Source organism: Simiduia sp. (genome assembly GCF_058345725.1).
Window position 1 is genome coordinate 1 of sequence record NZ_JBTUOC010000071.1, and the last position, 57,538, is coordinate 57,538.

Genomic DNA, 57,538 nt, shown 5'->3' on the forward strand with positions numbered 1-57,538 from the left:
TGACCGGCGCGCGCTTGTGCATTGCCCAGATTGTAAAAGTCGTCCGCGGTGGCGTCTGGTGCTTGTGTGATCGGTGTCAATTGATCGATGGCGGCCTGGTATTGTTGTGCGCGGTAGTGGGCAGATGCCTGCCAGCGCGGATCTTTGAAAGCCTGCGCTGCGATTTCCGGGCTATTGTGTTCCAGTGCCTTTTTTCCCCGCTGGTCTGGATTGCGCCACAGCCAATCCCAAAAATCCAATGGGTTTTGCGCGCTATTTTCCGTGGTATTGGCCGCGCTTTGGGCTAACGCCGGTTGGCTGGGTAGGGCGGTTAGGCACATTAGCAAGGGCAGCGCCAGCAGCCACTGTTTTCGAAAGCCATAGGCTGCCAGCGGAAGCATTAACCAAACCAGCCATAGCCCTTCGTCGCGCCAGTGATCGAAATCCCGCTCGACGGTGCGGCCACTGTCCTGCGCTGCTTCAAAGGGCGCTGCTAGAAAGCGAATGTCGTCGTCATTCAATGTGATGTTGCGATAGTGCCCGCCACTGAATGCGGCGACTTCGCGCAGGTATTTGCGCTCATTTTTTACTATCACAATATTGCCGTCGCGATCTTTGGCAAATCCGCGTTCGCCCAGTGGAATGGGCGCGCCAGTTTCGTCGCCCAGGGCGATGATATGCAGTGGGTAGTTGGTCTGCTCCAGCAGTTCGACGAGCGTGTCTTTGGCGTCTTGGGTGATGCCGTCGGTAAATAAAACCAGGCGCCCGGTTTGAATGTGGCCTCGGCGCAAGGTATCAATGGCGAGTTCAATGGCCATCTCTACATTGCTGCCGGTCATGGGCATGACCGCTGGCGTCAGAGCGGGCACCAGATTGCGCAGGGTGCGGGCATCGTCGGTTAAGGGGGCAACCAAGTGAGCCTCGCCCGCGTAGGCAATCAGTGCCTGGAGTCCATCTTGTTGCAGGCTCAGGGCGTCGGTGAGCTTTTGCTGAGCGCGCACGATGCGACTTGGTTTCAGATCTTCGGCCAACATCGAGGGCGACAAATCTAGCAAATAGACGGTGGCGGCCGCACTTTTGGCAATTGGCGTGGGCAGTTTTTGCCAACTGGGGCCCGCCAAAGCGAAAACTGCCAGTAGCCAGCTCAGGGCAAACCATGGCCAGCGAGGAGCACTTGTTGTGGCTTGGTTGGGCTGTAATTTAGCGAGCAGCTCAGGTGCAATAAAACTGGCCCAGGCGCGCGGCTGATTTTCCCGTCGTACCAGCCACAACAACAGCGCCACTAGGGGCGGTATCAGCAACAACCAAGCTGGGCGCAAAAAATGAAACTCAACCATTGTTCGCGCCTCCCTTTAGCACGCGGTGGAGATGGCGGTGAAAACCTTGGGTGAGTAGGTACAACAGCAGACTGAGCGCAAAGGCCAGCGCCAACGGCCAGTGAAACAAGGATTTTTGAGGGCGGAACATTTCGCCGTCCTGCGCGCTGGGTTCGAGCTGGTCTAATAGATGGTAAATGTTTTGTAGTTCGTCGGGGTTGCGCGCGCGAAAATACTGTCCGCCAGTGAGCGTGGCAATGTGGGTTAACGTGGCTTCGTCGAGATCCAGCGAGGGGTTGACGGTGCGTGCGCCTAGCTGGGTTCCCAATAGGCCGGGTACCTGCAGTTGATCGGCACCCAGCCCAATAGTGTAAATTTTCACATTTGCAGCGGCCGCCAGTTCGGCGGCTTGGCGAGGACTCACATTGCCGGCGGTGTTGGCGCCATCGGTCAACAGTATCATCACCCGCGAGGCTTCTGGCCGCGCCCGGAGGCGCTTCACTGCGAGTCCGATGGCGTCACCTATGGCGGTATTTTCCCCGGCAAAACCCAATTGTGCTTCCTGCAATAATTGATTTACGGTCGCGCGATCAAAGGTGAGCGGGGCCTGCAGGTACGCCTGGGTGCCAAATAAAATCAGTCCCAGTCGATCGCCAGTGCGCCGCGCTACAAATTCTTGCACCACGCCTTTCACCGCCTGAAGGCGGTTGATTTGTTGATCTTGGTAAACCATGTCCGGTGTTTTCATTGAACCCGAAATATCAACAGCCAGCAGTAGATCGCGGCCGCTGCTGGGCAGCTCAATTGGGTCGCCCTGCCAGCGCGGTCCGGCTGCAGCCAATAGCAATAGCAGCCAAAGCGCCCAAAGTAACAGGAGTTGGGCGCGCGCCGGGGTATCGGTTGCCCCGGCCTGGGACTGGGCTGCCGCTTGGTGCATGGGGGCGGGAACTAAGAGGGCGGCGCGCTGTTGCGTGGCTTGGGGCAGCAGCCACCGCACCAGCAGTGGCAGTGGCGACAGGAGAAAGGCGAGTGGCCATTCAAACATCAGCACGGTGGACGGCTCCCGGGAAGTGGTTAATCCATTGACGCAGTGGCGGCAGGCACTGGGTTAGGGTTGACGCTGGAAGTAACACCAGGTCGGTGTAGGGTTGCTGCACCAGAAGTGTTTCAGTCCCGGCGTGTAAGGCCTCAGACACATCCTGCTGTTTGACAAAGTCAAACCAGGCCTGACCCGTAAGGCGAGCCGCTTCGCTGTGACCACTGCTGATGGCGACGCGCCTCAGTAACTGATTGACCTGCTGAGCTAGCCGCTGAGGGTCTGCGTGGTGGGCGAAATCGTACTCGTATTGTTCGAGCAATTGCAGCGCTTGGGCTCGAAAGGCCTGGGGCTGGGGTCTAGGTTGTCGACGCAATTGTTGCCAGATTAGAAGTGTCACGATGGCGCAGACTAGGGCAATCAGTAGCCACCAGCCGGGTGCCAGTGGCCAAATAGCAACGTCAGCGGGTAGGTGAATGTCCTTTAGGGGCAACTCGGTGGTATTCATAAAGGCGTGTGGTTATGCGATGAGCGAGTGCGATTGGCGCGGCCAAAGTGTTGCTGAAGCCAGGGAGTTAAGGGCGCGCTGCACTCCAGTTGATGGTAGGCGCAACCCAGTGCTTGCGCCGTTTGCGCGAGCATCTGACTGTGCTGCTGAAAGGCCCGGTTAATCTCCCGGCTGCGGCCAACATCGAGTGAGAGCAGGCGCTGGCCATCGCTCAGGGCGAGCTGGCTGGCAGTAGGTGGATATTGCTCCAGTCGGTCGTACAGGTGCAGCAGCAGGGCGTCATTGTGGCGCCCCAAGAGTGATAGCAGGCGCTTGCAGTCTTCTGTCCAATCTGAAAAATCGCTGATAATAACCAGTGTGCTACCGGGCTTCAGGGCTCTGCGGCATTGGCTGAGCAGCTGAGACAGCGGCAGCTCCCGGCTGTCTGCAATGGGGGACTGGAGCTGGGTGTTGCAGTGGTGGAGCTGGTTAATAAAACTCAGCATGGCGTGCTGCCGGCCCTTAGGGCGTAAATCCACGGCCCCTTGACTGTGCGCAATCATCGCGCCAATGCGATCGCCCGCCAGGCTCGCCGCCCATCCGAGCTGGCAGGCCAAATGAGCCGCAAACACCGACTTAAAGCAAGTTTGACTGCCAAAGAACATGCTGGCGCGCTGATCCACCAGGAAGAATACCGGCTTTTCCCGTTCTTCACTGTAGAGTTTAGTGAAGGGTTTTTGCGCCCTTGCCGTTACGCGCCAATCGATAGTACGCACGTCGTCGCCCGCTTGATAGGGCCGAATTTCGGCAAACTCCATACCCCGCCCCCTAAACTGCGTGCGGCGGCTACCGTGTAATAGACTTTGGCTGCGCGCTTTGGCGGGCAGCCGTAAATCGCGCGCCGCCAATCGCGTGCGCACTAGCGCACTGAGGTCGGTGTAGGGGCCGTTTGGCTGCAGCGTCTCCATGTTTAACTGACGGCGACCACATCTAACAGTTTGTCGATGGCTTGGTCGACGCTAATGCCGCTGGCTTCGGCTTCGTAGGTTAGTATCAGGCGGTGGCGCAGAACATCCGGCGCCAGGGCTTGTACGTCGGCTGGCGTGACAAACTCGCGACCCGCGAGCCAGGCATGGGCGCGGGCCACGCGCTCGAGTGCCAGCGTTGCGCGGGGGCTGGCGCCGTATTCCAGCCATTGCGCCAACTGGCTGTCGTAGCGAGCGGGATTGCGGGTGGCGTCGATCAAATGCACCAAGTAGTCCTCCACGGCTTCGGCCATGTGCAACTGCAGCAGTTCTTTGCGAGCGGCCAGCAAGCTGGCCTGGCTGAGTGCCGTGGGTGGTTCGGACTCTTGGTGTAGGTTTTCGGCGCGTACCAGGCGCAGAATTTCCTTCTCGGCGCTCACGCTCGGGTAGCCGACATTGACATGCAAGAGAAAGCGATCCAATTGCGCTTCGGGCAGGGGGTAGGTGCCTTCCTGCTCGATGGGGTTTTGGGTGGCCATCACTAAGAACAGGTCGGGCAGCGGGTAGGTGTGTTTACCCACGGTGATTTGGCGCTCTGCCATGGCCTCTAACAATGCCGACTGCACTTTGGCGGGCGCCCGGTTAATTTCATCGGCCAATACTAGGTTGTGAAATACCGGTCCCTGCTGAAATTCAAAGCTGGCTGTTTCGGCGCGATAGATGTCGGTGCCGGTGACATCGGCAGGCAGCAGGTCGGGTGTGAATTGTACTCGGTGAAAGCTGCCCTCTATGCCCTTGGCCAGCAACTTGATCGCTTTGGTTTTTGCCAGTCCTGGCGCCCCCTCCACCAGCAGATGACCATCGGCCAATAACGCGATGAGTAGACGATCAATCAGGTCGTTTTGGCCAACAATTTGGTTATTCAACCAGTCTTTCAATAGCTTGACGTGTGCTTGTGTGGTCATAGGTTTGTTGTTCGTTATACCTGTCAAAATGATGGATTACAGTCTCTAGACTTAGCCATAGACAGCGCAATGACGCATTGGTTCTTTTATGTGGGGGCTGAATGCGGTGATACAAGGGCTGGTTTTGGCGTGATTGGTCTATGCTTTGTACAGTTTTGCGGCATAGACTGCCAGTTTTTGCCGTTCCTTTGGAAGGATAGGGCAGGCCCGCTGCGAAGAGATTGCTTGATCGGTTAAACAAGGACGGCAACCCTAAGGGTTTGCCTAAATCGGTGCACAACGGAACGCTTGGCGTTCTTCGGAGATAGACACGTGGATACAAGTTTGGTTGCCGCTGACAACAAACAGGCCTTTTTGGAACAGCTGACAACATTGATTGATGAGCAACTGTCCGGAGCCAAAGCCCAGCAGGTAAAGGCTTTTGCCCTGGAGTACTACGACCAGTTCCCAATCGACGAGCTGGAAGGCCGTAAAATCTCAGATATTTACGGCAGCATATACTGCTGGTGGAACATGATTGCCAGCCGTCCGGCTGCGCCGCAGGCCAAGGTGCGCGTGTACAACCCCACGCTGGATGAAGATCACTGGCTGTGTCCACACACCGTGGTCGCTGTGTTGCAGCGCGACATGCCGTTTCTGGTGGATTCCATTCGCATGGAATTGAACCGTCGCGGTATCGCCGTCCACGGGGTTTACTCTAGTATTCACACCGTCGGCCGAGATGAAGAGCTGAAGCTGACGGAAATTGTACCCCGACACAAAGCCTTGCCTAAAAAGAAAGGTATTGCCTACGGTAAAGAGGCGCTGATCTATTTTGAGATCAATCTGCACACCGATACCGAAGAAATGGCCGAAATAGCCCACAGCCTGCAGGACGTTTTGCAGGATGTCGATGTGGTGGTCAACGACTATAAACCCATGCTGGCGGCGGTGGCGCAGGTAAGCGAGTCTCTGGCCAAGGTGCCCGACAGTGAACATGTGGTTGATTTGGCCGAAAGCTGCGAATTTGTGCGCTGGCTGGCCGACGGCCACTTCACCTTTATGGCCTATTCCGAATACGAGTTTTTCGACAAGGATGGTACGCGCGCCCTGCGGGAAGTGACTGACAAGCGCCTGGGCTTGTTTCGGCGTCACTCCACCGATACCGGTGCCGTGGTGATCGACGACTTTAATCCGGGCATGGCGCGCTTTCACCTAACGCCAAAGGTACTTGCCTTTTCTAAGTCTTCCGTTCGCTCGCGAGTACATCGCCACGCCTATTCAGACTATGTGGTTGTTAAGCGCTACGATGCCTCTGGCAAGGTGAATGGCGAGTGCCGCTTTATGGGCCTATACACCTCGCCAGTCTACACCCTCAGCCCCACAAAAATTCCATTGATACGGCGAAAAATTGAGCAGGTTATCGCTCGCGCCGACCTTGACCCGCAAAGCCATGATTGCAAGGCGCTGAAGCAAACTCTGGAAACTTTTCCGCGCGATGAACTGTTTCAAAGCAGCGGCTCTGAATTGTTTGAAACCACAGTTGGTGTCATGCGCATCAACGAGCGCTACCGGGTAAAGCTGTTCATGCGCCGCGACCCCTACGGTAAATTTGTGAACGCGCTGGTCTATATTCCCCGCGATATCTTTAGTACGGCAATTCGCGTAAAAATCCAGAATTTAATCAGTAAGGCGATCAACGCGAAAGAGTGTGAATTTACGACATATTTTTCAGAATCCATTCTGGCGCGGGCGCATTTGGTATTTCGTGTCGATCCGAACAAGCCTATCGAATACGATGTCCGCAAGTTGCAGGAAAAAATTGTTGATATCACCCGCACCTGGGAAGATCACCTGCATGCAGCCCTGGTAGAAAGTCACGGAGAAGAAAAGGGCGCGCGTTTGTATAAAAGCTACCAGCATGCGTTTTCTAGCGCTTACCGCGAGCACTTTGACGCGCGCGCAGCGGTATTTGATATCGAAACCATGTCGGGTATTGCGGGGCCAGAATCACTGGGCATGAGTTTTTATCAGCCCGTTGGCGTTGAAAAGAACAGCTTTCGATTTAAGGTGTTTCAGCGCAACAGTACACTCGAATTGTCCGATGGTATTCCTGTATTAGAGCGCATGGGAATGCGGGTTATTGGCGAGCATCCTTATCGTATAGACGTTGGTGAAGATCGCTATTGGATGCACGATTTTGAGTTGGTATACGACTTGCCGGCCGATATCGATGTGCAATCGGCGCGCCACCTATTCCAGGAGGCGTTTGCCGCTGTATGGGCCGGTCGAACTGAAAATGACAGTTTTAATCAGTTGGTGCTGGGTGCTTCGCTCGAGTGGCGGGAAGTGGCAATCCTGCGAATTTATGCGCGCTACATGAAACAAACGGTGTTTAATTTTAGCCAGACTTACATTGCCAATACACTGGCCAACCACATGGGTATCACCCGTAACCTGGTGGCTATGTTTCAGGCTAAATTTGATCCGGCGTTGAACGATGGCACCGCCAAATCGATCGAGCGGGTTAAAGCTTTGGAAACGCAAGTGTTGGCGAGTTTGGACAGCGTCGATAATTTGAACGAAGACCGGATTATTCGCCGCTACCTGGATATGCTCAACGGCAGTTTGCGGACCAATTTCTACCAAACTGACGCCGATGGTGAATGCAAAGATTATATTTCGATCAAGTTTAACCCCCGTTCGATTCCCGAAATTCCGGAGCCTCGACCACTCTATGAAATATTCGTTTACTCGCCACGGGTGGAGGGTGTGCATCTTCGCGGCGGCGCAGTGGCGCGCGGTGGCTTGCGCTGGTCCGATCGGCTGCAGGATTACCGAACCGAAGTGCTTGGATTGGTGAAGGCGCAACAAGTTAAGAATGCGGTTATTGTTCCCAACGGCGCGAAGGGCGGCTTTGTATCTAAACAGCGCCCGAAAGGTGGCGATCGCGAGGCGGTGCAAAAAGAGGGAATCGAGTGTTATAAAATTTTTATTCGCGGCTTATTAGATGTCACGGACAACTTAATTGATGGACAAATTGTGCCGCCGCGAGCGGTGGTGCGTCACGATAGCGACGACCCCTATTTGGTGGTGGCTGCCGACAAAGGTACAGCCACTTTTTCAGATATTGCCAACGGTATCTCCAAGGAATACAACCACTGGTTGGGCGATGCCTTTGCGTCTGGCGGCAGCCAGGGTTACGACCACAAGGGCATGGGGATTACGGCTCGTGGTGGCTGGGTAGGCGTCAAGCGGCACTTTATGGAGAAAGGCCTTAACACCCAGACCACCGATTTTACGGTGATTGGCATTGGCGATATGGCCGGTGACGTATTTGGCAACGGCATGTTGATGTCGGAACATATTTGTCTGGTGGCGGGTTTTAACCACCTGCATATTTTTATCGACCCAACGCCTGATTCCGCCAAGTCCTTTAAAGAGCGAAAACGCCTATTTGAACTGCCCCGTAGCAGCTGGACTGACTACGATCAGAAGCTGATTTCTAAAGGCGGTGGTATTTTTGAGCGTTCGGCGAAATCCATTGCCATAACACCTGAGATGAAAAAGGTCTTTGCTATTAAAGAAGACAAACTTACTCCTACAGATTTAATTAACGCGCTGTTAAAGGCGCCTGTGGATTTGATCTGGAATGGCGGAATTGGTACCTACATTAAATCTTCCCAGGAAACGCATGCGCAGGTGGGCGATAAAGCCAATGACGCGCTGCGGGTTAACGGCAAAGATTTACGCTGCAAGGTGTTTGGCGAAGGCGGTAATTTGGGAATGACGCAGCTGGGCAGAATCGAATTCTGTTTAGCCGGTGGCGCCTGTAATACCGACTTTATTGACAACTCTGCCGGCGTAGATTGCTCTGACCATGAAGTGAACGTGAAGATTTTGCTGAATGAAGTGGTATCAAGCGGCAATCTTACCGAAAAGCAACGCAACCTGCTATTGGGTCAAATGACCGAGAACGTGGCCGATTTAGTGTTGCACAACAACTATCGGCAAACCCAGGCGATCAGTATTGCTCAGTTTCAATCTCGCCAACGGGTTGGTGAATACCGTCGCTTTATTAATGCGCTGGAGGCCAGCGGCCGGTTAAACCGCGCCTTGGAGTTTTTACCGCCCGACGATGTGTTGGTGGAGCGTCAATCACAGGGTAAATCGCTAACTCGCCCCGAGTTGTCGGTGCTGGTGTCCTATGCAAAAGTTCAGCTCAAAGAAGAATTGGCCGTGCCGGCCATTACTGAAGATAGTTACATAGCGACGATCGTAGAAACGGCTTTCCCCAGTGAAGTACGCAAGCGCTACAAAGATCAGGTTTATAGCCATAGACTGCGCAGTGAAATTATTGCCACGCAATTGGCCAATGATATGGTCAATATCATGGGCATTAACTTTTGCCAGCGGCAGATGGAGTCTACGGGCAGTAAACCTGCGGAAGTGGCCAAGGCCTACGTCGCAGCGCGCGATATTTATGATCTCGACAGCTTTTGGCGCGATATTGAGGCGCTCGACTACAAGGTGGATGCCCAGCTGCAGTTGGAAATTATGAGCCGGATGATGCGCAGAATTCGCCGGGCTACCCGCTGGTTCCTGCGCAATCGTCGAACCCATTTGGACGTGGCACAGGAGGTGGGCGCATTCCGTGATCCGCTCACGAAGTTGCGTCTTGCGCTGCCAGGCATGATTCGTGGTGAGCCAAAGAAACAGTGGATTGCCGAGTCGAAGCGGTTGATGGCCGCAGGGGTGCCCGAGGATGTGGCTGCGCGGGCGGCAATTCCCATCAATGTCGCGCCCGGCCTCAGTATGGTAGAGGCGGCAGTGCAATCCAAAACCGATATCCTGCGCGTGGCAGAGGTACAGATGTCGGTCAGCGACTTCTTGGGGCTAGACTGGTTTGCCGATGAGATATCCAATGTAAAAGTCGAGAACTACTGGCAATCTATGGCGCGCGAAGCCTTTCTGGATGATTTGGATTCCCAGTTGCGCTGCATTACTGTCTCGCTGATCCGGTCGCTAGAGGCCAAGCAGAGCATTGCCGGCGCGCTCGCGGCTTGGGCCGAAAAGCACAAGGTCCTGGTGGATCGCTGGCGTGGAATGATTGCCGATTTGCGCGGTGCCACGGGTACCGATTACGCGATCTTCTCTGTCGCGTTGCGCGAGTTGCTGGATTTGGCACAGGCCAGTCAGTACAGCCAGTAGCCAGTAGAGGGACGTAACTTGGCGGAAGTTTTCGTCAATCTTGCAATTAGCCGGGAAGAGCTGCTGCGGTTGTACCGCGGCAGTGCTCGAGTGGTGGCTGCGCGCGCCGAAGACGGAAGGCGCGTGCAGTTCCCGGCAGATGCACTGCGGCGGCTGGTCACAGACGAAGGAGTATATGGGCGCTTCGTGATTACCTTCGACAGCCAACACAAGTTGATCAGTGTGGAGCCGGCGGGCGCTTAGATTGCCGCTATGCCAAACCCGCTAAGCCGAGTGAGTACCGCGACATTCAGACGGGTGCACCTGCCTGTGGATTAAAGTATCCTTGCGGCCCTGTTAGTTGATCTGGGACGCCCCTATGTATTCCTTTGCCAAACCATTGCTTTTTGCCTTGAACCCCGAGACGGCTCACCACTTGTCGCTGGATCTGTTGGGGGCCTGTGAGCGTTTAAAGTTGTTGGGGCTAATGGCGCCAAAGGTACACGGACAGCCGACAGAGGTGATGGGCTTGCAGTTTCCCAATACCGTTGGTCTGGCCGCCGGTTTAGACAAAAATGGCGATTATTTCAACGCCTTGGGGCAGTTGGGCTTTGGCCATGTGGAAATTGGCACGATTACGCCCAGGCCACAACCGGGTAATCCAAAACCCCGGTTGTTCCGTTTGCCGGAGCAGCAGGCCATTATTAATCGTATGGGCTTTAACAATAAGGGCGTCGACCACCTGGTTAACCAAGTTAAGCGGCGTCGCTTCGAGGGCGTTCTGGGCATCAATGTGGGTAAAAACTTTGATACCCCGGTGGAACAAGCCCACGAGGACTACAAGATTGCCATGACCAAAGTCTACCCCTATGCAGACTATATAACGGTCAATGTTTCCTCGCCCAATACGCCGGGTTTGCGCTCGCTTCAATATGGCGAGAGTTTGCAACAGCTGCTGGGCGAGGTGAAAGAAACGCAGGGCAGACTGGCTCAAACCGTGGGCAAGTACGTCCCGGTGGCAGTTAAAATTGCCCCGGATTTAACCTCAGAGGAGGTGCAGGCCGTGGCGCAGGCGCTGGTTGCCGCTGAGATGGATGCTGTGATTGCCACCAATACCACCTTATCGCGAGAGCTGGTGCAGGGTTGTGAGCACGCCGATGAGGCGGGTGGTTTGAGTGGCGCACCGGTTCGGGATAGGTCCACAGAAGTTATTCGTCTGCTGAGCAGTGCGCTTGCTGGCCAACTACCTATCATTGGAGTAGGCGGTATCTGTAGTGGCGAAGATGCCGCAGAGAAAATACGCGCAGGGGCGGCGCTGGTGCAAATCTACAGTGGCTTTATTTATCGCGGACCTGAGTTGGTAGGCGAGGCGGTGGATGCCATAGACTCTTTGCCCAAATAGACAAATGCAGCGCTGAGCGCTGCATGCCTGTTCCAAAGAGAGAGGGGTGAATTCTTCTAGCCTGAGATGCACTGGCCTAATTTGAAAAAGCACAGTGCAATTTAAGGATATACGGCCTGGCTATCCTATGTTGCTGAGCTTTTGTGCGCAGGCGGCCATATTGTAACCATTCCAATGATCTTCGCGGGCTTCGCGCCATCCACTCAACCATTCCTGCCGCGCTTCACCTTGCTGGTGGGGGCAGAGGTCCCGAGAGCGGCCTTTAATGGCTGCCATATAACCCTTGTTAAAGGCTAATTCGATCTGGTTACGTTTTTGTCTTTTCATAAATTAAGCACCTTGGCTGTCTATATTTAGATCAAATTCAATACCGATCAGAGCTGCTGCCCTTGGGGCAGTCCTGCAAACCTCGCTAGTTTAATGGGTGGTTGGGAGGGTGAATGGGTGGGGTATATCTCGCATGGGGATCTGGTCGAGGTGTGACTTGAGCAGATTAATCAATGCGTACCCCTGCGTGCTGGCGAGTTGCAATGGAAGGCGCAAACTGCCTGCGCGCGCATTTACGGAATTTGGCATCAGTGATATCAGTGTAGCGTGCATTCGACCTTCTCGCTGATCCAAAATACCGCAGCCCGTGGGCTGTGGAACGAACGCCGGCGGGCGAACCCGCCGGCAGGGGGTAACACAGGCTGACAGCCGGCCTCTCGCCTGCGGCGAAGAGGACTGGCAGACGCTTAGCGCGGGCGCCCTGTGTGCAGCTTTGCACGGGTGCCGAGCGCTGCTGGGCCGCTATTGGTTGAGGGATGCGGCGCCTGCGTTGCCCTTGCCCTAAGCTGCGTTGGCGTTCCCTGCCACAGGTTAGGGGTAGACTATTTTTTGGCCCAGGCGCACTTGCCCAGACCCGTCCTTATACGTAAAGAGGGCAATCCAGCGGTTTAAAGGTGGATTTCATGGCCCCAAGTTTTATTTACCTGCTCGATGCAGGCCAAGCGGGATCTAACCCGTTACAATACCGCCCTTTGTGGGCGGACGATCAGTACACCAAAATGGGCCAGACTTGTGAATGAATTAAATCTTCTATTCCGAGTGATTGTTATGGCCCTTAAGTATATTGCGCTTGCCGCAGGCGGCCCGCGCGTCTGGCTGACCAGCAACGCAAAAAGAGTCAATAAAGTAAGCTTGAGATGGCCTGCAAAGGGCGCAATCGGCACTGAGTTTCCACTGGAACACGATATATGAGTGAATTTGAATTTTTTGCAACCTGCCCGAAGGGCCTTGAGTCGCTGCTGCTCGCCGAGTTGACGGAGCTGGGTGGCCAAAGTGTGCGCGAGACAGTGGCCGGCGTGTATTTTGGTGGCGACTTGGCGCTGGGTTACCGCGCCTGTTTGTGGAGTCGGTTGGCGAACAAAATTCTACTGCCACTCAATCAATTTCCGGTATCCAACGATCAGGAATTGTACGACGGCGTGGCGGCTATTCCCTGGCTCGAGCATATGAGTCCAGCCTCGACCTTTGTTGTAGATTTTTCCGGCACCAGCTTTTCTATTCGCAATACACAGTTTGGCGCCTTGAAAACGAAAGACGCTATTGTGGATGTGTTGAGACAGTCTACCGGCGAGCGCCCCTCTATCGCCAAGCAAAATCCGGATCTACGCATCAACGTGCGCTTGTCGCGCGGTCGAGCTGTGGTCAGTCTGGATTTGTCCGGTGAAAGTTTGCATCGCCGCGGCTATCGGCTGAAGCAGGGCGCTGCACCACTTAAAGAAAACCTAGCAGCAGCGGTCTTGTTGCGCGCCGGTTGGCCCGCTATTGCGGCACGTGGTGGTGCATTGATCGATCCTATGTGTGGCTCGGGTACACTGTTAATTGAAGCGGCGATGATGGCCGGCGATATTGCTCCGGGCTTGCTGCGCCCTAGGTTTGGCTTTGAACGATGGTTGAATCACCAAAACGATGTCTGGCTGAGTCTTAGAGAAGAAGCGCTGGCGCGCAAACGGTCGGGATTGGAGAAGCCCCTGCCTGAAATTCGGGGCTACGACGCCGATGTACACGTGATCCGGGCAGCTGAAGCCAATGTGTTAACCGCGAAATTGGACCATTGGGTTAGGTTGAGTAGAAAAGAACTGAAGGATTTTACCCAGCCAACGCACAAAGTACTGGACGCCGGCATGGTAGTGACCAACCCGCCATATGGCGAGCGGTTGGGCGATGCCGATGCACTTGCCTACCTGTATCGCTATTTAGGTGATCGTATGCGCCAGGCCTTTGGCGGTTGGCAATTGGCCGTGTTTACCGGCAATCCCCAGCTGTGCCACGAACTGGGTATGAAGGCGCATAAAAAATACAAGTTGTACAATGGCACCTTAGAAAGTGAGTTGTTGTTATTTGATGTGCATGCCCGTACAAAAACCGGCCTCGAGGTGCCGTCATCGGGCGAGCAATCGCCCGAGTTGGCTGCGCGGCGAAAGTTTGTACCCCAATCGGTGCAACTTTCTGCGGGTGCAGAAATGTTCGCCAACCGACTCAAGAAAAATCAAAAGCAACTGGCGAAATGGCTTAAGCGGGAAAACATCAGTTGCTATCGGTTGTACGATGCCGACATGCCGGAGTATGCGGTTGCTGTGGATGTGTATGACCAGCACGTGCATGTGCAGGAGTACGCGGCGCCGAGCAGTGTCGATGAGCGCGCTGCGCGCAAGCGGTTTGAAGAAATTAAGGCAGCTATTCCGGTGGCCTTGTCGGTGGACCCAGCGGATATCAGCTATAAACAGCGGCGTCGCAATCAGGGCAATGCCCAGTATGAAAAATTGCAGGTGCGCAATCGTAGGGCGCCGTTTTCCGTACAGGAAGGGCAGGCTAAAATACTCGTTGATCTGTGGCAGTACCTGGATACCGGCCTCTTCTTGGATCACCGGCTATTGCGTTTGAGAATCGCCAAAGAGGCTAAAAACAAGCGTTTCCTCAATCTTTTTTGCTATACAGCCAGCGCCAGTGTACACGCTGCTGTGGCAGGTGCTCGCTACACCGTGAGTGTGGACATGTCGCGCACCTACTTGGATTGGGCGCGCAAAAACTTTGCAGAAAATGGTTTGGGCGAGCAGAAAAACCGATTGGAGCAGGCGGATTGTTTGCAGTGGTTGGCCACGGCGCAAGGTGAGTTTGATCTGATTATGCTGGACCCGCCCAGTTTTTCAAATTCCAAGCGCATGGATGGCGTATTGGATGTGCAGCGCGACCATGTACAGCTCATCGAGCAGGCAATGGGCCTGCTGGCACCTGGTGGCACTTTGTATTTTTCCAACAATTTGCGCACCTTTACATTGGATGACGCGGTGCCAGCGCAATTTAAGGTGGCCAATATTACTGCGGAAACGCTGGATAAAGATTTTCAGCGCAATACAAAAATTCATCAATGTTGGAAAATCACCCACAAAACCTAGTCTATTTCCTGCCTCGGTCTTACTTCTTTTGGGCTATTGGCGCCTTCAAACTGGTTATCGGCGAGCCTCAACGCACGCCCAGCTTTGCCAAGCGTGCTAGCCCGCGGGGCTATAAAGGCAGTGGCGTTGAATTAGCTGAGTCCGCATTCAGTGCGCAGCGCGCGGGCAAAGGCCCGCGTTGCCGCATCGAGCTGCCTGCGCCTGGCGTCGCCACAACCTTCGCTGTAGCAAAAGGATAAGCGCAGCTGGTCTAGCCCGGCCTTGGGGTTTCTGGCGCGGGCATCGCGGGGGTAAAAACTGAAGGTGGGTATGGTGACCACCCCATATTCCGCCACCAACCGTTGAGTGAATGCGGCATCGCATTCTAGTGTGGGGTGGTTCAAGGTAAAAACGGAAAAAAAGCCGGCTCCGGGCCGCGTCCAGTGGAATAAATCCGGTTCGTCGCCGAGAAGTTCGGCAAAATTGTCGAGCAGAATTTGGCGATTTTCACGGTAGACGCGGGTCTTCATTTCGGCAACGGGCCACAGTGAGCTGCGCGGCTGAAAGTTGTCATCTAACAAAAAGGCCTCAAAACCTTTTAACGATTCGGGATTGTGGAGCAAGTAGTCGGCACTGGCTTCTGTTAACAACAGTTGGGTTAAGGGCACGGATTGCCCGCCAGCCAATTGCATTTTTGCTTCGGTGTAGATAAATCCTACACGCGGGCCAGGCAGGCCGATTTTTGATGCCGTAAACAAGTGTACGCAGTGCGCAGGCGCCAGCGAAATAAACGGCCGTGGGCGTGCGTCCTGGGCGTCAAAACTTATATAACTGTAGGGCGCATCTTCTACCAGTAAAATATCTTGAGCCTGAAGCACCTGAATAATGGCCTGGCGCCGCGTTTCAGAAAAAGAAATGCCACCGGGGTTGTGACCGTCCGGGACCGTGTAGTAAAAAGCCACGTCGTAACCGTCTGCGCGGGCTTGCTGAATTTGCTGCGTGAGCGCTTCGCAGTCGGGGCCCTGCTCGTCCATTTCGACACTGTATATGCGGGCCTTTTGATACAGGCCCGCGCGTGCCAAAAAACCGGCATAAGTGGGGGCATCGGTGATGTAGGCGACTTTCTCGCCGGTTCGCTCAAAGAGTGAACACAGCAAATTAATGCCACCGGTTGAGCCAATAGTGGGAATGAGCTGGTCCGGGTCAAGCGCTGCTTGAAAATCGTGGCCGTACACGTGTGCAAAGCGCTCGCGCACGCTGGCGGCACCTTGGGTATCGGTGTAGCTGTATAGGGGCTGTAGTACGGCCGATGTGCCACCGCTTTGCGCCAAGTGTTGAAAATAGGCCTCCTTGTGCGCGATGTAGGGGCTGGGATCAGTCACTTCAGGATGCGGATAGCCAGCACCTAAGTGGTGTAGTTGCAGGCCTTTCGATTTGGCGAGGGCGGCGAGCTTGGGCAGTGCCGCAGCCATTTCCCGGGTGACACTCAAGGGTTGTTGCTGAAGCTTGGGCGTAAACATGGCGGTAACTTCTGAGATTTGACAATCGTCCATCATGCGTAATCGCCCATCAAATCACAAGTAGGTTGCGGGGACACTGGCGGCGGCCTTTGGTAAACTCTGACGCCTTGCTCACAGGACAGGTAAGCCGCCATGAAGCCCTTTGTTGTCAACAGTCCCTTTGCGCCCGCCGGCGATCAGCCAGCCGCGATTAAAGGCTTGGTGGAGGGGTTGAACGCGGGGCTAGCGCATCAGACCCTGCTGGGTGTTACGGGATCGGGTAAAACCTTCACCATCGCGAACGTCATTGCGCAAATGCAGCGGCCCACGATGGTGATGGCGCCCAATAAGACCCTGGCCGCCCAACTTTACGGTGAATTCAAAGAGTTTTTCCCCGACAACGCCGTTGAATATTTCGTGTCTTATTACGATTACTACCAGCCGGAGGCTTATGTGCCTTCGTCGGATACCTTTATTGAAAAGGATGCGTCGATCAATGAGCATATAGAGCAGATGCGGTTGTCGGCCACCAAGGCGCTAATGGAGCGCAAAGACGCCATTGTGGTGGCCACCGTATCTGCCATTTATGGTTTGGGTGATCCCGAGGCCTATTTGAAGATGGTCATTCATTTGGTGCGTGGTGATCGCATTGATCAACGCACGCTCTTGAGGCGTCTAGCTGAGCTGCAATACACGCGCAACGACATGGATTTTCATCGGGCAACCTATCGAGTTCGCGGCGAAATTATTGATATTTATCCTGCAGATTCCGATGCCGATGCCGTACGGGTGGAATTATTTGACGAAGAAATTGAGCAAATTTCACTGTTTGATCCTTTGACGGGTAAAACCCTGCGCAAGGTGCCGCGTTTCACTGTGTATCCTAAATCCCATTACGTGACCCCGCGCGAGCGTATTCTGGAGGCGGTAGAGCAAGTCAAAGTGGATTTAGCCGAACGGCTGCAGCATTTGCGCGAAACCAATCAACTGGTGGCCGCCGAGCGCCTGGAACAGCGCACGCGTTACGACATAGAAATGATGGTAGAGCTTGGGTATTGCAATGGTATCGAAAACTACTCTCGGTATTTGTCCGGCCGAGAGCCGGGGGCTGCACCTCCCACGTTATTTGATTATTTACCGCCAGATGCGCTGTTGGTACTGGACGAATCCCATGTGGGCATTCCACAAATTGGCGGCATGTATCGCGGCGATCGATCGCGCAAGGAAACCTTGGTGGAGTACGGTTTTAGGTTGCCCTCTGCGCTAGACAACCGACCCATGCGCTTTGACGAGTGGGAGCGCTTGGCCCCGCAAATGATCTTTGTTTCCGCAACACCGGGAGACTACGAGCGCGAGCACGCAGGCCAAGTGGTTGAGCAGGTGGTACGCCCCACGGGGCTGGTGGACCCAGAGGTAGAAGTCAGGCCGGCGCAAACCCAGGTGGATGATGCACTGTCGGAAATTCGCGCGCGTGTGGGCGTCGATGAACGCGTGTTGATTACGGTATTGACCAAGCGCATGGCAGAGGATTTGACCGAATATTTGTCGGAGCATGGCGTGCGAGTGCGCTACTTGCATTCGGATATCGATACCGTAGAGCGCGTAGAGATTATTCGCGATCTACGGCTGGGCGAATTTGATGTATTGGTAGGCATTAATTTATTGCGCGAAGGCCTGGATATGCCCGAGGTGTCACTGGTATTGATTATGGACGCCGACAAAGAAGGTTTTTTGCGCTCGGAGCGCTCGCTGATTCAGACCATTGGGCGCGCCGCGCGCAACATCAATGGTAAAGCTGTTTTGTACGCCGATAAAATAACAGGCTCAATGCAGCGCGCGATGGATGAAACAGAGCGCCGCCGCGAGAAGCAGGTGGCACACAACGAAAAACATGGCATTACGCCAAAAGGCGTTAAAAAGTCGGTTGCCGATATTCTGGAAGCCGGTCAGGCGCCCGGTAAGAAAAAGCGCCAGAAGGTGGCCGAAGGCAAATCGCGTTACGAAATTGAGGAACCTGTGCGCGACGTGTGGGCACACATTGCTCAGTTAGAAGAGCAGATGTTTCAGCACGCTAAAAATTTGGAGTTTGAACAGGCGGCGCAATTGCGCGATACCATCACTCGACTCAAGCAGCAGGCAGTGTAGCTGTTGAGCGCAAGGGCGACTAAGTCGCCGTCGTTCAATAGAGTTCGACCACCACGCGAAAGCCCACATCATCGTACCGTTTGCCTGGGAGCTTGCCCTCGCGCGCGTAGCTGGTGATTTCCTTTGCCGAGGATTTCATAGAGCCGCCGCGCACTGTGCGCTTGCCACAATCGGATACAACTACAGCGCTGCCGTCTCTAGGGGCGGATAAGTAGTGATTTTGAAAGCAGTCCTGCACCCATTCTGCCACATTGCCGGCGGTATCGTGAACGCCAAAACCGTTGGCGCTGTAACTGCCAACTGGCGCTGTTTTGGCGACAAAGATGCCTGAGAAATCGCTGTCGCAGCCACTGCGACAATTGGCTTTACCTTTGCTGCTACCGTCCCACCAATAGTCGGATTCGGTGTTGGCGCGGGCGACGTATTCCCATTCGGCCTCGGTAGGCAAGCGGTAGCGCTTGCCCGTGGATCTCGATAGCCAAGCCACGTACTGTTGCGCGTCCTGCCAGCTAACATTCATTACTGGGCGGCTGCCTCGCCCCCAGCGATTGTCATCGGGCAATTGAATGCCGCTGGCTTTGGCAAACTTTTCGTAGTCTGCAAAGGTAATTTCGAAGCGGCTGATTGCAAAAGCTTCGTCGATAGTTACGGTGCGAACGGGCATTGTGACGCTATCGCTTTTGTCGCCCATTTGGTATTGGCCCGGGCCAATAATGACCATTTCTGGCCCCAGGTCGCCGTTAGATAAATCATTTTTAAACAAACTGCCCGGCACCACTTTTTTGCGTAGCACGACTGGATGGTTAATCGATGTGTTGTCGATTTGTACCCATTCCTCGACGTCGTGATAGCCCTCGGCTCTGACTTCTACCAGATAGCGGCCCGCCGGCAGTTCGATGCCGTGACGGTAGCGCTCGCGAATATTCAGTATTCGAATTCGCGCGTCTTCCGGATTGGCTTTAACGGTAAAACTATAGGTCGGCACTGGTTCGGGTTCTGGCTCTGGGTCTGCCATTGCAGTTGCAGCGGGCTCTTCATCCTCGGTGGTTAATGCCGATGTTGGTTCATTCTGTGTGGCAAGGGGTGCAATTACTGCGCTGGGCGTTGGCGTAGCCTGGGGTAGGCTTAGTGGTGCTGGCTGAGAGCGTAACACCGGTTGAGGGGTTTCTACGGCCACTGCTGGCAGCACCACCTTTGCTTTCTCGTCGACCAGTGCCGCACTAAAGTGGGCGGCATTGGTAAGTAGTTGCGGGTAGCGGGCCTCGCCCGGCAGCTCAAAGCGTGCCAATGCCACAGAAAAAGTAAACCATAAAATACCCAGTACCAGTGATATCGACAGCACGCGGGCCAGGCTGAATTTGGGGCGGTGCCCCGAGGCCTGATAAAACGCCGCCTTTTGAATACGCGTTGAAACAACCGTAGAGCGATCGTTTTCTCCGCTGTCGGGTGTGGTGCGCACCTCGGTAACGGTGATGTCCGGACGGCGATAGAAGCCGCGCTTAGGCGACCAGCGCCAGCTGTAAACTTCTTTTGCCAGGGCTTTAACTTGGGACGATATGGCCGCGTAACTGGTGAGCACCAAGGCCTTGAATAGGGTGGCAATGTGCATTGCCGAGGGCTCGGTATTGGACATGTAGCGGGGCCGGCTACCGCTGAGCGTTGCATCCAGTTCGTCTATGGCGAGCACGATCTCCCGTCCCCGCTGGTAGCGGTCATTTGGGTCTTTGGCCAGCAGTTTGTTCAGGAGTTTTTGATACAGCGAATATTGGGGCGGCAACTTCGGAATCGGGGCCGTTAGGTGCTTTATGGCAATGGCGACGGCTTCATCGGCCTTGAAGGGCACAGACCCCGTGAGCATTTCGTAAAACACGATGCCCAGGCTGTAAATGTCGGAGCGGCCGTCAATCGCCTTGCCGCGTGCCTGCTCGGGGCTCATGTAGTGAGGCGTGCCCACTACCATGCCGGCATTGGTCATTTGCGACGAGCTGCTGACGGTTTTGGCAACGCCAAAATCTGATAAAACTGCCGAGCTGTTTTCGCGAAACAGAATATTTTCTGGCTTGATATCCCTGTGGATGTAGCCTTTTTCATGGGCCAGATCCAGTGCCAGAGCCATTTCGCGCATAATGCGCAAAATTTCTGCGGTGCTGAGACCGGTGGCCATTTTATCGTGCACTGAACCGCCCGGCAGGTAGTCCATGGCAATGTAATTGAGATTCTTGTAGCGCCCAATATCGTAAATCGACACGATATTGGGGTGCGACAACTGGCCAACGATGTTGGCTTCGCGCTGAAATCGTTCGCTAAAAATCGGATCTGCATTCAGTGCTGGCGACATAACCTTTAGCGCCACTTCGCGACCAACGCTTAGCTGAATGGCCAGGTAAACGGTGGACATGCCGCCTTGATTAATTTTGCGAATAATACGGTAACCGGGAATTTGCATGTCGTGTCAGCCGAAGACCCAGTAACAGAGCAGCCCAAACGACGCGAGTGCCAGGCTGTAGAGTGAAAAATCGAGGCCCGGGTTACCGGTCAGATCGGGCAGCCAGTCGGTAATAGCCATATAAAAGCGGCGTTTGCTCAGCGGCGACTCCACCACTTGCAGGGTGATATTGTCGTTGCCGCCGCTGTCGAGTGCGGCCTGAAGTAATCGCGCGACGGCATCCTTTGGCGAGCGGCATTCGCACAGAATACGCGCTAGGGTTTCGTCGTCGAGTTCATCGGTCAGGCCATCGGAGCACAGAAGAATCCACTGATCTTTTTCCCAGATCCCGTGTACCTGATCGACGCGCACTTGTTTTAGTTCGAGTGAGCCGAGACACTGGGTTATGACGTTGCGATCTGGGTGCTGATCCTTGTCGGAGGCGCTAATTGCGCCTGTGTCTACCAACATCTGCACGTAGGAGTGGTCCAGTGTCAGTTGTTCCAAGCTGCCGCCGTCGGGTTTAAACGTCCAGAGGTAGGCGCGGCTGTCGCCCACCCAGGCAATTTCATACTCGCTTTGTCGGCTTTTCAGTGCCACCACCGTGCTACCCATGCCGGGTGCGCCAACACCGCGCCGAACGGCGTCCAGGATGGCGTTGTGAGAATACTCAATGGCATGCGTCAGGCTGGCTTGAATGCTCACCTGTTGCTTGATGCTGTCGCGTACGATGGCGCTGGCCACTTCGCCGGCTTCATGGCCACCCATGCCATCTGCCACCAGCCATACGCCAACATTCGGACCCGCATAATAGGTGTCTTCGTTGTTGTCGCGAGACAGGCCCTTATCAGTGGCTGCGCTGTAGTTGAGTGGTGGCATCTGCCGTCCTGCTCATTGGATTGCTTTTATTGTTGATATGATTCAGTTATTGCACGATCAACGGGTAATCGCGGATACGAATCACAGTTTACCGCTTAAATGTAATCGGTAAAGTCATTTTTAGCTAACCTATTGAAAGACTTCAGGCTTTTCTGCATCATCGGTGCTCGGGCAGCCGGGGCCTAGTGGCTTTGGCTAACTGTCCGATTAACTAAAGGGCCCGCAGGGGCTGACGACAGTCTGCTCTTTGGTCTGTACGTATTGGGGAACGCAAACATGTTAAAACTCCGCTTTAAAAACAATAAGCATAATGCGGTGTGGCTGGTGGAGCCAAAGGTCACAATTGGACGTGCCCAGAAAAATGACATGGTCGTCGACGATACCAGCGTGGCTGAACTGCACGCAGAAATCCACGTGGATCACGAAGAGTTACTCTTAAAAGTCTTGTCGCCCGAACAACCCGTGCGCGTCAATGAGACGGCGGTCACAAAATCGCACCCGCTAAAAGTGAACGATGTGTTGACCTTGGGCAAAGTTCAATTGCAGGTGGTAGATCCCAAACAGGAGCCCAAGGCAATTCCCACGCTGGTGCGCACAGAGACAACCGGTTGGTCGCTGAAGGCGAATCATGCGGCACTGGCGAATAAAGTATTCAATATTGGCGCGCAGACCTTGGTCGGTCGAGCCAGCGATTGCGACATAGTGCTGGCGGCGGCCCACCTGTCTCGGCGGCACGCGGAGCTGACGGTTAAAGAGGGCTTGCTGTATGTTAAAGATCTGGGCTCAGCCAATGGCACCTTTCTAAATGGTACGCCTGTAACTGAAGCAAGGGTTAAGCGCGGGGACGAGTTGCGGTTTGACACGCTCAGTTTTGGGGTGGTTGGGCCCACTGATGATATGGACAAAACCAGCATCCGCGCGACGCCCAAACAAAAGTCCCCGGCAGCGACCCGCAAACCCGCGGTTAAAAAGCCTGGCGATGCAAGCCGCGAGCAAGTTAAAGCGGCCATGTCTGCCCCTGAGCCCGCGCAGGACGCGCCGCGCTCGTCGGCATTTACGGGCTTGAGCATTGGGGTGCTGCTGTTGGCGGGCGTGGTCTACTGGGCTTGGCAGGCAGGTCATTTAACCTTTTAGTCGTAATGGGGCTGGCCCCCCTCAATTGTCAGAACACTGTCCTGATAGTCCCAGCCATCCTGATCATAGATACGATAAATGGCAGCGGTGCCCTGGATTGGCCGAGAGGTGGCGGTTGTCTTGGGCAATGGCCGCCAGGGCAGTGGTATCGGATTAAACGTCGATTGGTGCAGTCTGCCCCGTTCCATACCGCTTTCCAAGTTCTAAGCATTGCGTTTCTTAACGCAAATTAGTGCTCAAGTTTTGCGCAGTGATGCCGATACCTCCACAAGCTGGCCAAACCATCCAGAGGGAGGTTCCCATGTTGGCATTGAGCCCCATCAATTCGCAATTTCATTCGCAAGCGCTCGATATGCCGCGTGCACCGCTGCAGGGCCGTCAGGCGACGCAGGTCTCGGCGCCCCCATCGCAGGGGATCGCCAAGGGTGAGCCCATGCCAAGCGTGAGCGAACGGCGCATGACGCCAGACCGGGCGGCGGGCAATATTCTCCTGTTTATCGAAAAGCAGCTCCACGCGGATGCCGCGGCGGGCGACTCTCCGGCGCAACTGCAGAGCCGCTTGGAGGCGGGCTTATCGGGCTTTCTGAAAGGGTTTAATGAAGCCAAGCAAATATTAGAGGAGAGCGGTCTCCTGTCCGATGAGTTGATGGCCGAAATTGGCGCCACCTACGACAAGGTGCTGCAAGGGCTGGCAAATCTGGCCAAGGAGCTGGATTTGGACGATTCGGCCATTGTGGCGGCACAAACACCCAGTGCGGAGCCTGCGATCAATGCGCCAAAGAGTGTGAATCTTGACCTGTCGGCCTTGCGTGGCGTAACCAAGGCCAGTCGATCTTTTGACTTTACGCTCACGACCCAAGAGGGCGACAAGGTTCAGATCAATGCTGCGAGCTTTATGAAAGCGAAAGTCCACATGGGCGAGAGTGGCTTCGGTGCAAAACTGCAACAGGGCAACGCCTTTGAGCTGCGTATTCAAGGCGACCTTAATGCAGACGAGTTGACTGCTATCAACGACTTATTAGGACAGGTCAATGATTTGGCGGCACAGTTTTACGATGGCGATCTGGATGCGGCGTTTCAGGCAGCTCTTGACTTACAGTTTGATGCCGATGAAATTGCCAGTTTTGCCGTGGACATGAAGCAGACACTGGTGCAGAAGGTCAGCAGCACTTACGGCCAGCAGCCGGCCCCTGTCAATCAGCGTTTACAACCCCTGGGCCAAATGGCGGAACAAGTGCAGGCAGCGCTAGAGTCTGCCCGTCAGTTTATGGAGCCCACAGCGTTGTTAAGTTCGCTTCTCGAGCGAATGGGCGATGTGCTTTTCGAGGCGCCCGAAGGCAATCAGTCTGCTCTGCACAAGCTGTTTGGACAAGTGGCCGATAGTATGTTGGAAAAATTAGCTTAATCTAGGTCTGTTTATTGGTATTTATGCAACTCACTTAGCGGGTGGTTGCAAGGCTGTATTCGCGGTTACAATGGGGGCTGGCAAATTTTATAAGGATTATAATTGGAGCGGTTATCGGTGAGATGGCACGCTTTAATTAATGCGCGATGACCCCCGCAAATGCATCTACTACCAGGGTAAACGCCACCGCCGCTGAGCGGTCATTGGTATTGTTTGGCACCGCCGGCTGCCATTTGTGCGACATAGCTGAGGCGTTGATCTACGAAGTACTTTCCGACCAGCCTGTTGCTGCAAGGCTGACACTGAAAGATATTGTAGAGGCCGATCACTTAATGACCAGCTATGCCGTGCGGATACCGGTATTACAGTACGGTGCACGGGAGTTGGATTGGCCCTTCTCAGAAGAACAGGTGCGCGACCTGTTGCGGGCCTAATTGCACTGCCTGGGCGCAGGTTTTTCTATTTGCTAACCGCTAATCTCAATAGGGTACATGCTGCCGTGATTTAAGGTAGGCGAATTTAATTGGAGTAGCCACGGCTATTCAAATACCAGCGCCTCCAGCGCGCTGTTTACCCAGACTAAGCTTTCCGTATAGAAATGGCTTAATGCGGAGGCTTCTACGCCTTTTTCCTCTAGCCAGTGCCAACTGATGTTGTCCCAGTCCGCCTTTTCATATTGCTTGATAATTTCAAGTACCTGACCTTCCGTGTGTTTATGAAACAGTAGCGAGTCGCGTAAATTTTCGCTGATTGCCACTTTTTCCAGCAGTTCGGTCATGGGGGCATCCATGAAGGCGTCGATGGTGGAGAGCAGGCCGACGGTAAAAAATGAATCTCCGCGTTTAGTATTACTCACTGCTTCGCCCAGAGTTTGGCAAAAGCGTGCCCTGACCAGTGTTGAAATACAAAGCTCTCTGGGTTTTTCGTCAATGCTCGCCATGGACAGCAATGTAACCCAGCTTCGTACTTGAATTAGCCCAAGTAGCGTAATAGCTTGGCGTAAGGATTCAATTTTACAAACAAAATGAAACGCCGCTGAGTTGATTAACTTCAGCAGTTTGTAACTCAATACCGGGTCTTGTGCGATGAGGTGTTCAATGGTTTCTATGTCTGTGGAGGGGTCGTTGAGTTTCGCTAAAAGTTGAAGAATAGTTTGCCTGCTTTCAGAAACTTTGCGACCCTTCATGATTTGCGGGCGCGACAAAAAATATCCTTGAAACAACTCGAAACCTAGGGCTTTGCAGTGCTCTAGCATTTCGTAAGTCTCTATTTTTTCTGCGAGAAGAGTAACGCCCAGCGGTTTGAGGTAGTTGACGTGATATTGCAGTTCTTCCTCTGAGAGCGCGAGGACATCAAGCTTCACAATATCTGCATATTCAAGCATCTTAAAGCTGCTGGAATTGAGCGTGAAATCATCCAGGGCAATGGTATAGCCCTGTGCGCGAATTTGGCCCAGTGATGCTAATAGGTGGTTGTCAACTATCTGATCTTCGAGTACCTCGACAACCAATTGCGTACGACTGAAGGGCGGCGTACGCAATAGGAGATTTCGAGTAAAGTTGATGAATGCTTTGTATTCGCCCACCACTTCGCCAATGCTTAGATCGGTAAAGGCGCGCAGCAATACTTGTGAACTCGCCTGGTCGCCGTCGGTGACATTGGCATAATTTTCTGCACTGTCTCGACACAATAGTTCATAGGCATAGACAGCCATATGTTTGTCGAATATGGGTTGGCGCGCCAGAAGTGGTTGGTTTCTATCCATGGGGCAGGGGGGTCTCAACTACAAATCTTAAGACGTTCGCCTAAGTGTAGTGCCTTCGGGCCAGAGTTTGGAGGTAAATGTTAAATTTATTGGTCTAAGCTATAGGCAGTGGTTGTCGGGGCAGATCTATGTCGAAGTTGCTTGATAGCGTGGATGCGCGCACAAAGCTAGTCGGTGAGAACCGGCTAGAGCTTTTGTTATTCCGCTTGGCGGGCCGGCAGGTTTTTGCACTCAATGTCTTCAAGATACAGGAGGTGGTTCAGGTGCCGGAGATCACGGCGATGCCACATCGCCATGCCGTGGTGCGCGGCGTAACACACCTGCGCAATCAAACCATCTCTGTAATCGATCTTAGCGCTGCAATTGGACTTAAGCCACTGACTGATATAACTGATTGCAATATGATCGTTACTGAGTACAACCGCAGTATTCAGGGCTTTCTGGTGAAATCCGTGGACCGAATTGTCAATCTCAATTGGGACGTGGTGCTGCCGCCGCCCTCTGGGTCTGGTCGCAGCCATTTTTTAACGGCCATTACCCATATCGACAGTCATATTGTGGAAGTGCTGGATGTGGAGCGGGTGTTGGCAGATATAATCCCCTACGATACCCGCGTATCCCAGGCTGTTCTGGACCACAACCTGGTCCAAAAAGCTAAGGCCGCCAAATTAAAACTTCTTATGGCCGATGATTCCAGCACTGCGCTGGGCCAGGTGCGCGATACTTTAAAGCATTTAGGCGTCGAGGTTATCGGGGTGCAGGACGGCCTGCAGGCATTGCAGCTATTGCGGCGCTGGGTGGCAGAGGGTATCGACGTATACTCCCATATCTTTATGGTGATTACCGATGCAGAAATGCCGGAAATGGATGGCTATCGTCTTACCCATGAGATTCGCAAAGACCCGGCGTTGCGCGATTTATTTGTTGTGCTGCATACGTCACTCAGTGGCAGCTTTAACCATGCGATGGTGGAAAAAGTGGGCTGCAACGGATTTCTCTCCAAGTTTCAGCCCGATGCGTTGGCAGAAGTGGTGCAGGACCGCATGAAAGCCCTTTTGGAAAGTTCTTGAGGTGTTGCAGCTACTGTGGATTGCAGATGCTTTAGCCGTCGCTGATACCTTTTAAGCGAGCGCCGGTGGATCGGCCGCCGCTCGCTTCCCGACTTAACTATCGGCGCTCTATTGGTTCTTAAAGTGCGCCGGCGCTGGACGAGATACCCGCCGCCGACGGCTTGGCTATGAGCCCGGTAGCGCCGCGCAATGTGTTGACATCGGCGCCATTGCGATAGGCATAGATAACCGAGAAAACCATGACGTTTTGCACATAGTTGCGGGTTTCGCTAAAGGGAATGGTTTCTATCCAGATATCCAGCGGCAGTTGGTCGCGCCCTTCGTCCAGCCAGCGATCGACACGGTGAGGGCCCGCGTTATACGCCGCAGCTGCAAAGGCGGGATTGCCCGCGTACCGGCCGAGCATCTCATTCAGGTAGCGACTGCCCAGCGCGATGTTGAATTCTGGCTTAAGCAAATCACGCTGCTGGTAGCGCATACCGGCTTTCGAGGCCGTTTGCTTGGCAGTTGCGGGCATGAGTTGCATTAATCCCAGTGCACCGGCAGAGCTGCGGGCATCCTCGGCAAAGGCGCTCTCCTGTCGGGCGATGGCAAACAGCAGATTGGCATCCATAGATTGTTGGCGTGCCTGGGCTTCCATCTGCTCGGCGAATGCCAGAGGGAAACGCACCGTCAGGTCGTTCCAGGCCCGCGCCTCAATCATGGCCTGAATGCCCTTGCGGTGCCAGCCCCAGTGATAGGCCAAGGTGCCTGCGGCTTGTAGTTGTTGGGCGTTTAGTTGCTTGGACGTGTAATACCACTCGGCTCTGGCCAAGCCCAGGTTACCGATATCGTAAAAGGCCTTGGCTCTGGCGATGCCCGCGTGGGTTTGTACCAGCGCCTGATCGGCGAGTGGAACCTGAGAGGGTTGATCCTCCAGTGTATAGGTCAGTCCGAGCCTGTCGGCGGCGAGAAAGCCGTAGAAGCTGCGTCCCTGTGCCAAGGCATGGTAGCTAGCTTCGATGGATGGGTTGGGTGGCAGTTGGTGTCCCTGGGCCTCCGCCGCGCGGGTTGCCCAGTACTGCCAGCGCGGTGTCGTGCGTTCGTCTTCGGGTAAGGCGCTAATCCAGCGGCTGACTGCGCCCCAATCCTGATCGTCTAAGGCGCTTCGTACGAGCTGGTTAATCATTTCACTGTCGGCGTTGGCGGTGACCTTGGTGGCCAGCTTATAGGCTTCGGCGGTGTGATCTTTGCGGGCCAGTGATTTGATCAAATATGCCTGGGTGGTGCGGCGCTGCTGATCGGGAAAGAGCTGCTGTGCGTCGTAAGATTGCCACAGAGTTGCCGCCTTCAGTGGGTCGAGACGCGCGAGCCGTTGCAACCCGTGCATGATGGTGAACTGTGTCTCTGGTGTCTGACTGGCAAAGCGATCTGTATGTTGTAGCTGGTGTGGGTTGCGGTCAACCGACAGCAAGCGCTCTAGGGCGGGCTGAATTTCTGCAGGTGCGCGCTTGGCGATATAGCGGGCCAATTGTAGCTTACGATTTTCAACAGCCTTAGTCGCCCGGCTCCAACTCAGGGCCGCTGTTTGACCGCCGGCGCTAGCCCAAAGGTCAAATAGCGGATCGCAGGCCTTGGGCAAGGAGAAGCCCTGATTCCAGACTTCGCCCACCTCTTGCAGTGCACTTTCATCGCCTGTGAGCAGGCGGGCGCGCAAGTAGTGGCAGGTTAGTGCGCGATCATTTAAGTCGGCAGAATAATAACTTTGTAAATCGTGCCAATGCTTTTTGCGCTCCAACGTGTAGAGCCAGTCACGCCTTAGGCGATCGGCTAAATAGGTTTTTGCGTGAACGTATAAAAAGTCGTCCACCTCGCGATAGGGAAGCCCGGTCAATCGTTTAGTCAGCGCGCGGTAGTCGAGGTAGGGGAGCAATGGATAGCCGGCGAGTTGAGGGCGAAGTGCCTGGAACTCGGTGAGCTTATTGTGGGCGATGGCTTTTTGCGCCTGCCGGAAGCGCTCTTGATAGATGCGCTTAGTATCGTCATCCCAGCTCAGGTAAGGCTGTAATGTTGGACTGTCTTGAGGCGTTTCGGCCAGTAGGGGTTGGGCCGCCTGTGCGGTTGCCGCGATTAATGCACAGCCAGCAACACCAGCAATAAAGGCGGGGGTGACAAATAAGTTGCTGAACAGTTTGTCTTTGATGGTTTGATGAACCAAAGTCGCGACGTCTCTGATGCCTGCACAGAGCCTGCTTCGGGTTGTTGTACATGGTTGTGACAGACTGAAACGCTGTGCCTGCACTGCAGAGACCATGGATACCTCGCACTGGTCGGTTTGTGTTTATTGTGCTCGCTGGGGTATGTCCGTTGGTGCTGTTTTTCCCCGTCAACCCCGATGCAGGGTTATAACAGGCGCTCGCATAATACCCTAGTATAGATGAGTCCTGAGGTGTAGGTGAAGTGGTGGCCTGGAAAGGATGCAGTTTATTACCGCTATGCGTATCATGCGCCCCTTGATTTTGAGAGTTTGGAACGCTATGCCACTGATCCGTTTAGACAATGCCTCCCTTCACTTTGGTCTCCAAGTGATTCTAGACAAGGTGCAACTGCTGGTAGAGCCGGGCCAGCGTATGTGTCTGCTGGGCCATAACGGCGCAGGTAAATCAACCTTGATGAAGGTGATCAGCGGCGACATGGCTCTGGATGAAGGTGAAATTTGGCGTCAGCCGGGGCTTAAACTCGCGCGTTTAGAGCAGGACCTGCCCGAGCCGGATGAGCTGACTGTATTCGAGGTGGTGTCTAAAGGATTTGAGCGGGTCGGGGAGTTAATTGCGCGCTACCATAAGCTGGCCATGGCGGCCGAACCCGATATGACGCTGCTTGGGCAGTTGCAAAGTCAGATTGAAACTGCCGATGGTTGGGCTATTGAACAGAAAGTACAGTCGATTTTGACGCGCTTAAATTTGCCTGGCGAGGCGCTGATGTCGTCATTGTCGGGCGGATGGCGCCGCCGAGTGGCCTTGGCTAAGGCGCTGGTGATAGAACCAGACCTGTTGATGCTGGACGAGCCCACCAACCACTTGGATATCGAAGCCATTGAATGGCTGGAAAACCAAATCAAACAATTTAAAGGTGCCGTGGTATTTGTCACGCACGATCGTGCTTTGGTGCAAAAGCTGGCCACCCACATCGTCGAGCTTGACCGGGGGCAGTTGCGTTGTTGGGATGGCGACTACCAAAGCTTTTTAACCTTTCGCGAGCAGCAAATGGCCGAGGAAGATCGGCACAATGCACTTTTTGATAAACGCCTCGCAGAGGAAGAGGTGTGGATCAGGCAGGGTATCAAAGCCCGACGCACCCGCAACGAAGGGCGAGTGCGTGCCCTGAAGGCGCTGCGGGTTGAGCGCGCCCAACGGCGTGAGCGCCAGGGCCAGGCAAGTTTTGAATTACAACAAGCGGACAATAGTGGCAAATTAGTGGCGGAACTGACTCGAGTGTCACACCACTATGGCGACAAAGCGTTGATTCAGGATTTCTCTACAACGTTGGTGCGCGGCGACAGGATTGGTTTCCTGGGGCCCAATGGCGCTGGTAAGAGTACGCTGTTGAAGATCATATTGGGTCAGCTAACACCAGCTCAGGGGAAGGTAAAACTGGGCACCAATTTGTCGGTGGCCTATTTTGATCAACTGCGCGATCAACTCGATCTCGACAAAAATGCCGTGGATAACATTGCCGAAGGACGCGAGTTTATCGATGTCAATGGCAAGCGCAAACACATCATTTCCTACTTGTCAGACTTCCTATTTACCGGGGAGCGCGCGCGAACGCCGCTGCGCGTACTTTCGGGTGGCGAGCGCAATCGGGTATTGTTGGCGCGCTTATTCAGCAAGCCCGCTAATTTGTTAGTGCTCGATGAGCCCACTAACGACCTCGATGTTGAAACCCTGGAATTGCTAGAGGAGCTGTTAGGCAACTATGAGGGCACCTTGCTCCTGGTGAGTCACGATCGGGCTTTCCTGGATAATGTTGTAACGAGTTGTTTTGCCTTCGAGGGCGATGGTCGCGTACGCGAGTATGTGGGCGGTTACGAAGACTGGTTGCGGCAGGGCGGGCGCTGGCACCGTGCAGCTGAACAAGTAAACGCCGAGACGCCTGATACCCCCGCACCGTCCAAACCTGATAGCGATACTACACAAGCACCGGCGCGGACCAAAAAACTCAGCTACAAGCTGCAGCGTGAACTGGAGCAATTACCCGGACAGATAGAACAATTGGAAAGGGATATTGCCGAGCTGCAACAGACCATTGCCGCGCCGGACTTTTTTGAGGGCGACAGAGCGGTAGCCGAGGCAACCCTGGCGACCTTAGCCGCCAAGGAAGCCGAACTGGAACAGGCCTTTGAGCGCTGGGCCGAGCTGGATGCGCTCTAGCGCCGCCAAGGTGGAACAGAGAGCTTCAGAGGCTTTCTTCAACTCGCACGGCTAATACGTCCCGATGAGCGCCATGCAATACGCCATTGGCGGTAGAACCCAGTAAGAGCGCAAGGCCCTGGCGGCCATGGCTACCAACGACGATGAGATCGGCGTTGTGCTCATCGGCGAAGTTGTGCAACTCGGCAGCAGGTTGCCCCACCAACAAATGGCAGTGCTGGACCGTTAGCTTGTGGCTGTGCGCAAGCTTGTGTAATTGCGCTTCAGCTTGCCCTTGCAGCTGTGTTTGTATTTCGGTGAGATCCATAGGAATGTCGCCGCCATAGGCAAAGGTTAGCGGCTCCAGTACGTGCACCAAGTACACGTTGGCCGAATAAAGCTCGGCCAGTTGTTGGGCGCGCTGCACAACCTGGGAGGACTCAGGTGACAGATCAATACCCACAACGATGTGTTGGTAGTTGTTCATTTGGACTCTCCTGCGTCGTTGATTAGGTTTAATACTAGCGTGGCTGTATCGGCACTTAAAGTCAAAGGAGTACAAACGAGTGGGCGAGTGGGGAAGTTGGCTGATTATCATTGCAGTGGTTGCGCTGGCCGTCGGGCCGGTGATGATGTTTCAGCCCAGTGCTGGGCAGCGCAAGTTGGCGAGCTTGCGTGCCGCAGCCAATGGGAAGGGCATACGCGTACGGCTGGCCAGTGGCAATGTTACCGAACTTAAGGGGACGGCTTTGTATGCCTTGCCCTGGCAGCACAAGGCGCTAAAAGGCGAGCTGTGGTCGCTCATCTATAAGGATTACGAACACGAATTGCACCTGTTGCAGCGTTGGGCTGCTCAGGGTGTCGATGATCCACTGCGCGAGCTTCTGTTGGGGCACTTGCCGGCGCTTCCAGCCTCGGTATCGGGTGTCAGTGCAGGGCCCGAAGGTTTGGGAATTAATTGGAGTGAGCGCGGCTCCATGGCGGAATTGGAGTCGCTCATAGGCTGGCTGGCCGAGCTGCAAGCTGCACTTGTGTCACTACGGGCTTAGCGAAGAGTTCTTTTATTCCAGTAGGTCGTCTAGCAATTGATCGGTTTTTTGCGCCTGTAAATCCGGGTTCAAGTAGGTCTCAGGCATGAGCGCTTCGCTAATTGAAGTGCGCCGCCCCTCCAGAATGTCGGCCAATTCCTTGATCATTTGGTGCCGGCGGCTGTCGGAGTGAGTAGATTGAATCAGCAGCTGTCTGGCTTTCTTGTAATAGGCGTGTGCCGACAGCGGATTGCTCTTGTTCATCGCTTTGTGGCCCTGGCCAATCATAGAGATGGCGTCCACCATCAAGTGTTGGTAGCTCAATTCGCGCACAAATAGCTGCATTTCCTCCATGGAAATCTTGGCGTGGGCCTGGCGGTGGCGAATAACCTTGGCTGCTTCGGTGAGGTGCTTTTGCGCCAGTGCAATCTTGACATCGCTCTCTAGCAGTCTTTTGGGCTTTAGCGGTAGATTGCTAGCCAAGTGGCTGCCCCTTTGCTGGGCGGTATTCAGACCCGCCTCCAGGTAGGGTAGATTGGGGTCTAAATCGATCATGGCTTGGTACATGTCGACAATTTCTTCGTTGATCTGGATCAGAATGTCGGGGTTTTCCAGCAGGTGGGTGAGGTGGATTAATAGGGTTTCCAGCTCGTCGACACGCATTTTCAGTTTGCGCAGGCGGATGCGTCGAGACCGCAGTCGCTCCTCCCGCTGATTGGCGATGCTCACCACCAGCAGTGACAAAATCGCGATTGCACAAAATATAATCAGACTGGTCAAGCCCTGCCCCCGTCGCTAAGGACCCAAGAAAAAACTTTCCATTACTGCAATTGTAGCAAGAGGGTTGTCGGCCGGCCGAATTTAAACTTTATTTGCCTGGTATTAATATTCAATGAAAACAACAGCTTAACTTGTTATTTCAAGGGAAGATTAAGCCCGATATAGGGCGTTAAATGCCGACCTTAATCCGCCCCTATCGCCAGGTGTGCTAAAAAGTAATCACTTGACCCACTCGCGCTGAGGTTTTATATATGCGCACCCTGAGCCGGAAAGGCACGCGGACGGAAATGGGCTTACACCAGTTTACGGGTGTAAGACGACCGTCTATATAAAGAAACAATACACGTATCAGAGACCATTTATGGCCAAATCACTTGTCATCGTCGAATCACCCGCCAAGGCAAAGACGATTAACAAATACCTCGGCAGTGATTTTGTCGTTAAATCCAGTGTTGGCCATATCCGGGATTTGCCCACCAGCGGCAGTGCTAAAGGCGCGGTAGATCCAAAGGAGCGTGCACGCCAGGCCGCCATAACGCGCAAACTGTCGCCCGAAGAAAAAGCTGCGCACAAAGAGGCGAAGGCTCGCGAGCAGTTAATTAATCGCATGGGCATCGATCCAGAGAACGACTGGAAAGCTCATTACGAAATATTGCCGGGCAAGGAAAAAGTTGTTAACGAACTCAAGCAATTGGCTGCCAAGGCCGATGAAATTTACCTCGCAACGGATTTGGACCGCGAGGGAGAAGCGATTGCTTGGCATCTGCGCGAGGCCATTGGCGGCGATGAAAGTCGCTACAAGCGCGTAGTGTTCAACGAAATCACTAAATCTGCCATTAAAGATGCCTTCGCCAAACCGGGCTCTTTGGATTTAGATCGAGTTTACGCGCAGCAGGCGCGTCGTTTCTTAGATCGAGTAGTGGGTTATATGGTGTCGCCACTACTGTGGGAAAAAGTAGCTCGCGGATTGTCAGCCGGGCGTGTTCAATCCGTGGCGGTGCGATTATTGGTTGAACGCGAGCAAGAAATTCGCGCCTTTATTCCAGAGGAATACTGGGATCTATTTGCCAATTTAAAGACCAAAGATGCACACAAGCTGCGTTTTGAAGTAAAAAAATATCAGGATCAAGCGTTCAAACCGCTGACCGAGGCGCAAACCCAGGTTGCAGTGCAGGCGCTTGAATCGGCCAGTTATGTGGTGGCAGAGCGCGAAGATAAGCCCACCAAATCGCGCCCCTCTGCGCCCTTTATCACCTCGACGCTACAGCAGGCCGCCAGTACCCGTTTGGGCTTTAGTGTTAAAAAGACCATGATGATGGCCCAGCGCTTATACGAGGCTGGCTACATTACCTACATGCGTACTGACTCGACCAATTTGAGTGCAGATGCTGTGAATGCCTGTCGGGATTACATTGTCGATAACTTTGGCAAGCGTTATCTGCCTGAAGCGCCGAACGTTTACAGCAGCAAAGACGGCGCGCAAGAGGCGCACGAGGCCATTCGCCCCTCCGATGTCACTTTAATGCCCGCGCATTTGAAGGGCATGGAGCGCGATGCAGAGCGACTGTACGGGCTTATTTGGCAGCAATTTGTCGCCTGTCAGATGACGCCGGCTGAATTTACCTCCACGGCCATCGTGGCCAAGGCGGGCGACTATGAGTTGCGCACGCGCGGCCGCGTTATTCGCTTTGACGGCTTTATGAAAGTGATGCCGGCGCAGGCTAAAAAAGATGAAGATGTGGTATTGCCCGATGTGAAAGTGGGTGAGAACCTGTCCCTGCTGGCATTAGAGCCCAACCAGCACTTTACCAAACCGCCCGCGCGCTATTCGGAAGCGGCATTGGTAAAAGAGCTGGAGAAACGCGGTATTGGCAGGCCCTCCACCTATGCTGCCATTATTTCTACCATTCAAGATCGCGGTTACGCCCGGGTTGAAGGGCGTCGTTTTTTTGCAGAAAAAATGGGCGATATTGTTACCGAGCGCCTGGTCGAAAGTTTTGATGACATTATGGCATTTTCGTTCACCGCCGATTTGGAGCAGCAGCTCGATCGCATTGCTACTGGCGAGCGCGGATGGCGTGAGGTGTTAAACGAGTTTTACGAAAACTTTTCGGCAAAGCTCGCGCAAGCGAAAGCCAAAGAAAGCGGAATGCGGGCAAATGATCCCACAGACACGGACATTGAGTGCAGCAACTGCGGTCGCCATATGCAGATTCGCACGGGCACCACTGGGGTGTTTCTGGGTTGTTCTGGCTATGGTCTGCCGCCCAAGGAACGCTGTAAAAACACCATGAACCTGGTGTCCGGCGACGAGGCGATCAGTGCCGATGACGAGGAGGCGGAAACTCGCCTACTTAGAACTAAGCGGCGTTGTAAGATCTGTAAAGCCGCCATGGACAGCTACCTGCTCGACGAGAATCGCAAGTTGCATATTTGCGGCAATAACCCGGATTGTTCGGGTTACGAAGTGGAGACCGGCACCTTTAAAATCAAAGGCTACGACGGCCCAGTGCTCGAGTGCGATAAGTGCGGCAGCGAGATGCAGCTGAAAACTGGCCGCTTTGGAAAGTATTTTGGCTGTACAAACAGTGAGTGTAAAAATACCCGCAAGCTATTGAAAAATGGCGAAGCCGCGCCGCCCAAAATGGACCCGGTGCCCATGCCCGAGTTGGCCTGCCAGAAGGTGGAGGATCACTACATATTGCGCGATGGCGCTGCGGGACTATTCCTGGCCGCCAGCCAGTTCCCCAAAAATCGGGAAACGCGAGCGCCGTTGGTGAGCGAACTGTTGCCCCATAAAGACGCCATCGACAAAAAGTATGCTTTCTTATTTTCGGCGCCAGTTGCCGATGACGAAGGCAATCCCACGGTCGTGCGCTTCAACCGAAAGGAAAAGGTGCACTATGTGCAATCTGAAGTAGACGGCAAGGCCAGCGGTTGGAAGGCCACCTATGGTGGAGGCAAGTGGCAGGTTGAGGTGTCGGGTAAAGGCAGCGGTCGCAAAGCGGCCGCCAAAAAACCAGCAGCTAAAAAATCGGCCAAAAAGTAATCCATGAACAATGCCCGGTCAAAAGTAAACCAGCAATTGGCATGGTGTACAGGTTTGTTACACCAGTTTGGGGCATCGGCCTTACCCTGGCAGCAGCAAGCGCTTGTACAAGGATTGACCTGGCATTTACAGGCCGCGTATTTGGCATTTTTGCAAGAGCTTGCCGCCGAGTTGAAATTTAATGCCGATCAGCCATCGTCGGCATTGGATTTACTGCGCGTTGTGCCCGCGGGCCGGGCGCAACCCTTGGAGCTGCAGGAGCTGGTTAGGCTGGAGCAGAGCGATAGTTGGTTGGCGCAATTGCGGGCTCAATCCCAGCCGGGCGACCCCCGTTCTGGGCGTAGCAATGCGGTGGGAACAGAGCAGCTTATTGCCGTGGCGGGGGCAGGGGTGTTTGGATTGCCACAGGCGCGCGAGGCGTTAGCCGCGCTGACCGAACTGGTGGAGCGCAATCGGAGCCTTGGCGCAGAGTCTTAAGCTTGGCTTGAGTCGCGGTTTCGGCGAGCGCTAGGACCTCGGCAAAAGTGCTAATGTTTCATCACCCCGCAATACCGGCAGTCGCGATAGGGCCGCGACCATGCTTTTTTTACGCGCTCATTCAATGGCCAGTCGAGGGCGAACTCTCCAAAAAATGCTGTTAGAATAGGGGCTTGCACCTATTGGAGTTGTTATGTCCTCAGATTTGTACGAAATTATTGAGTTGTCTTCTGGTGAAATTGCCCTGCGTCGGGCGAATGAAGAGGGCGAGCCGCTGGTAACAATTCGTTTTTCAGAGGAGTCGTTGTATTTTTTGCAGGAAGCAAAATACGATGTGGCAAAGGCCATGATTGAAGCCGGTATGGAAGCTGCCGGTGAAGTAGCAGCGTCGCAAACTGATGCGGATACGTCATCCGCCACTGAAGACGCATTGGACGAGCCCAGTAAAACCATTCACTAGCCGTGTTAGCGGTTTTGTACCAAGATTAACCGGCAATTCCCCTGCGCCGCAGCGCGCTCTAGTTCCTTCATGACATCTTTTGGTTGGGCACTCAATTCTGCTACCACTGTGTGGCTGGTGCCGTTGGTTAGTGCCTCCCATGTCATCCACAAAATATCATTGGGGGAGTTGGCCTGAATCACCCGCAGGGTACGTGGATTAAGCCCCTGGTTTTTTAGCCAGCGCGGTTCCTGATTGTGGTGGCTGATCAGCGTTAGCCACTGCTGTTGGTTTTGATCGCTCAGATAGCGCACCATGGGCAGCAATACGGCGTTCTGGTCGCCGCCCGGAATGACGAGTTCAGTGACCCGACTGATATGGGCGATTGCGCGCGTGTCGGCTTGAGGCGCTACTGTTGGCGTCGCAGTGCCTTGCTGAAAGGGGAGGGGCTGCTGCTGATAGGTCTGCTGGGCGAATACTGCTGACATTACTGCTTACCTCGGCGCAAAACACCCACGCTCAAGCCTTCGATAGCAAAAGCTTGTGACTTAAGGTCGACTTCAATAACTTGAAAGTCGGGGTTTTCGGGGTGGAGTTTGAGATGGGCGCTGCCTCGCCGGTGCTCTAACCGCTTTACTGTTACCTCATCTTCTATGCGCGCCACGACAATGTCGCCTGTACGCGCTTCGGTGGTCCGGTGCACGGCCAGTAAATCGCCGTCGAGTATGCCCACGTCTTTCATGCTCATGCCGTGTACACGCAGCAAATAGTCGGCACCCGGGCTGAAGAAGCTCTGGGGTATTTCACAGTATTCTTCGATATTTTCTTCAGCCAAAATCGGATTGCCGGCGGCGACTCGGCCGATCAGTGGAATACCCGTTTCGGACTCGGGTAGGCGAATGCCGCGGGATGCGCCGGCAACCATTTCAATAGCGCCTTTGCGCGCCAGTGCCTTTAGATGCTCCTCGGCTGCATTGGCAGAGCGAAAACCCAATTCCTGTGCTATTTCGGCACGGGTTGGCGGGTAGCCAGTTTCATCAATGCAACGCTTGATTAGGTCCAATATTTCTTGCTGCCTGGCGGTGAGCTTGATCATCGTGATCTCCAGTGGTGGGCGCCGATGACGGGCCTCTGTTTTTTTATACAGTAACTGGGATTATATACAGTAAAATATATTCGGCAAGGGTTTAGCTGGCATAGCTATACTTAATTGGAAGCATCTTGATGTAATTTATTGATGTAAAAGGAGTTTTATATGTTTGATGCAAAAATGCCCGAAGCGTGGCGGGTGCTAAGAATTCAATCTGAGCTGGTGGATGGGATTGAGCAGCTTATTAAATTGCGCGGCGCAGTGACCGTGTTTGGCAGTGCGCGCACACCTACAGATCACGCCTACTACGAGGCGGCAGAAACTCTGGGCAGGCTGTTGGCCAGTGCGGGTATTCCGGTCATTACCGGTGGCGGTCCGGGTGTCATGGAGGCCGCTAACAAAGGCGCTTTGGAGGCCGGTGGTGACTCGGTGGGTTTAAATATTACTTTGCCCATGGAGCAGTCGCCCAATCCCTATCAGTCCATCAGCCTGACGTTTCGCTACTTCTTTGTGAGAAAGTTTATGTTTGTGAAGCACGCTGTGGGCTTTGTGATAATGCCCGGTGGCTTCGGCACTCTAGATGAGCTTTTTGAGGCCTTAACCTTGGTGCAGACGGGCAAGGTAGAGCCTTTTCCGATAGTGCTGGTCAATCGCGGCTACTGGCAGGGTATGTTGGATTGGTTGCAGCAAACGCTATTGCGCGATGGGAATATTGACAAGGCCGACATGCAGTTAATGCAGCTGGTGGATACGCCAGAGGAGGCGGCAGCTATTATCAAGGCGCACGTAGCTGAGCGCGGCGTTTAATCCTCTGTGCCTGGAAACAGATCTGGTTCTAGGCGGTTGAGGTCTGTGGGCGGCTGGCCGGGTAGGTCGCCGTCGATGCCGCACTGCAGGGCGTCGCCGTCCATCGGTTGATAGCCCGACGTGGGGTCCTCCGGCGGCGCGGCGCGCACCAAATCCAACTGGGCCCAGATTTCCGCATCTATCTCATCCACAGCGCCATCGGCGTATTGAATCTCAATGGTGGTGCTGGCATCGTCTAACGCCACAATCTCAAAATAATGGCCGGTCTCCCGGTTGCTGTACCACTGGCCTTGTTCGGGCGCAATCATGGATGCCTCCAGCCTCGCGTTGGATGGTGTGAGCGTCTTGACACTCTGTTCATGTAAACGTATGTTCGAGCCCAGCAGGGGATCAGTATTGCGCGAGCCGCAATACTATCTTTCTCAGATAAATATAAGCCCTTCCAGAGAAGTTCGCATGTCCCAGCCAGATACAGTTGCCCGCATCCTGGATGCCGCCGAAGCCCTTTTTGCAGAGCGCGGTTTTGCAGAAACATCACTGCGCACCATTACGAGCACGGCCGGAGTGAACTTGGCTGCTGTCAATTATCACTTTGGCTCTAAAAAAGAGCTGATTCAAGCGGTATTCGCACGTTTTTTAACCCCGTTCTGCCAAGAGTTGGACCGCTCCTTGGTCAAGCTGATAGAGCGCAAAGGGAGCGAGCTGCTAACGCCGGTGGATTTGCTCGACTGCCTGTTTTCAACTATTTGCGATGGTTCCGAGGAGGGCAGCTTGGCCGCGCAGCGATTTATGCGCCTGTTGGGCCTGGCCTATGCGCAATCTCAAGGCCATATTCGGCGTTTTATCATCGCGCGCTATGGCGACCACTATCAACGTTTCACGGGGCTGTTGCAGAAGGCAGCTCCCGGAATTGATCCGGTCACCTTTTACTGGCGCTTGTATTTTATGTTGGGGGCGACCATTTTCACCTTGTCCAGCTTCGACTCGATCAGCGCGATTCTCAAAGAGGATTTTGGGCAGGATAGCACGCTGGCCGGTACCACACAGATGATGGTGCCGGCCCTTTCAGGGATGTTCGCCGTCAAGTAGAATGCGGCGTTTAACGAGTTAGGGCGAAAGCGCATGTCAGCCGGTGTGGTTATGTTAGACGTGGAGGGCACAGAGCTCTCCGCGCGCGATGAGCAGCTGCTTGCTCACGCTCAGGTGGGTGGTTTAATACTATTCACGCGCAACTTCGAGTCCATTGCCCAACTGCAGGATCTGGTGGCGGCCATTCGTCGATGCAGTCCGGACATCATCATTGCAGTTGATCACGAAGGCGGGCGGGTGCAACGGTTCCGCTCGGAGTTCTCCCAGCTGCCTGCCATGCAAAGTTTTTTGCCTGCCTACCGGCAATCGCCTGAATCCACCTTAGCGCATGTGCAGGATATGGGCTGGTTGATGGCCAGCGAGTTGCTGGCCACGGGCATCGATATAAGCTTTGCGCCGGTGCTGGATGTGGATGATCACCATTGCGCTGTCATTGCTAACCGCGCTTTCTCACCCAACCCGCGAGAGGTGGTCGCCCTGGCTGGTGCATTTATGCGAGGCATGCACGAAGCGGGTATGGCCACAACGGGCCAGCATTTCCCCGGTCACGGGTCAGTGACGGGCGACAGTCATCTGGTGCAACCCGTAGATAACCGGCCGTGGGAGGCGATTGCCGCGCACGATTTAGTGCCTTTTGCCCAGCTGGCGCCGGAACTTGATGCGGTAATGCCTGCGCACATCGTATTTCCCGCAGTGGACAAACAACCGGTAGGTTTTTCGGCCCGCTGGTTGCAGCAACATTTGCGCGCCGAGCTCGCATTTGATGGCGTTATTTTTAGCGATGATTTAAGTATGGCGGGTGCCCAAAGTGCGGGTGATTTTGCCGCGCGTGCAGACGCCGCGCTTGCGGCGGGATGCGACATGGTCTTAGTGTGCAACAATCGGCCTGCGGCCGAACAAGTCGTTACCCATCTGGCCGAGTCTCAAACCCCTGGCAGCGAGCGACTGCAGCGCATGCGAATGCGCAAGCGGGTGCATTGGGATGATTTGCGCCAACAGGCGCGCTGGCAAAAAATAGTGTGCAATCTGCCCGAGCTCCGCGAACCCCAAACACTGGACAACAAAGAAGCAGTCTAATGGAAGCGATAAAACAGTGGGTAACCGATCTGGGTATTGAGTCCTGGATGTTTGAGGTTTTCGTCATCGTGACGGTGACCTTGATAGTGGCTTTTGTCGTACGTCGAACGTTGTTGCGTTTGGTGGCTCACGCTGGCGCCACTAAAAGCCTGTGGGATGATGCTTTGTTTTTGTCGGCGCAAAAGCCGGTGGAGTGGGCGTTTTGGTTAGTGGGGTTAAGCTGGGCTGCCGAGGTGGTGGCGCCTGCCACCGAATCCGACATTCTGAATTTTGTAGAGCCCGTGCGCTCGGCGGGCATCATCGCATTATTGACCTGGTTTTTAGTGGGCTTTATTAAGCGCGCAGAGCAGAACCTGATGAGCCCCGATTTTATGGAGGCGCCCATCGACGAAACCACCGTCATGGCGCTGGGGAAATTGCTGCGTTTGTCGGTGATCATCACCGCGGTGTTGGTGGCGCTGCAGACATTTGGCTACAGTATTTCGGGCGTCTTGGCTTTTGGTGGTATTGGCGGCATTGCCGTGGGTTTTGCGGCGAAGGATTTGCTCGCTAATTTTTTTGGCGGCTTGATGATCTATTTGGATCGCCCCTTTGCAGTGGGCGATTGGGTGCGCTCGCCCGATAAATCCATCGAAGGCACTGTGGAACACATTGGTTGGCGTTTAACCCGCATACGGACTTTTGACAAGCGCCCCCTTTATGTTCCCAACTCCATTTTTACGCAGATTGCTGTCGAAAATCCGTCGCGCATGTTAAATCGTCGCATCTATGAAACCGTGGGCATTCGCTATGACGACGCCGGAAAAATGGCGGCAATCGTGGCCGAAGTAAAAGCGATGCTGCAGGCTCACCCTGCCATTGACACGGATCAAACCCTGATTGTTAACTTCAATGGTTTTGCGTCTTCGTCGCTGGATTTTTTCGTGTATACCTTCACCAAAACCACGAATTGGGTGGAGTTTCATGAAATCAAACAAGATGTGTTGTTGAAGATCCTGGCGATTATTGAGCAGCAGGGTGCCGAGTGCGCCTTCCCGACATCGACGCTACATGTGCCCGAGGGCATCCAGATCAGCGAAGCCGAGGCGTGACTAGCGGGGTAATGGCATGATTGGGGTTATTGGCGGCAGTGGCTGGGAAGATTTTCCGGGGCTGTCGGGCTGGCAATCGCACGCGTTAGAAACACCCTACGGCCGGTTAGCTGAGCCGGTAAAAACGGTCGAATGGCAGGGCAAACCCTTTGCTTTTTTGTCTCGCCACGGCGCCGATCACAGATTGGCGCCCCATCAGATTAATTATCAGGCCAATATCTGGGCTCTGAAAAGCCTCGGGGTAAGTGCTATTGTGGCGATCAATGCGGTGGGTGGCATTGCGCCCGCCATGGGGCCGGGCAGGTTGGTGTTACCGGATCAGTTGATCGATTACACCTGGGGGCGCGCGCACAGCTTCTGGGATCAGCAGGCGCAGCACATTGATTTCACGCAGCCATTTGCTACTAATGTGCGCGAGCAGTTGTTAGCAGCTGCAAAAGCGGCGGGGGTTGTGCTGGTTGATGGCGGAACCTACGGTTGCACTCAGGGCCCGCGCTTGGAGACAGCCGCGGAAGTGCAGCGGCTCGCGCGCGACGGCTGTGATTTAATTGGTATGACCGCGATGCCCGAGGCCGCTCTGGCTCGCGAGCTTGAATTGGATTATGCCAGTGTATGTATCGTGGTGAACTGGGCTGCGGGGCTCGACGAGGCACCCATAACGCTGGATGCGATCTATCAGATCTTGAAGGACAGCCAGAAAGGTGTTCAGGCAATATTGGGACACATGTTGCGCGCCGAACCCGCAATTTAGTGGTATCCCTGCCTCATTGACCGCTTAGACTAATTTTTTCTTTACAGCGCAGCCAATATCCCTTAAATATAGGGGTTGCAATTTGTAATTGGGGAATCCCGCAAATTGCCTTGGGGTTGGGCTTGGAATGTAAGTCTGTACCGGCAAGTTTACCTACATAAAAATAATGAGGTTGTTCACAATGGCTGATCGTGAAGTCGGTGTTGTTAAGTGGTTTAACAACGCCAGGGGCTATGGTTTCATTTCTTTTGGTGAAAAACAGGAAGATGTGTTTGTTCACTACCGGAACATTCGGGGCGAGGGGTACCGCTCACTGGCCGAGGGTCAGAATGTCGAATTTGAGCTGCTGACCGGCGACAAGGGCCTTCAGGCCGAAGATGTTGTCTGTGTCTGATCTCTAAAAACACCGGCCTCTGTGCCGGTGTTTTTATTTCTGAAGGTGCCGAGCCACTACGCGACCGTGTAATACAGTTCGGCAGCGCGGGCGCGCAAATTACCAGCAAGGATGTGGAAGACGGGCTACCGCGACTATCGCGGATTTTGTGCTGGGTTTAAATTGGCGTTGTTCGCCTGTGCCGGGACTGGCTCGGGTAGTTCATAGGGCGTGACAAATACCATAATGCCAATTTTGGGGTGGTCTATGTAGTGCACCTCGCCGCTGCGCATGCGTCGATCTTGTTGCAGGCTCGCCAGTTGAGTGACCACGTAGGGTTTGTTCAGCATACTTTGGTAAGTGGTGTCGATAATGTCGTACTGGTTCCACAAGTCGTTAGCGGACGGGTTATTGAGGCCGGCGCTTAAATTGATGCGCTCGTCGCTGATGGCCTTTGGGTGTTTGGCGGGCGCCGGTGGAATGCTGGGCCAGCCCAAGTCGCCTTGGCCGTAATTTTGCGTGAACTCAGCGATCCAAAGATTGGTGTTCAAGTGCAGGTAACGCGAAGCCCCCAGTGCGATGGTGCCTCCGAGTTCCTGCTCTTCACCAAAGAGTTCGCCACCGGATACGACGATATTGACTGCTTTTTCTGGGCTCGCGAGTGGTTGTCGCCAGGCTTCGTGAAATAAGATGCGCTGCCGGTTGCGCCGCTCGAGTGCACCGATGGTATCGTTCAGGCCTCGTTCAGTTGCCGGCAATTTGATATACGGGGTACGCGCCAGCAGATCGGCGATGGCTTCGGGCGCTAAGGTGCTGGCGGGCGCAGTATCAGAATGGGCGCTGGCGGTGGTTGTATCTGGATGCTCAATCAGTAGTTGGTCTTGCGCCTCTTGGGCCGCCATGTCGCTGAGTAGTTCGTCGAGGCTGCGCAAGTAGCGTGTTTTTTTACCGTAGCTTAGCTGAATATCTTTTCTAAATTGCTCGGCATTGGCAGCTAGCTGGCTGTTGGCAGGTTGGGTAAAAATGGCAATCTCTACCTGATACCAGCGCGCGGCTTCCGTTTGTGCAGATGCTGGCAGGCATAGGCACAGACTCGTAAGTAAGGTCGCCAGTGTTGCGGTGGTGCGCCCGCTGCAGTACCGATTGTGGGTTTGGCCGAATAGGTTCGTGAGCATGTTTTTCATATTCAATTATCTACGCAGATCTGCGATTAGTGCGCATGGGATAGGCTCTCTACCAGCAACTCTACAGCGGCGAGCCGCGCTTCGCTAGTTTCCATATCATGCATGAATTTTAAGCTGCTGGCGCCCGCCAGTTGGTATTTCTGTGGTTGAGTCTGCACCATTTTTATAATGGCCATCGGATCAACCTTTGGCTCCTTGGTAAAGTCAATGCGCCCCGAGCTGGCGCCGGCGTCCAGCTTTTCTATCCCTAGGGATTCGGCATTGAGCTTCAGTTGGGTAATGCGGAATAGGTTTTTCAAGGCATCGGGCAGCAGTCCAAAGCGGTCGATCATTTCCACCTGCAGCTCTTTCAGGGCGTTGGCATCGGCGGCGTTGGCGATGCGCTTATACATGATCAGGCGCGAGTGTACATCGGGCAAGTAGTCGTCGGGAATGAGGGCTGGGATGCGTAAATTAATTTCAATTGCCGTGCCGAGTGGGGCATCCAGGTCGGGCTCTTTGCCGGATTGAATGGCCTTTACGGCGCGATTGAGCATGTCCATGTACATGCTAAAGCCCACGGCTTCGATCTGGCCGCTTTGCTCGTCGCCGAGCAATTCCCCGGCCCCGCGAATTTCCATATCGTGGGTGGCCAGAGTGAAACCTGCGCCCAAGGTGTCGGCTTGCGCAATGGCCTCTAGCCGTTTGGTGGCGTCGCCGGTAAGGGTTTTGGGGTGGGGTGTCATCAAATAGGCGTAGGCCTGATGGTGCGAACGGCCCACACGTCCGCGCAGTTGATGCAATTGCGCCAGACCAAATTTATCGGCGCGTTCAATAATAATGGTATTGGCGTTGGGTACATCAATGCCGGTTTCGATGATGGTGGTGGCGATGAGCACATTGAAGCGTTTGTGGTAAAAGTCAGTCATGACTTTTTCCAGGTCGCGCTCGCGCATTTGACCGTGGCCAATGCCGATGCGTGCCTCGGGCACCAGTGCCTGTAAATCGCGGGCGGCTTTTTCGATGGTTTTGACTTCATTGTGCAGGAAATACACCTGCCCGCCACGCAGCAGTTCCCGCAGAATGGCCTCTTTAATGAGTGCATCGTCGCGCACGCGCACAAAGGTTTTAATGGACAATCGCTTGGAGGGCGGGGTGGCGATTATGGACAAATCACGAATGCCCGCCATGCTCATATTCAAAGTCCGCGGAATGGGTGTGGCCGTCAGAGTCAGTATGTCCACTTCGGCGCGAATAGCTTTCAGAGCTTCCTTTTGTCGCACACCGAAGCGGTGCTCTTCGTCAATTATCAACAGGCCAAGCGCCTGATAATTGAAGTCGGGTTGAAGCAACTTATGGGTGCCGACGATGATATCGACTTTGCCGTCTTTGAGTTTATCGGCAATGGCATTGATTTCTTTGCCGCTCTTAAAGCGCGATACCACTTCGATGTTTACCGGCCAGTCGGCAAAGCGGTCTTTAAAACTTTCGTAGTGCTGTTGCGCCAGCAGCGTGGTGGGTACCAACATAGCCACTTGCTTGCCGCTTTGTACAGCAATAAAAGCTGCGCGCATGGCGACTTCAGTTTTGCCAAAGCCAACGTCTCCGCAAACCAGTCGATCCATGGGTGTAGTAGCCAGCATATCGGCCCGCACGGCGTTAATGGCCTGCTCTTGATCCGGGGTTTCCTCAAAGGGAAAGCTGGCGCTGAAGGCGGCGTAAGCTTGCCCCGGGTCCTTGAAGGCGAAGCCTTTGCGCGCTGCGCGCTTAGCGTAAATATCGAGTAATTCGGCGGCGGTGTCGCGCACTTTTTCGGCGGCGCGGCGCTTGGCTTTTTCCCAGCTGTCGTTGCCGAGTTTATGAAGCGGTGCCAGCGTTTCCTCGGTGCCGGTGTAGCGGCTAATGAGGTGCAGGCTGGCCACCGGTACATACAGTTTGGCGTTGTTGGCGTAGTGCAGTTGCAAAAATTCCTGGGCCTGGCCGTCCAATTCAATGGTGGTCAGGCCCTGGTAGCGACCCACACCGTGATCGATGTGTACCACCGGCGCACCCAGGTGCAGTTCGGTCAGGTTTTTAATGGCCAGATCGCTGTCGGCGCTGGATTTGCGGCGCCGGCGTTGCTGTACTCGCTCTCCAAAAAGCTGGCTTTCGGTAATGATGGTGATGTGTGGCCGATCAAGCTTCAGGCCTTGATCGAGCGGCGCTACGCAGATGGCCAGTGCGTCGGGGCCTTCGATAAAGGCGTGCCAGCTATCTACCTGGCGCGGTGTGATGGCGATCCCCCTAAGCAGGTCCAGCAGAATTTCCCGTCGGCCGGCCGACTCGACGGCAAAGAGTAGTTTGTCGGGCCCTGCTGTTAGGTAGTTTTGGAGCGCGGCCAGTGGCGTGTCCGATTGTGCGTCCACGGGCACTTTGGGCGGTTCGCTGGCGGGTAATGCGGGTTCGCCGACGCCCAGCTCGGTGCGCGGCAGCTTCCCAATCAGATTGAAAACCTCGGCCACGGGCAGGAAGATTTCATTGGGCGCCAGCAGTGGTCGCTCGGGGTCGACTCGCCGGCTTTCATAACGGCTGTTGACCTCGCTCCAGAAGCGCTCCGCCAGGGGTGTGAGGCCGTCGTAGGTGATCAGGCGAGTCTCGCTGGGCAAATAGTCGAAGAGGCTGGCGCAGCGCTCGAAAAACAGCGGCAGGTAGTATTCGATACCCGAGGGCGCCAGGCCGTCGCAAATATCGCGATACAGGGGGCAGGCCTTGTGATCTACATCAAAGCGCTCGTGCCAGCGCAGGCGGAATTGGCTGATGGCCTCTTTGGTGAGCGGAAACTCGCGCGCGGGTAGAAGCTCTATTGCATCTACCTGGGCTTCGGTGCGCTGTGTTTCCGGGTCAAAGGTCCGCAGACTTTCAATTTCATCGTCGAACAGGTCGATGCGCAGGGGCCATTCGCTGCCAGCGGGGTAGATGTCCATCAGTGCGCCGCGAATGGCAAATTCGCCGTGCTCGAACACTGTATCAACCCGGCGGTAACCTGTGGATTCGAGCAGCCGGGCCTGCTCGTTTAGATCAAACCGCTGCCCTTTATTCAGAATCAGCGTATTGCCTGTCACAAATGCCACTGGCGGCAAGCGGTACAGCAGGGTGGTTATGGGGGTCACCAGAATGCCGGTTTTGGTGGTCGGCAGTTGATAGAGGGCGCGCATGCGCTCAGACACAATATCCTGGTGAGGGCTAAAGGTGTCGTAGGGCAATGTCTCCCAGTCGGGGAGCGACAATACCTCGGTTCCCGGCGCACTAAAGAACGTAAGTTCTTCTTTGAGCTGTTGCGCTGTGGCCGAATTCGGCGTGACGACCAAGGTCAGACCCTTGTGTTCGCGGGCCCCCTGGGCAATAGCAAGGGCGCTGGCAGCTCCTGGCAGGTGGCCCCAGCGCTGATTAAATTTGGCAGTATTTGATAGGGCGGGTGTGAGGTCTTTGAGGGCGCTAGAGATATCCATGAACACCAGTGCAACTTAGGCCGGACGTTGGCAAAAGGCTGACATTGTACCGGCTTGGGCCGGACCTGCCAGCCCTGTGCGCTAAATAGTGACTATGGCGGTCAAATTGTTCGTCTAATCTTGCGTGCTAGAGGGGTAGAAAGGATAATGGCGACCCTCTATTTAAGAGATAAGTGATTTCAATAAGCCGGCCAAAAGAGCGGGCGTAGCGGTGTGGTTTTGACCATACTGAAACTTTACTTAGACTTTATTAAAGGTGCATCCCCGTGAATCGTCCCAAGCCCGTCGACTTCTTTAAAGACTGGAAAGAGCGTGAAGCCCTTGCCGAAGCCATGATTCCCATGGTTGGCAAGCTAAATCGAGAGCAAAACGTAGGTGTCTATATCTATGGTCGCTCGCTGGTAAACAGCTCCGTCATCGACATCATGAAAATCCACCGCTTTGTGCGCCAGGTCGAGGCCAACGAGCTCTCCGAGTTCGAAACCTTTCCAGTGTTAAAGGCCATCTGCGAGCTGGACTTGGGGCGCGCCCATATCGATATCGGCCAGATTACCGTGAAGTATATGAAGGACTCTCGCGGGCTGTCGGTAAAAGATTTCGTGGTGGAAGAGCTGCGCGATGCCATTGGCGCCGAATTCAAGCCGCTGCCTCAGTCCCAGGATGTGGTGCTCTACGGCTTTGGTCGTATTGGCCGCCTAGTGGCGCGCCTGCTGATCGAAAAGGCCGGCAGTGGGGATGTGCTGCGCTTGCGCGCCATAGTTGTGCGCAAGAGCAATCTGGACAACGATCTCGAGAAGCGCGCTTGTCTGCTGCGCCGCGACTCGGTGCACGGCCAATTCAAGGGCACTATCCGGGTGGACGAAGAAACCCAGAGTCTGGTGTGCAACGGCAACGTAGTGAAAATCATTTACGCCAATGATCCCGCCGAGGTGGACTACACGGCCTATGGTATCAACAATGCCTTGATCGTCGACAATACCGGTGTTTGGCGCGATGAGACGGGGCTCAACAAGCACTTGCAAGCCAAGGGTGCCGCGAAAGTGATGCTGACCGCGCCTGGCAAGGGCGATATCAAGAATATCGTGTACGGTATCAACAACAGTGCTATCAGCTCCGAGGACAGCATTATTTCAGCAGCATCTTGTACCACCAACGCCATTGTGCCGGTGCTCAAGGCGGTTATGGATAAGTACGGGGTGCAGCACGGTCACGTAGAGACAGTTCATTCTTATACCAACGACCAGAACCTGATCGACAATTTCCATAAGGGCGAGCGCCGCGGCCGCAGTGCGCCGCTGAATATGGTGCTCACCGAAACTGGTGCTGCCAAGGCCGTGGCCAAGGCACTGCCCGAGCTGGCAGGCAAGTTGACTGGCAATGCCATCCGGGTGCCGACACCCAACGTGTCTATGGCCATATTAAACCTTGTGCTGGATCAGGAGGTGACCAAAGACGAATTGAATCAATACATGCGCGACGTGGCATTGCACTCGCCATTGCAGCAGCAGATTGATTACACCAACTCCTCAGAAGTGGTCTCCAGCGATTTTGTGGGCTCCCGTCATGCCTGTGTCTACGACAGTGTGGCTACTATTGCCGATGGCAATAATGTGGTGCTCTACTGCTGGTACGACAATGAATTTGGCTATAGCTGTCAGGTGGTTCGCTGTCTGGAGGACATGGCCGGCGTTAAGTACGATATCTACCCCAAATTGGGCTAACAGACTGCGTTGAGCGCAGACCTGAGTGAAAAACCCGCTTCGGCGGGTTTTTTATGGGCTCAAATGAGCGTTTGCCTAAAAATTGATCGAGTCTGGGCGGGTTTCTCGTAACAGACTGAGATTTCAGGCTTTTTTCGAGCCAATTAACGTTAGAAAAGGCCCAGATCGCTGGCATGTCGGCGGGTGCCTCTTTATAATTGCCGCCGTTTGCCCATAGCCGAATGCGTTTCTAGTCCTTTCGTCTAAACTAGAACAAGTTTTTTGTTGCTGGATTTTAGCGGGGCGCAAGCCCAAGAGCAGGCATTACAGCGTCATTCGCAGAAGCATTATTGGGGGGTCGGATTCCCGGCGCTCACGCAGATTTCATTTTTACAGTAATTATTATTTTTAAACTACCAAGTAACTAGGCAGGACGTATGATTAAGATCCGTCGGGGATTGGATTTACCTATATCCGGTGCTCCCGAGCAGACCATTCATGACGCCCCTAAAGCCAGGTCGGTTGCCGTTATTGGCGTGGATTACCACGGCATGAAACCAACCATGGCTGTAAAGGAAGGCGACAAGGTCAAGCTAGGGCAGCTGCTGTTTACTGACAAAAAGACTGAAGGTGTGCGCTATACGGCGCCGGCCGCCGGTACGGTTGCAGCGATTAATCGCGGTGAAAAGCGCATGCTGCAATCGGTTGTCATAGACGTAGAAGGGGACGAAGCCGAGCAGTTTGAGCGCTTTGAGCCAGCACAATTTGCACAGTTAACACGCGATCAGGTCGCCAGCAACCTGGTGAACTCGGGCTTGTGGACCGCGTTTCGCACGCGCCCTTACAGTAAAGTGCCCGCACTGGACGCCGTACCCAGCGCCATTTTTGTCACTGCCATGGATACCAATCCGCTGGCTGCCGATCCGACACTTGTTATCGGTGAGCATAAAGAGGCTTTTGATCAGGGCTTGGTACTTTTGTCGCGCCTGACCGAAGGTAAGGTGCATGTGTGTAAAGCCGCGGGTAGCAGTGTTGCGCCGGCGCAAGCCGAGCGGGTTGAAGTGCACGAGTTTGGCGGTGTTCACCCTGCGGGTAACGCCGGCACCCACATCCACTACCTAGCGCCTGTCAGTGCCCGCCGCAGCGTTTGGACCATTGGCTATCAAGACGTGATTGCCATGGCCAAGCTGTTCAGCACAGGTGTGTTGTTCACCGAGCGAGTGATAGCCTTGGGTGGTCCGCAGGTTGAGAAGCCCCGTCTGCTGCGCACCCGATTGGGCGCCAGTTTGGATGAGTTAACCGCCGGCGAAATGAAAGCCGGTGAAAACCGCGTGGTGTCGGGCTCTGTTTTTGGTGGTCGTACCGCCCGTGGCGCCTATGCCTATCTGGGTCGCTACCACAATCAGGTGACTGTACTGGCAGAGGGGCGCGATCGTCCTTTCCTGCACTACCTGCGTGCGGGCTTTAACCTCTTTTCTACCACCGGTATTTATATTTCCAAGCTGTTGGGTGGCAACAAGCAATACGACTTCACCACCACCACGGCGGGCAGTGAGCGAGCCATGGTGCCCATTGGTACCTACGAGCGCATCATGCCCCTGGATATTTTGCCCACGCAGTTACTGCGTGCGTTGATCGTGGGCGATACCGATATGGCGCAAAAACTCGGCGCTTTAGAGTTGGACGAAGAAGATTTGGCCTTGTGTACCTATGTTTGCCCCGGCAAATACGAGTACGGCCCGATCCTTCGCGACAACCTTACCCGTATTGAGAAGGAGGGCTAAGGCATGAAAGCACTACGCAATTGGTTCGACAGCCTCGAGCCCCACTTCCACAAGGGTGGAAAATACGAAAACTGGTATGCGCTGTATGAAGCGATCGATACCGGTTTGTTCCGTCCTGCAGATGTCACTAAAACAACTTCCCATGTGCGCGATGGTATTGACCTTAAGCGCATTATGATTACCGTGTGGGCCTGTACCTTCCCCGCCATGTTCTACGGTATGTACAACCTCGGCTGGCAGGCAAACACCGCCATGGCAGACTTGGGTATTGCGGCTGTAGAAGGCTGGCGCGGTGGTTTGATTGAGCTGTTTGCCGGCTATTCGGCCGACAGCATCTGGGACAACCTGATTCACGGTGCCGCTTACTTCCTTCCTATATATATGACCGTGTTTGTGGTCGGTGGTTTTTGGGAAGTGTTGTTCGCCATGAAGCGCGGCCACGAAGTAAACGAAGGCTTCTTTGTTACTTCCATCCTGTTTGCTTTGATTTGCCCGCCTGATATCCCATTGTGGATGGCGGCAATCGGAATCAGCTTTGGTGTGGTCATTGCCAAAGAAGTGTTTGGCGGAACCGGTAAAAACTTCTTGAACCCGGCTTTGGCGGGTCGTGCATTCCTGTTCTTTGCCTACCCCGCAGAAATGTCGGGTGATCAGGTGTGGACTGCTGTCGACGGATTCTCGGGTGCGACGGCGCTGTCGGTTGCCTATTCTGACGGTATGTCAGTGCTGACCAGTCAGCTAACCTGGATGGACGCCTTCTTCGGTAAAATGCAGGGCTCAATCGGCGAAGTGTCGACACTGGCAATCTTGATTGGCGGCGTAGTGTTAGTAGCGTGCAAGATTGCTTCGCTGCGCATTATCATCGGCGTTATGGCCGGCATGATGGCCACATCCTTCCTGTTTAACCTGGTGGGCAACCCCGAGTCTAACCCCATGATGGCCATGCCCTGGTATTGGCACTTAGTGGTGGGTGGATTTGCGTTTGGCATGGTTTTCATGGCGACCGATCCCGTATCAGCGGCCATGACCGAAGCCGGTAAATTATGGTTTGGCTTCCTGATTGGCTTTATGGTGGTTGTTATTCGCGTGGCAAACCCGGCATTCCCGGAAGGTATGATGTTGGCCATCTTGTTTGCCAACCTCTTTGCCCCTCTGATCGACCATTTCGTGGTTCAGGCAAACGTTAAGCGGAGGCTGGCACGTGGCTAATAACGATACGATTAAAAAGACGATTATCGTCGCCTTATCCCTGTGTATTGTGTGTTCTGTGGTGGTGTCTACCGCTGCGGTAATGCTCAAGCCCATGCAGGTAAAAAACAAAGAGCTCGACTTCAAGCGGAACATCCTGATGGCCGCCGGCCTGATGGAAGAGGGCAAGTCCGTCGAAGAGCTGTTTGCGCAAATCGAAACTCGCTTGGTTGATCTCAAAACAGGCAAATTCACCGATGCAGTGGCGGTGGCAAACTACGATCAGCGCAAGGCGTCTAAAGACCCACAGCGCTCCACCAAATTGTCACCTCAGGAAGATGTGGCCAAAATCGGTCGCCGTGAAGACATTGCTAAAGTGTTTTTGTTAACCAAAGACGGCGATATCGAAAAGGTCATCCTGCCGATAAAAGGCTACGGCCTGTGGTCTACGCTCTACGGCTTTATCGCGCTCGAGTCTGACTTTAACACCGTTGTTGGTCTGGGTTTTTACGAGCACGGTGAAACTCCGGGTCTAGGTGGAGAGGTAGACAATCCGAAGTGGAAAGCGCTTTGGGTGGGTAAAGAGGTGTATGAAGGTGGCGATGTGGCAATTGACGTCATCAAAGGGTCTGCGCCTGCCGGCGATGCGCACAAAATTGATGGCTTGTCTGGCGCGACTTTGACCAGTGCCGGCGTTGGCAATCTGGTGCGATTCTGGATGGGTGAAAACGGCTACGCCGATTTCCTCACTAACCTGAAAAACGGGGAGGCTTAATCCATGAAGACGAAAGAGCTTCTGTTTAAACCCATCATCGAGAACAACCCGATTGCACTGCAGATTCTGGGTATTTGTTCTGCGTTGGCGGTTACCACCTCGCTTAAAGTGACGCTGGTAATGTGTGTGGCATTAACCATGGTTACTGCCTTCTCTAACTTGTTTGTCGCCTTGGTGCGCAATCATATTCCCAGCAACATCCGTATCATCGTACAGATGACCATTATTGCCTCGCTGGTAATTGTGGTGGATCAGGTGTTGAAAGCTGTTGCATACGATATCAGCAAGCAGCTATCGGTTTTCGTGGGTCTGATCATTACTAACTGTATTGTGATGGGCCGCGCCGAAGCCTTCGCCATGAAAAACCCACCGCTGCCGAGTTTCTTCGATGGTATCGGTAATGGTCTGGGCTACAGCGCGCTGTTGATCGTACTGGGTGTTATTCGCGAACTGTTTGGCTCTGGCTCACTGCTGGGCTACAAGCTGCTGCCGCTGGTAACTGAGGGCGGTTGGTACGTATCGAACGGTATGTTGTTGCTTGCACCATCGGCTTTCTTCCTGATTGGTTTGATTATTTGGGCGATTCGCGCCTACAAACCCGATCAGGTGGAAGAAGAGGAGTTCAAGATTTGCGCCAACACCAAAGCGCAGGAGGCTTAATCGATGGAAGCGTTGCTGAGTTTATTTGTTAAGTCGATCTTCATTCAGAACATGGCCCTGGCATTCTTCCTGGGCATGTGTACCTTTTTGGCAATTTCCAAAAAGATTGAAGCGGCCTTTGGGTTGGGCGTTGCAGTTGTTGTAGTACTGGGTATTACCGTACCCGTAAACAACTTGTTGTACACCTATTTGTTGAAAGACGGTGCTTTGGTTTGGCTTGGCCCCGAGTTCGCCAATGTGGATTTAAGCTTTTTAGGCTTGATTACCTACATCGGTGTAATTGCGGCCATGGTTCAAATCCTGGAAATGTTGCTGGATAAATACGTGCCTGCGTTGTACAACGCACTGGGCGTATTCCTGCCATTGATCACCGTTAACTGCGCCATCATGGGTGCCTCACTGTTCATGGTTGAACGCGACTACAACCTGGCCGAATCCACGGTGTTTGGTATCGGTTCTGGTGTGGGCTGGGCGCTGGCTATTACGGCCTTGGCCGGTATTCGCGAGAAGATGAAATACAGCGATGTGCCAGCGGGCCTGCGTGGCCTGGGCATTACCTTTATCACCGTTGGCTTGATGTCGCTTGGCTTTATGTCATTCGGCGGCATCGACCTGTAAGCGAGGTAAGAACTTTAGATGGACATTACAATTATTGCTGGTGTCGTGATGTTCACAGTTATCGTGCTCTTGCTCGTGGCTGTGATTCTAGGCGCTCGCTCAAAACTGGTTAATTCCGGCGATGTCACCATCGTCGTTAACGATGAGAAAACTATTACTGTGCCTGCCGGCGGCAAATTGCTGCAAACGCTTGCCAATAGTGGTTTGTTTTTGCCTTCCGCTTGTGGTGGCGGTGGCAGCTGCGCGCAGTGTAAATGTATTGTGAATGAGGGCGGCGGTGAGATGCTGCCCACTGAAGAGTCGCATTTCACCAAGCGTGAGGCAAAAGAAGGTTGGCGCCTGTCTTGTCAAACCCCCGTGAAGCAGAACATGAAAGTTCACGTGGAAGAAGACGTCTTTGGTGTTAAGCAGTGGGAGTGTGTGGTTGAATCAAACCCCAATGTGGCAACCTTTATTAAAGAACTGACGCTGCGTTTGCCTGAAGGCGAAAACGTTGACTTCCGTGCAGGTGGTTATGTTCAGCTCGAAGCGCCGGCGCACCACGTAAAGTTTAAAGACTTTGATATCGAGGAGAAATTCCGTGGCGACTGGGAGCACTTTGGCTTCTTTAACCTGGAGTCCAAGGTAACTGAGCCGGTAATTCGCGCCTACTCTATGGCGAACTACCCCGAAGAACGTGGCATTGTGAAGTTCAATATTCGTATTGCAACGCCGCCGCCACGTACACAAGGCTTGCCGCCAGGCCAGATGTCTTCGTATGTGTTCAGCCTGAAGCCGGGCGACAAAATTACTGTGTACGGTCCCTTTGGCGAATTCTTTGCTAAGGATACGGATGCAGAAATGGTGTTCATCGGTGGTGGTGCCGGTATGGCACCCATGCGTTCGCACATTTTCGATCAGCTTCGCCGTTTGAAAAGCAAGCGCAAGATGTCATTTTGGTATGGTGCTCGCTCGCTGCGCGAACTCTTCTATAAAGAAGACTACGATATGCTGGCCGCTGAGAATGACAACTTTAATTGGCACATCGCGTTGTCTGACCCGCAACCTGAAGATAATTGGACTGGGCTGACCGGCTTTATTCACAACGTATTGTACGAACAGTATCTGAAGGATCACGAAGCGCCTGAAGACTGTGAGTTCTATATGTGTGGGCCGCCAATGATGAACGCTGCGGTTATTAAGATGTTGAAGGATCTGGGTGTTGAAGACGAAAACATCATGCTTGATGACTTCGGTGGTTGATCTGACCACTTCGGCACAGGCAAAAGCGAGGGCGCGCAAGCGCACCTCGTTTTTGTTTTTGTGGCTGGTTGTTTTTTGCCTGGCTGCCTGTGCCCCGCAGCCTGCTGAGCATATCCAGTTGGCAGGTGCCACTATGGGTACCCGCTACCACATCACCGTTGTGGGCGCGGTTGCGAATCCTGAGACTTTGCAGAAAAAAGTGGACGCGTTGTTGATTGACGTGAATCAGCAGATGTCCACCTATATTCCTGACTCAGAGTTAATGCTGCTAAACAAAGCACCGCTGGCACAGGTGGTCGTTTTGTCGCAGCCGTTAGCACAGTTGTTGGCTGAAAGTGCCGATATCTACGCCAAAAGTGGCGGGGCTTTCGATGTTACGCTGGGACCACTGGTGAACCGCTGGGGCTTTGGGCCAGATGATGAACAGTCAACGCCTACTGCTGAAGAAATTGCCGCGTTAAAGACGCGGGTGGGCTTTGATGGACTGCAGTTCAGCCAAGATGGGTCGCGCGTGAGCCGTCAGCGCGACGTATTTGTGGATTTGTCGGCTATAGCGAAAGGGTATGGTGTCGACAAAGTTGCCGACTTATTATGGCAGTTAGGCTATCGAAATTTTCTAGTGGAAATCGGTGGCGAATTACGCCTTGCTGGGCACAATCCCTCGGGGCAACCCTGGCGTATTGCAATCGAACGTCCAGAATTGGCGCCGGGTTCAATGCAAGCAGCCATTAGTATCACTGATAAGGCCATTGCTACCTCGGGCAGCTACCGCAATTTTAAAATGGTCGACGGTAGACGATTGTCGCATATGCTCGATCCGAAAACCGGTCGGCCGGTAGCGCACAATTTGGTTTCTGTCACCGTTATTGCCGATACCTGCAGTCAAGCAGATGGCTGGGCTACGGCCTTCAGCGTCATGGGCCCCGAGGCTGCACTGGCCTATGCAGAAGCAGCAAAGGTGCCGGTATTTATGTTGGAAGAGCAGGCGGGTGACGTGGTAGAGCGCTGGTCTTCGCACTTTGCGCCCTATCTTGCATCGACGGGTAAACGGTAGTTAATAGCGGATTGTATAGTTTTTTGGGGCGATTAGCGTCCAAATGAAGAGGTGAAAATATGGGCACTTTGCTGGTGACCTTTGTGGTATTGGGATTAGTCATAATCGCTATGTCTGTAGGTGTCTTGCTGGGTCGAAAACCCATTAGTGGCTCTTGCGGCGGTATGAGCGCACTGGGAATGGAAGTCGCCTGTGACATCTGTGGCGGTGATAAGGGCAAGTGCGATAAAGAGAGTGGCGATGCAAAGTCGACGTCGGCGCTCGCGTACGAAGTGGCGGCAACGCCGCCCGTTAGTAAAAAGTCTTAGGTTGGAGTGTAGTAGATGGCGAGGAAGTATCACTACGATGTACTCGTAATTGGCGC

At 54.1% G+C, this 57,538-nt stretch carries 49 protein-coding genes (1 of these 49 cut by a window edge); 30 read left to right on the plus strand and 19 right to left on the minus strand.

The features are described from left to right. The 5 genes from ACW8F6_RS14600 to ACW8F6_RS14620 form a co-directional block, all read right to left on the minus strand. On the minus strand, nt 1-1,316 hold a 1,316-nt coding region (locus tag ACW8F6_RS14600; protein ID WP_491576609.1), incomplete at its 3' end, for a vWA domain-containing protein. Further along, nucleotides 1,309-2,346: a vWA domain-containing protein gene (locus ACW8F6_RS14605; protein WP_491576610.1), complete on the minus strand. Its 1,038-nt coding sequence runs from the start codon at nt 2,344-2,346 to the stop codon at nt 1,309-1,311. The genes ACW8F6_RS14600 and ACW8F6_RS14605, both read right to left, overlap by 8 nt. Beyond that, nucleotides 2,333-2,839 (minus strand): DUF4381 domain-containing protein, encoded by a 507-nt coding sequence (locus tag ACW8F6_RS14610; protein WP_491576611.1) that lies wholly within the window; start codon nt 2,837-2,839, stop codon nt 2,333-2,335. Before ACW8F6_RS14610 ends, ACW8F6_RS14605 begins: the two co-directional genes overlap by 14 nt. Beyond that, nucleotides 2,836-3,786: a DUF58 domain-containing protein gene (locus ACW8F6_RS14615; RefSeq protein ID WP_491576612.1), complete on the minus strand. Its 951-nt coding sequence runs from the start codon at nt 3,784-3,786 to the stop codon at nt 2,836-2,838. The genes ACW8F6_RS14610 and ACW8F6_RS14615 overlap by 4 nt, the downstream gene beginning before the upstream one ends. A gap of 2 nt (nt 3,787-3,788) precedes the next feature. Beyond that, nucleotides 3,789-4,748, minus strand: a complete 960-nt coding sequence (locus tag ACW8F6_RS14620; protein ID WP_491576613.1) for an AAA family ATPase — start codon at nt 4,746-4,748, stop codon at nt 3,789-3,791. 312 nt (nt 4,749-5,060) lie between these two features. Here ACW8F6_RS14620 and ACW8F6_RS14625 point away from each other — a divergent pair, with 312 nt between their 5' ends. The 3 genes from ACW8F6_RS14625 (at nt 5,061) to ACW8F6_RS14635 (ending at nt 11,319) form a co-directional block, all read left to right on the plus strand. After that, complete coding sequence (locus ACW8F6_RS14625) at nt 5,061-9,938, plus strand: NAD-glutamate dehydrogenase (RefSeq protein WP_491576614.1); 4,878 nt, start codon at nt 5,061-5,063, stop codon at nt 9,936-9,938. A gap of 18 nt (nt 9,939-9,956) precedes the next feature. Continuing rightward, nucleotides 9,957-10,181 carry a DUF2835 domain-containing protein gene (locus tag ACW8F6_RS14630; protein WP_491576615.1) on the plus strand — a complete coding sequence of 75 codons (225 nt, stop codon included), beginning with the start codon at nt 9,957-9,959 and terminating at the stop codon, nt 10,179-10,181. A 115-nt stretch (nt 10,182-10,296) separates the two neighbouring features. Then, nucleotides 10,297-11,319, plus strand: a complete 1,023-nt coding sequence (locus ACW8F6_RS14635; RefSeq protein WP_491576616.1) for a quinone-dependent dihydroorotate dehydrogenase — start codon at nt 10,297-10,299, stop codon at nt 11,317-11,319. Between the two features lie 120 nt (nt 11,320-11,439). On the opposite strand, the gene rmf is transcribed toward ACW8F6_RS14635, so the two are convergent. Beyond that, on the minus strand, nt 11,440-11,646 hold the full coding sequence (gene rmf / locus ACW8F6_RS14640) for a ribosome modulation factor (RefSeq protein ID WP_491576617.1): 207 nt from the start codon (nt 11,644-11,646) through the stop codon (nt 11,440-11,442). Nucleotides 11,647-12,554: 908 nt separating this feature from the next. Here rmf and rlmKL point away from each other — a divergent pair. Then, the gene (gene rlmKL / locus ACW8F6_RS14645; RefSeq protein ID WP_491576618.1) at nt 12,555-14,759 is read left to right on the plus strand and encodes a bifunctional 23S rRNA (guanine(2069)-N(7))-methyltransferase RlmK/23S rRNA (guanine(2445)-N(2))-methyltransferase RlmL; all 2,205 of its coding nucleotides are present in this window, start codon (nt 12,555-12,557) and stop codon (nt 14,757-14,759) included. 131 nt (nt 14,760-14,890) lie between these two features. Here the strand turns inward: rlmKL and ACW8F6_RS14650 are convergent, their stop codons facing one another. Next, nucleotides 14,891-16,294 (minus strand): pyridoxal phosphate-dependent aminotransferase, encoded by a 1,404-nt coding sequence (locus tag ACW8F6_RS14650; RefSeq protein ID WP_491576619.1) that lies wholly within the window; start codon nt 16,292-16,294, stop codon nt 14,891-14,893. 96 nt (nt 16,295-16,390) lie between these two features. Here ACW8F6_RS14650 and uvrB point away from each other — a divergent pair, with 96 nt between their 5' ends. After that, nucleotides 16,391-18,382 carry an excinuclease ABC subunit UvrB gene (uvrB, locus tag ACW8F6_RS14655; RefSeq protein ID WP_491576620.1) on the plus strand — a complete coding sequence of 664 codons (1,992 nt, stop codon included), beginning with the start codon at nt 16,391-16,393 and terminating at the stop codon, nt 18,380-18,382. Between the two features lie 34 nt (nt 18,383-18,416). Here the strand turns inward: uvrB and ACW8F6_RS14660 are convergent, their stop codons facing one another. Together ACW8F6_RS14660 and ACW8F6_RS14665 are read right to left on the minus strand one after the other, a co-directional pair. Continuing rightward, nucleotides 18,417-20,828, minus strand: a complete 2,412-nt coding sequence (locus ACW8F6_RS14660) for a bifunctional serine/threonine-protein kinase/formylglycine-generating enzyme family protein (RefSeq protein WP_491576621.1) — start codon at nt 20,826-20,828, stop codon at nt 18,417-18,419. 6 nt (nt 20,829-20,834) lie between these two features. Then, nucleotides 20,835-21,686, minus strand: a complete 852-nt coding sequence (locus tag ACW8F6_RS14665) for a PP2C family protein-serine/threonine phosphatase (RefSeq protein WP_491576622.1) — start codon at nt 21,684-21,686, stop codon at nt 20,835-20,837. 276 nt (nt 21,687-21,962) lie between these two features. On the opposite strand from ACW8F6_RS14665, the gene ACW8F6_RS14670 reads away from it, so the two are divergent. Next, complete coding sequence (locus ACW8F6_RS14670; protein WP_491576623.1) at nt 21,963-22,820, plus strand: FHA domain-containing protein; 858 nt, start codon at nt 21,963-21,965, stop codon at nt 22,818-22,820. On the opposite strand, the gene ACW8F6_RS14675 is transcribed toward ACW8F6_RS14670, so the two are convergent. After that, nucleotides 22,817-23,008 carry a hypothetical protein gene (locus ACW8F6_RS14675; protein WP_491576624.1) on the minus strand — a complete coding sequence of 64 codons (192 nt, stop codon included), beginning with the start codon at nt 23,006-23,008 and terminating at the stop codon, nt 22,817-22,819. The two genes, ACW8F6_RS14670 and ACW8F6_RS14675, sit on opposite strands and share 4 nt — an antisense overlap. 113 nt (nt 23,009-23,121) lie before the next feature. On the opposite strand from ACW8F6_RS14675, the gene ACW8F6_RS14680 reads away from it, so the two are divergent. Further along, on the plus strand, nt 23,122-24,225 hold the full coding sequence (locus ACW8F6_RS14680; protein ID WP_491576625.1) for a DUF5610 domain-containing protein: 1,104 nt from the start codon (nt 23,122-23,124) through the stop codon (nt 24,223-24,225). A 146-nt stretch (nt 24,226-24,371) separates the two neighbouring features. Then, nucleotides 24,372-24,659, plus strand: a complete 288-nt coding sequence (locus ACW8F6_RS14685; RefSeq protein ID WP_491576626.1) for a glutaredoxin family protein — start codon at nt 24,372-24,374, stop codon at nt 24,657-24,659. A gap of 104 nt (nt 24,660-24,763) precedes the next feature. Here ACW8F6_RS14685 and ACW8F6_RS14690 read toward each other — a convergent pair whose 3' ends face one another. Continuing rightward, nucleotides 24,764-25,990 (minus strand): EAL and HDOD domain-containing protein, encoded by a 1,227-nt coding sequence (locus ACW8F6_RS14690; protein WP_491576627.1) that lies wholly within the window; start codon nt 25,988-25,990, stop codon nt 24,764-24,766. 128 nt (nt 25,991-26,118) lie between these two features. Between ACW8F6_RS14690 and ACW8F6_RS14695 the strand changes: the two genes are divergently transcribed. Further along, the gene (locus tag ACW8F6_RS14695) at nt 26,119-27,060 is read left to right on the plus strand and encodes a chemotaxis protein (RefSeq protein WP_491576628.1); all 942 of its coding nucleotides are present in this window, start codon (nt 26,119-26,121) and stop codon (nt 27,058-27,060) included. A gap of 118 nt (nt 27,061-27,178) precedes the next feature. Here ACW8F6_RS14695 and ACW8F6_RS14700 read toward each other — a convergent pair whose 3' ends face one another. Then, nucleotides 27,179-29,257: a transglycosylase SLT domain-containing protein gene (locus ACW8F6_RS14700; RefSeq protein ID WP_491576629.1), complete on the minus strand. Its 2,079-nt coding sequence runs from the start codon at nt 29,255-29,257 to the stop codon at nt 27,179-27,181. 319 nt (nt 29,258-29,576) lie between these two features. Between ACW8F6_RS14700 and ACW8F6_RS14705 the strand changes: the two genes are divergently transcribed. After that, nucleotides 29,577-31,472, plus strand: coding sequence for an ATP-binding cassette domain-containing protein (locus tag ACW8F6_RS14705; RefSeq protein ID WP_491576630.1), 1,896 nt, complete (start codon nt 29,577-29,579; stop codon nt 31,470-31,472). Nucleotides 31,473-31,497: 25 nt separating this feature from the next. On the opposite strand, the gene ACW8F6_RS14710 is transcribed toward ACW8F6_RS14705, so the two are convergent. Continuing rightward, on the minus strand, nt 31,498-31,938 hold the full coding sequence (locus ACW8F6_RS14710; RefSeq protein ID WP_491576631.1) for a universal stress protein: 441 nt from the start codon (nt 31,936-31,938) through the stop codon (nt 31,498-31,500). A 79-nt stretch (nt 31,939-32,017) separates the two neighbouring features. Here ACW8F6_RS14710 and ACW8F6_RS14715 point away from each other — a divergent pair, with 79 nt between their 5' ends. After that, nucleotides 32,018-32,500: a hypothetical protein gene (locus ACW8F6_RS14715; RefSeq protein ID WP_491576632.1), complete on the plus strand. Its 483-nt coding sequence runs from the start codon at nt 32,018-32,020 to the stop codon at nt 32,498-32,500. A gap of 12 nt (nt 32,501-32,512) precedes the next feature. Here ACW8F6_RS14715 and ACW8F6_RS14720 read toward each other — a convergent pair whose 3' ends face one another. Next, entirely contained in the window at nt 32,513-33,259 is a 747-nt protein-coding gene (locus ACW8F6_RS14720; protein ID WP_491576633.1) for a hypothetical protein, read from the minus strand. A gap of 361 nt (nt 33,260-33,620) precedes the next feature. Here ACW8F6_RS14720 and topA point away from each other — a divergent pair, with 361 nt between their 5' ends. The 3 genes from topA to ACW8F6_RS14735 all read left to right on the plus strand — a co-directional run bounded on the left by topA (nt 33,621) and on the right by ACW8F6_RS14735 (nt 37,245). After that, the gene (topA, locus tag ACW8F6_RS14725; protein WP_491576634.1) at nt 33,621-36,308 is read left to right on the plus strand and encodes a type I DNA topoisomerase; all 2,688 of its coding nucleotides are present in this window, start codon (nt 33,621-33,623) and stop codon (nt 36,306-36,308) included. Between the two features lie 3 nt (nt 36,309-36,311). After that, complete coding sequence (locus ACW8F6_RS14730) at nt 36,312-36,785, plus strand: DUF6586 family protein (protein ID WP_491576635.1); 474 nt, start codon at nt 36,312-36,314, stop codon at nt 36,783-36,785. A 193-nt stretch (nt 36,786-36,978) separates the two neighbouring features. Continuing rightward, nucleotides 36,979-37,245, plus strand: a complete 267-nt coding sequence (locus ACW8F6_RS14735; RefSeq protein WP_491576636.1) for a hypothetical protein — start codon at nt 36,979-36,981, stop codon at nt 37,243-37,245. Between the two features lie 5 nt (nt 37,246-37,250). Here ACW8F6_RS14735 and ACW8F6_RS14740 read toward each other — a convergent pair whose 3' ends face one another. Next, a complete protein-coding gene (locus ACW8F6_RS14740; protein WP_491576637.1) occupies nt 37,251-37,712 on the minus strand; it encodes a cell division inhibitor SulA in 462 nt (153 codons plus the stop codon). Then, entirely contained in the window at nt 37,712-38,320 is a 609-nt protein-coding gene (gene lexA, locus ACW8F6_RS14745) for a transcriptional repressor LexA (RefSeq protein ID WP_491576638.1), read from the minus strand. Before lexA ends, ACW8F6_RS14740 begins: the two co-directional genes overlap by 1 nt. A gap of 159 nt (nt 38,321-38,479) precedes the next feature. On the opposite strand from lexA, the gene ACW8F6_RS14750 reads away from it, so the two are divergent. After that, on the plus strand, nt 38,480-39,121 hold the full coding sequence (locus ACW8F6_RS14750) for an LOG family protein (RefSeq protein WP_491576639.1): 642 nt from the start codon (nt 38,480-38,482) through the stop codon (nt 39,119-39,121). Here the strand turns inward: ACW8F6_RS14750 and ACW8F6_RS14755 are convergent. Next, nucleotides 39,118-39,429 carry a DUF6763 family protein gene (locus tag ACW8F6_RS14755; RefSeq protein ID WP_491576640.1) on the minus strand — a complete coding sequence of 104 codons (312 nt, stop codon included), beginning with the start codon at nt 39,427-39,429 and terminating at the stop codon, nt 39,118-39,120. The two genes, ACW8F6_RS14750 and ACW8F6_RS14755, sit on opposite strands and share 4 nt — an antisense overlap. A 148-nt stretch (nt 39,430-39,577) precedes the next feature. Between ACW8F6_RS14755 and ACW8F6_RS14760 the strand changes: the two genes are divergently transcribed. From ACW8F6_RS14760 to ACW8F6_RS14780, 5 genes are all read left to right on the plus strand, one after another. Further along, entirely contained in the window at nt 39,578-40,210 is a 633-nt protein-coding gene (locus ACW8F6_RS14760) for a TetR/AcrR family transcriptional regulator (protein ID WP_491576678.1), read from the plus strand. Nucleotides 40,211-40,243: 33 nt separating this feature from the next. Next, a complete protein-coding gene (gene nagZ / locus ACW8F6_RS14765; protein WP_491576641.1) occupies nt 40,244-41,287 on the plus strand; it encodes a beta-N-acetylhexosaminidase in 1,044 nt (347 codons plus the stop codon). Further along, nucleotides 41,287-42,378 carry a mechanosensitive ion channel family protein gene (locus ACW8F6_RS14770; protein ID WP_491576642.1) on the plus strand — a complete coding sequence of 364 codons (1,092 nt, stop codon included), beginning with the start codon at nt 41,287-41,289 and terminating at the stop codon, nt 42,376-42,378. The genes nagZ and ACW8F6_RS14770 overlap by 1 nt, the downstream gene beginning before the upstream one ends. A 16-nt stretch (nt 42,379-42,394) precedes the next feature. Then, complete coding sequence (locus ACW8F6_RS14775; protein ID WP_491576643.1) at nt 42,395-43,129, plus strand: S-methyl-5'-thioinosine phosphorylase; 735 nt, start codon at nt 42,395-42,397, stop codon at nt 43,127-43,129. A gap of 181 nt (nt 43,130-43,310) precedes the next feature. Next, nucleotides 43,311-43,523 carry a cold-shock protein gene (locus ACW8F6_RS14780; protein WP_491576644.1) on the plus strand — a complete coding sequence of 71 codons (213 nt, stop codon included), beginning with the start codon at nt 43,311-43,313 and terminating at the stop codon, nt 43,521-43,523. A 134-nt stretch (nt 43,524-43,657) separates the two neighbouring features. On the opposite strand, the gene ACW8F6_RS14785 is transcribed toward ACW8F6_RS14780, so the two are convergent. Together ACW8F6_RS14785 and mfd are read right to left on the minus strand one after the other, a co-directional pair. Then, a complete protein-coding gene (locus ACW8F6_RS14785) occupies nt 43,658-44,677 on the minus strand; it encodes a CsiV family protein (protein ID WP_491576645.1) in 1,020 nt (339 codons plus the stop codon). A 35-nt stretch (nt 44,678-44,712) separates the two neighbouring features. Further along, the gene (gene mfd / locus ACW8F6_RS14790) at nt 44,713-48,153 is read right to left on the minus strand and encodes a transcription-repair coupling factor (RefSeq protein ID WP_491576646.1); all 3,441 of its coding nucleotides are present in this window, start codon (nt 48,151-48,153) and stop codon (nt 44,713-44,715) included. Nucleotides 48,154-48,419: 266 nt separating this feature from the next. On the opposite strand from mfd, the gene ACW8F6_RS14795 reads away from it, so the two are divergent. From ACW8F6_RS14795 to sthA, 10 genes are all read left to right on the plus strand, one after another. Further along, nucleotides 48,420-49,874 carry a glyceraldehyde-3-phosphate dehydrogenase gene (locus ACW8F6_RS14795; protein WP_491576647.1) on the plus strand — a complete coding sequence of 485 codons (1,455 nt, stop codon included), beginning with the start codon at nt 48,420-48,422 and terminating at the stop codon, nt 49,872-49,874. Between the two features lie 416 nt (nt 49,875-50,290). After that, a complete protein-coding gene (locus ACW8F6_RS14800) occupies nt 50,291-51,637 on the plus strand; it encodes a Na(+)-translocating NADH-quinone reductase subunit A (protein WP_491576648.1) in 1,347 nt (448 codons plus the stop codon). Nucleotides 51,638-51,640: 3 nt separating this feature from the next. Continuing rightward, the gene (locus ACW8F6_RS14805) at nt 51,641-52,846 is read left to right on the plus strand and encodes an NADH:ubiquinone reductase (Na(+)-transporting) subunit B (RefSeq protein WP_491576649.1); all 1,206 of its coding nucleotides are present in this window, start codon (nt 51,641-51,643) and stop codon (nt 52,844-52,846) included. Continuing rightward, complete coding sequence (locus tag ACW8F6_RS14810) at nt 52,839-53,600, plus strand: Na(+)-translocating NADH-quinone reductase subunit C (RefSeq protein WP_491576650.1); 762 nt, start codon at nt 52,839-52,841, stop codon at nt 53,598-53,600. The genes ACW8F6_RS14805 and ACW8F6_RS14810 overlap by 8 nt, the downstream gene beginning before the upstream one ends. Before the next feature lie 3 nt (nt 53,601-53,603). Then, nucleotides 53,604-54,260, plus strand: coding sequence for an NADH:ubiquinone reductase (Na(+)-transporting) subunit D (locus ACW8F6_RS14815; protein ID WP_491576651.1), 657 nt, complete (start codon nt 53,604-53,606; stop codon nt 54,258-54,260). Nucleotides 54,261-54,263: 3 nt separating this feature from the next. Further along, nucleotides 54,264-54,878 carry an NADH:ubiquinone reductase (Na(+)-transporting) subunit E gene (nqrE, locus tag ACW8F6_RS14820; protein ID WP_491576652.1) on the plus strand — a complete coding sequence of 205 codons (615 nt, stop codon included), beginning with the start codon at nt 54,264-54,266 and terminating at the stop codon, nt 54,876-54,878. Between the two features lie 18 nt (nt 54,879-54,896). Next, on the plus strand, nt 54,897-56,120 hold the full coding sequence (nqrF, locus tag ACW8F6_RS14825) for an NADH:ubiquinone reductase (Na(+)-transporting) subunit F (protein ID WP_491576653.1): 1,224 nt from the start codon (nt 54,897-54,899) through the stop codon (nt 56,118-56,120). Nucleotides 56,121-56,253: 133 nt separating this feature from the next. After that, on the plus strand, nt 56,254-57,174 hold the full coding sequence (locus ACW8F6_RS14830; protein ID WP_491576654.1) for an FAD:protein FMN transferase: 921 nt from the start codon (nt 56,254-56,256) through the stop codon (nt 57,172-57,174). 59 nt (nt 57,175-57,233) lie between these two features. Further along, on the plus strand, nt 57,234-57,482 hold the full coding sequence (gene nqrM, locus ACW8F6_RS14835; protein WP_491576655.1) for a (Na+)-NQR maturation NqrM: 249 nt from the start codon (nt 57,234-57,236) through the stop codon (nt 57,480-57,482). A 15-nt stretch (nt 57,483-57,497) separates the two neighbouring features. Further along, nucleotides 57,498-57,538: the 5' portion of a Si-specific NAD(P)(+) transhydrogenase gene (sthA, locus tag ACW8F6_RS14840; protein WP_491576656.1), read on the plus strand. Its footprint extends 1,360 nt past the window's final position; the window shows 41 of its 1,401 coding nt (coding positions 1-41); its start codon is at nt 57,498-57,500; the stop codon falls past the right edge of the window.

What these genes read in the sequence shown, in the direction of transcription:
- ACW8F6_RS14610 (WP_491576611.1), bottom strand. Translation starts at nt 2,839, where the DNA reads ATGAATACCACCGAGTTGCCCCTAAAGGACATTCACCTACCCGCTGAC.
- ACW8F6_RS14615 (WP_491576612.1), bottom strand. Translation starts at nt 3,786, where the DNA reads ATGGAGACGCTGCAGCCAAACGGCCCCTACACCGACCTCAGTGCGCTA.
- ACW8F6_RS14620 (WP_491576613.1), bottom strand. Translation starts at nt 4,748, where the DNA reads ATGACCACACAAGCACACGTCAAGCTATTGAAAGACTGGTTGAATAAC.
- ACW8F6_RS14635 (WP_491576616.1), top strand. Translation starts at nt 10,297, where the DNA reads ATGTATTCCTTTGCCAAACCATTGCTTTTTGCCTTGAACCCCGAGACG.
- rmf (WP_491576617.1), bottom strand. Translation starts at nt 11,646, where the DNA reads ATGAAAAGACAAAAACGTAACCAGATCGAATTAGCCTTTAACAAGGGT.
- rlmKL (WP_491576618.1), top strand. Translation starts at nt 12,555, where the DNA reads ATGAGTGAATTTGAATTTTTTGCAACCTGCCCGAAGGGCCTTGAGTCG.
- ACW8F6_RS14650 (WP_491576619.1), bottom strand. Translation starts at nt 16,294, where the DNA reads ATGATGGACGATTGTCAAATCTCAGAAGTTACCGCCATGTTTACGCCC.
- uvrB (WP_491576620.1), top strand. Translation starts at nt 16,391, where the DNA reads ATGAAGCCCTTTGTTGTCAACAGTCCCTTTGCGCCCGCCGGCGATCAG.
- ACW8F6_RS14660 (WP_491576621.1), bottom strand. Translation starts at nt 20,828, where the DNA reads ATGCAAATTCCCGGTTACCGTATTATTCGCAAAATTAATCAAGGCGGC.
- ACW8F6_RS14665 (WP_491576622.1), bottom strand. Translation starts at nt 21,686, where the DNA reads ATGCCACCACTCAACTACAGCGCAGCCACTGATAAGGGCCTGTCTCGC.
- ACW8F6_RS14670 (WP_491576623.1), top strand. Translation starts at nt 21,963, where the DNA reads ATGTTAAAACTCCGCTTTAAAAACAATAAGCATAATGCGGTGTGGCTG.
- ACW8F6_RS14675 (WP_491576624.1), bottom strand. Translation starts at nt 23,008, where the DNA reads ATGGAACGGGGCAGACTGCACCAATCGACGTTTAATCCGATACCACTG.
- ACW8F6_RS14680 (WP_491576625.1), top strand. Translation starts at nt 23,122, where the DNA reads ATGTTGGCATTGAGCCCCATCAATTCGCAATTTCATTCGCAAGCGCTC.
- ACW8F6_RS14685 (WP_491576626.1), top strand. Translation starts at nt 24,372, where the DNA reads ATGACCCCCGCAAATGCATCTACTACCAGGGTAAACGCCACCGCCGCT.
- ACW8F6_RS14690 (WP_491576627.1), bottom strand. Translation starts at nt 25,990, where the DNA reads ATGGATAGAAACCAACCACTTCTGGCGCGCCAACCCATATTCGACAAA.
- ACW8F6_RS14695 (WP_491576628.1), top strand. Translation starts at nt 26,119, where the DNA reads ATGTCGAAGTTGCTTGATAGCGTGGATGCGCGCACAAAGCTAGTCGGT.
- ACW8F6_RS14705 (WP_491576630.1), top strand. Translation starts at nt 29,577, where the DNA reads ATGCCACTGATCCGTTTAGACAATGCCTCCCTTCACTTTGGTCTCCAA.
- ACW8F6_RS14710 (WP_491576631.1), bottom strand. Translation starts at nt 31,938, where the DNA reads ATGAACAACTACCAACACATCGTTGTGGGTATTGATCTGTCACCTGAG.
- topA (WP_491576634.1), top strand. Translation starts at nt 33,621, where the DNA reads ATGGCCAAATCACTTGTCATCGTCGAATCACCCGCCAAGGCAAAGACG.
- ACW8F6_RS14730 (WP_491576635.1), top strand. Translation starts at nt 36,312, where the DNA reads ATGAACAATGCCCGGTCAAAAGTAAACCAGCAATTGGCATGGTGTACA.
- ACW8F6_RS14735 (WP_491576636.1), top strand. Translation starts at nt 36,979, where the DNA reads ATGTCCTCAGATTTGTACGAAATTATTGAGTTGTCTTCTGGTGAAATT.
- ACW8F6_RS14740 (WP_491576637.1), bottom strand. Translation starts at nt 37,712, where the DNA reads ATGTCAGCAGTATTCGCCCAGCAGACCTATCAGCAGCAGCCCCTCCCC.
- lexA (WP_491576638.1), bottom strand. Translation starts at nt 38,320, where the DNA reads ATGATCAAGCTCACCGCCAGGCAGCAAGAAATATTGGACCTAATCAAG.
- ACW8F6_RS14750 (WP_491576639.1), top strand. Translation starts at nt 38,480, where the DNA reads ATGTTTGATGCAAAAATGCCCGAAGCGTGGCGGGTGCTAAGAATTCAA.
- ACW8F6_RS14755 (WP_491576640.1), bottom strand. Translation starts at nt 39,429, where the DNA reads ATGATTGCGCCCGAACAAGGCCAGTGGTACAGCAACCGGGAGACCGGC.
- ACW8F6_RS14760 (WP_491576678.1), top strand. Translation starts at nt 39,578, where the DNA reads ATGTCCCAGCCAGATACAGTTGCCCGCATCCTGGATGCCGCCGAAGCC.
- nagZ (WP_491576641.1), top strand. Translation starts at nt 40,244, where the DNA reads ATGTCAGCCGGTGTGGTTATGTTAGACGTGGAGGGCACAGAGCTCTCC.
- ACW8F6_RS14770 (WP_491576642.1), top strand. Translation starts at nt 41,287, where the DNA reads ATGGAAGCGATAAAACAGTGGGTAACCGATCTGGGTATTGAGTCCTGG.
- ACW8F6_RS14775 (WP_491576643.1), top strand. Translation starts at nt 42,395, where the DNA reads ATGATTGGGGTTATTGGCGGCAGTGGCTGGGAAGATTTTCCGGGGCTG.
- ACW8F6_RS14780 (WP_491576644.1), top strand. Translation starts at nt 43,311, where the DNA reads ATGGCTGATCGTGAAGTCGGTGTTGTTAAGTGGTTTAACAACGCCAGG.
- ACW8F6_RS14785 (WP_491576645.1), bottom strand. Translation starts at nt 44,677, where the DNA reads ATGCTCACGAACCTATTCGGCCAAACCCACAATCGGTACTGCAGCGGG.
- mfd (WP_491576646.1), bottom strand. Translation starts at nt 48,153, where the DNA reads ATGGATATCTCTAGCGCCCTCAAAGACCTCACACCCGCCCTATCAAAT.
- ACW8F6_RS14800 (WP_491576648.1), top strand. Translation starts at nt 50,291, where the DNA reads ATGATTAAGATCCGTCGGGGATTGGATTTACCTATATCCGGTGCTCCC.
- ACW8F6_RS14805 (WP_491576649.1), top strand. Translation starts at nt 51,641, where the DNA reads ATGAAAGCACTACGCAATTGGTTCGACAGCCTCGAGCCCCACTTCCAC.
- ACW8F6_RS14815 (WP_491576651.1), top strand. Translation starts at nt 53,604, where the DNA reads ATGAAGACGAAAGAGCTTCTGTTTAAACCCATCATCGAGAACAACCCG.
- nqrE (WP_491576652.1), top strand. Translation starts at nt 54,264, where the DNA reads ATGGAAGCGTTGCTGAGTTTATTTGTTAAGTCGATCTTCATTCAGAAC.
- nqrF (WP_491576653.1), top strand. Translation starts at nt 54,897, where the DNA reads ATGGACATTACAATTATTGCTGGTGTCGTGATGTTCACAGTTATCGTG.
- ACW8F6_RS14830 (WP_491576654.1), top strand. Translation starts at nt 56,254, where the DNA reads ATGGGTACCCGCTACCACATCACCGTTGTGGGCGCGGTTGCGAATCCT.
- nqrM (WP_491576655.1), top strand. Translation starts at nt 57,234, where the DNA reads ATGGGCACTTTGCTGGTGACCTTTGTGGTATTGGGATTAGTCATAATC.